The sequence below is a fragment of the Thermomonas hydrothermalis genome, assembly GCF_900129205.1.
Taxonomy (GTDB): domain Bacteria; phylum Pseudomonadota; class Gammaproteobacteria; order Xanthomonadales; family Xanthomonadaceae; genus Thermomonas; species Thermomonas hydrothermalis.
The window spans coordinates 1-49,840 of the sequence record NZ_FQUK01000003.1; the positions used below are offsets into that span (position 1 = coordinate 1).

The 49,840-nt window shown below is 64.6% G+C and carries 35 protein-coding genes and 1 pseudogene; 18 read left to right on the top strand and 18 right to left on the bottom strand.

Features of this window, described 5'->3' with window-relative positions; translation table 11 throughout:
* Positions 1–86: 86 nt before the first annotated feature.
* From BUA29_RS01140 to clpS, 3 genes are all read right to left on the bottom strand, one after another.
* On the bottom strand, positions 87–797 hold the full coding sequence (locus BUA29_RS01140) for a 4'-phosphopantetheinyl transferase family protein (protein WP_072754808.1): 711 nt from the start codon (positions 795–797) through the stop codon (positions 87–89).
* A 6-nt stretch (positions 798–803) separates the two neighbouring features.
* Positions 804–3,086 (bottom strand): ATP-dependent Clp protease ATP-binding subunit ClpA, encoded by a 2,283-nt coding sequence (gene clpA, locus BUA29_RS01145; RefSeq protein ID WP_072754809.1) that lies wholly within the window; start codon positions 3,084–3,086, stop codon positions 804–806.
* Between the two features lie 72 nt (positions 3,087–3,158).
* Positions 3,159–3,488 (bottom strand): ATP-dependent Clp protease adapter ClpS, encoded by a 330-nt coding sequence (gene clpS, locus BUA29_RS01150; RefSeq protein ID WP_072754810.1) that lies wholly within the window; start codon positions 3,486–3,488, stop codon positions 3,159–3,161.
* Between the two features lie 86 nt (positions 3,489–3,574).
* Between clpS and BUA29_RS01155 the strand changes: the two genes are divergently transcribed.
* The 5 genes from BUA29_RS01155 to BUA29_RS01175 all read left to right on the top strand — a co-directional run bounded on the left by BUA29_RS01155 (position 3,575) and on the right by BUA29_RS01175 (position 6,686).
* A complete protein-coding gene (locus tag BUA29_RS01155; protein ID WP_143148762.1) occupies positions 3,575–4,042 on the top strand; it encodes a type III secretion system chaperone family protein in 468 nt (155 codons plus the stop codon).
* Positions 4,042–4,506: an NUDIX hydrolase gene (locus BUA29_RS01160; RefSeq protein WP_072754812.1), complete on the top strand. Its 465-nt coding sequence runs from the start codon at positions 4,042–4,044 to the stop codon at positions 4,504–4,506. The genes BUA29_RS01155 and BUA29_RS01160 overlap by 1 nt, the downstream gene beginning before the upstream one ends.
* Positions 4,503–5,609 carry a tRNA 2-thiouridine(34) synthase MnmA gene (gene mnmA / locus BUA29_RS01165; RefSeq protein ID WP_072754813.1) on the top strand — a complete coding sequence of 369 codons (1,107 nt, stop codon included), beginning with the start codon at positions 4,503–4,505 and terminating at the stop codon, positions 5,607–5,609. Before BUA29_RS01160 ends, mnmA begins: the two co-directional genes overlap by 4 nt.
* A gap of 11 nt (positions 5,610–5,620) precedes the next feature.
* Positions 5,621–6,232, top strand: coding sequence for a high frequency lysogenization protein HflD (gene hflD / locus BUA29_RS01170; RefSeq protein WP_072754814.1), 612 nt, complete (start codon positions 5,621–5,623; stop codon positions 6,230–6,232).
* A gap of 106 nt (positions 6,233–6,338) precedes the next feature.
* Complete coding sequence (locus BUA29_RS01175; protein WP_072754815.1) at positions 6,339–6,686, top strand: hypothetical protein; 348 nt, start codon at positions 6,339–6,341, stop codon at positions 6,684–6,686.
* A 23-nt stretch (positions 6,687–6,709) separates the two neighbouring features.
* Here the strand turns inward: BUA29_RS01175 and BUA29_RS01180 are convergent, their stop codons facing one another.
* Positions 6,710–8,083 (bottom strand): MBL fold metallo-hydrolase, encoded by a 1,374-nt coding sequence (locus BUA29_RS01180; protein WP_072754816.1) that lies wholly within the window; start codon positions 8,081–8,083, stop codon positions 6,710–6,712.
* A gap of 250 nt (positions 8,084–8,333) precedes the next feature.
* On the opposite strand from BUA29_RS01180, the gene BUA29_RS01185 reads away from it, so the two are divergent.
* The 5 genes from BUA29_RS01185 (at position 8,334) to BUA29_RS01205 (ending at position 13,974) form a co-directional block, all read left to right on the top strand.
* Positions 8,334–10,427: a M13 family metallopeptidase gene (locus BUA29_RS01185; RefSeq protein ID WP_072754817.1), complete on the top strand. Its 2,094-nt coding sequence runs from the start codon at positions 8,334–8,336 to the stop codon at positions 10,425–10,427.
* A 178-nt stretch (positions 10,428–10,605) separates the two neighbouring features.
* Complete coding sequence (locus tag BUA29_RS01190; protein WP_072754818.1) at positions 10,606–10,794, top strand: hypothetical protein; 189 nt, start codon at positions 10,606–10,608, stop codon at positions 10,792–10,794.
* A gap of 34 nt (positions 10,795–10,828) precedes the next feature.
* The gene (locus tag BUA29_RS01195) at positions 10,829–11,323 is read left to right on the top strand and encodes a hypothetical protein (RefSeq protein WP_072754819.1); all 495 of its coding nucleotides are present in this window, start codon (positions 10,829–10,831) and stop codon (positions 11,321–11,323) included.
* Positions 11,324–11,420: 97 nt separating this feature from the next.
* Positions 11,421–13,211 carry an acyl-CoA dehydrogenase C-terminal domain-containing protein gene (locus tag BUA29_RS01200; protein WP_072754880.1) on the top strand — a complete coding sequence of 597 codons (1,791 nt, stop codon included), beginning with the start codon at positions 11,421–11,423 and terminating at the stop codon, positions 13,209–13,211.
* A gap of 97 nt (positions 13,212–13,308) precedes the next feature.
* Positions 13,309–13,974, top strand: a complete 666-nt coding sequence (locus tag BUA29_RS01205) for an HNH endonuclease (RefSeq protein ID WP_072754820.1) — start codon at positions 13,309–13,311, stop codon at positions 13,972–13,974.
* An 80-nt stretch (positions 13,975–14,054) separates the two neighbouring features.
* Here the strand turns inward: BUA29_RS01205 and BUA29_RS01210 are convergent, their stop codons facing one another.
* From BUA29_RS01210 to BUA29_RS01220, 3 genes are all read right to left on the bottom strand, one after another.
* Positions 14,055–16,835 (bottom strand): TonB-dependent receptor, encoded by a 2,781-nt coding sequence (locus tag BUA29_RS01210; protein ID WP_072754821.1) that lies wholly within the window; start codon positions 16,833–16,835, stop codon positions 14,055–14,057.
* 259 nt (positions 16,836–17,094) lie between these two features.
* Complete coding sequence (locus BUA29_RS01215; protein WP_425443759.1) at positions 17,095–19,131, bottom strand: glycoside hydrolase family 97 protein; 2,037 nt, start codon at positions 19,129–19,131, stop codon at positions 17,095–17,097.
* 25 nt (positions 19,132–19,156) lie between these two features.
* The gene (locus BUA29_RS01220) at positions 19,157–20,770 is read right to left on the bottom strand and encodes an alpha-glucosidase (RefSeq protein ID WP_072754823.1); all 1,614 of its coding nucleotides are present in this window, start codon (positions 20,768–20,770) and stop codon (positions 19,157–19,159) included.
* Between the two features lie 221 nt (positions 20,771–20,991).
* On the opposite strand from BUA29_RS01220, the gene BUA29_RS01225 reads away from it, so the two are divergent.
* Positions 20,992–22,494 carry an MFS transporter gene (locus BUA29_RS01225; RefSeq protein ID WP_072754824.1) on the top strand — a complete coding sequence of 501 codons (1,503 nt, stop codon included), beginning with the start codon at positions 20,992–20,994 and terminating at the stop codon, positions 22,492–22,494.
* Positions 22,491–24,224, top strand: coding sequence for an alpha-amylase family glycosyl hydrolase (locus tag BUA29_RS01230; protein WP_425443758.1), 1,734 nt, complete (start codon positions 22,491–22,493; stop codon positions 24,222–24,224). Before BUA29_RS01225 ends, BUA29_RS01230 begins: the two co-directional genes overlap by 4 nt.
* Positions 24,225–24,274: 50 nt before the next feature.
* On the opposite strand, the gene BUA29_RS01235 is transcribed toward BUA29_RS01230, so the two are convergent.
* Positions 24,275–25,321 carry a LacI family DNA-binding transcriptional regulator gene (locus BUA29_RS01235; protein ID WP_072754825.1) on the bottom strand — a complete coding sequence of 349 codons (1,047 nt, stop codon included), beginning with the start codon at positions 25,319–25,321 and terminating at the stop codon, positions 24,275–24,277.
* 266 nt (positions 25,322–25,587) lie between these two features.
* Between BUA29_RS01235 and katG the strand changes: the two genes are divergently transcribed.
* Positions 25,588–27,750 carry a catalase/peroxidase HPI gene (katG, locus tag BUA29_RS01240; RefSeq protein WP_072754826.1) on the top strand — a complete coding sequence of 721 codons (2,163 nt, stop codon included), beginning with the start codon at positions 25,588–25,590 and terminating at the stop codon, positions 27,748–27,750.
* A gap of 101 nt (positions 27,751–27,851) precedes the next feature.
* Here katG and BUA29_RS01245 read toward each other — a convergent pair whose 3' ends face one another.
* Positions 27,852–29,048 (bottom strand): trans-sulfuration enzyme family protein, encoded by a 1,197-nt coding sequence (locus BUA29_RS01245; protein WP_245770471.1) that lies wholly within the window; start codon positions 29,046–29,048, stop codon positions 27,852–27,854.
* 65 nt (positions 29,049–29,113) lie between these two features.
* On the opposite strand from BUA29_RS01245, the gene BUA29_RS01250 reads away from it, so the two are divergent.
* Positions 29,114–29,572 (top strand): Lrp/AsnC family transcriptional regulator, encoded by a 459-nt coding sequence (locus BUA29_RS01250; RefSeq protein ID WP_072754828.1) that lies wholly within the window; start codon positions 29,114–29,116, stop codon positions 29,570–29,572.
* A gap of 49 nt (positions 29,573–29,621) precedes the next feature.
* Here BUA29_RS01250 and acnB read toward each other — a convergent pair whose 3' ends face one another.
* The 4 genes from acnB to BUA29_RS01270 all read right to left on the bottom strand — a co-directional run bounded on the left by acnB (position 29,622) and on the right by BUA29_RS01270 (position 33,729).
* Positions 29,622–32,213 carry a bifunctional aconitate hydratase 2/2-methylisocitrate dehydratase gene (gene acnB, locus BUA29_RS01255; RefSeq protein WP_072754829.1) on the bottom strand — a complete coding sequence of 864 codons (2,592 nt, stop codon included), beginning with the start codon at positions 32,211–32,213 and terminating at the stop codon, positions 29,622–29,624.
* A 41-nt stretch (positions 32,214–32,254) separates the two neighbouring features.
* Positions 32,255–32,653 carry a PIN domain-containing protein gene (locus BUA29_RS01260; RefSeq protein ID WP_072754830.1) on the bottom strand — a complete coding sequence of 133 codons (399 nt, stop codon included), beginning with the start codon at positions 32,651–32,653 and terminating at the stop codon, positions 32,255–32,257.
* Positions 32,650–32,853 carry an AbrB/MazE/SpoVT family DNA-binding domain-containing protein gene (locus BUA29_RS01265; protein ID WP_072754831.1) on the bottom strand — a complete coding sequence of 68 codons (204 nt, stop codon included), beginning with the start codon at positions 32,851–32,853 and terminating at the stop codon, positions 32,650–32,652. The genes BUA29_RS01260 and BUA29_RS01265 overlap by 4 nt, the downstream gene beginning before the upstream one ends.
* 75 nt (positions 32,854–32,928) lie before the next feature.
* The gene (locus BUA29_RS01270; protein ID WP_072754832.1) at positions 32,929–33,729 is read right to left on the bottom strand and encodes a GGDEF domain-containing protein; all 801 of its coding nucleotides are present in this window, start codon (positions 33,727–33,729) and stop codon (positions 32,929–32,931) included.
* 91 nt (positions 33,730–33,820) lie between these two features.
* On the opposite strand from BUA29_RS01270, the gene acnA reads away from it, so the two are divergent.
* Positions 33,821–36,583 (top strand): aconitate hydratase AcnA, encoded by a 2,763-nt coding sequence (gene acnA, locus BUA29_RS01275; RefSeq protein ID WP_072754833.1) that lies wholly within the window; start codon positions 33,821–33,823, stop codon positions 36,581–36,583.
* Between the two features lie 66 nt (positions 36,584–36,649).
* Here acnA and BUA29_RS01280 read toward each other — a convergent pair whose 3' ends face one another.
* The 5 genes and pseudogenes from BUA29_RS01280 to BUA29_RS12365 all read right to left on the bottom strand — a co-directional run.
* Complete coding sequence (locus tag BUA29_RS01280) at positions 36,650–37,744, bottom strand: HDOD domain-containing protein (RefSeq protein ID WP_072754834.1); 1,095 nt, start codon at positions 37,742–37,744, stop codon at positions 36,650–36,652.
* Positions 37,745–37,816: 72 nt separating this feature from the next.
* Positions 37,817–40,414, bottom strand: a complete 2,598-nt coding sequence (gene gyrA / locus BUA29_RS01285) for a DNA gyrase subunit A (protein ID WP_072754835.1) — start codon at positions 40,412–40,414, stop codon at positions 37,817–37,819.
* 287 nt (positions 40,415–40,701) lie between these two features.
* Positions 40,702–41,811, bottom strand: a complete 1,110-nt coding sequence (gene mtnA, locus BUA29_RS01290) for an S-methyl-5-thioribose-1-phosphate isomerase (RefSeq protein ID WP_072754836.1) — start codon at positions 41,809–41,811, stop codon at positions 40,702–40,704.
* Positions 41,812–41,874: 63 nt separating this feature from the next.
* Positions 41,875–42,630 (bottom strand): DUF3011 domain-containing protein, encoded by a 756-nt coding sequence (locus BUA29_RS01295; RefSeq protein ID WP_084602290.1) that lies wholly within the window; start codon positions 42,628–42,630, stop codon positions 41,875–41,877.
* 20 nt (positions 42,631–42,650) lie between these two features.
* A pseudogene (locus tag BUA29_RS12365) lies at positions 42,651–42,821 on the bottom strand (amino acid--tRNA ligase-related protein); the annotation flags it as partial.
* Between the two features lie 147 nt (positions 42,822–42,968).
* Between BUA29_RS12365 and cas12b the strand changes: the two are divergent.
* The 3 genes from cas12b (at position 42,969) to cas2 (ending at position 49,473) form a co-directional block, all read left to right on the top strand.
* Positions 42,969–47,366, top strand: coding sequence for a type V CRISPR-associated protein Cas12b (cas12b, locus tag BUA29_RS01305; RefSeq protein ID WP_072754838.1), 4,398 nt, complete (start codon positions 42,969–42,971; stop codon positions 47,364–47,366).
* Positions 47,367–47,447: 81 nt separating this feature from the next.
* Complete coding sequence (locus BUA29_RS01310) at positions 47,448–49,163, top strand: CRISPR-associated endonuclease Cas4/Cas1 (protein ID WP_072754839.1); 1,716 nt, start codon at positions 47,448–47,450, stop codon at positions 49,161–49,163.
* Positions 49,164–49,179: 16 nt separating this feature from the next.
* On the top strand, positions 49,180–49,473 hold the full coding sequence (cas2, locus tag BUA29_RS01315) for a CRISPR-associated endonuclease Cas2 (protein WP_072754840.1): 294 nt from the start codon (positions 49,180–49,182) through the stop codon (positions 49,471–49,473).
* Positions 49,474–49,840: the final 367 nt, after the last annotated feature.

Here is a 49,840-nt window from a genome sequence, read left to right on the forward strand (position 1 = left end):
CGATAGAACCCCCGGATTCGGTACCCGGCATGGTGCACTTGCATGGCGCTCCTCCTGCTTCGAAGGAGTGCCAAAGGTGTTTGAACTTATGCATCCCGCGCTGCGGGTGCCTGCAATCGCTGGTACCGCCACCCCGACGGCAACCCGCACTCCGGCGGTGCGCCATCGACCTGGCAGACCATTCCCGGCGCTGCCGCCAGCGCCAGCGCGCCCTCGCCCAGTGGCCAGCACCAGGCATCGGCCTGATCGGCTGGCGCCGGCCGCGCCACCACCGTGCGCAAGCGGGTGCGGGTCAGACCGCGACCATCGCGCTTGGCGTAGGCCTCTTTGAGCGTCCACACGCGATGAAACACGGCGGCACGCGCCGCAGGCGCCGCATCGTCCAGGGCGCGGGATTCTTCCTCGGCAAAAAATGCGCGTGCCAGTGCCTGCCAGTCACGCGGGCGACGGGAAAGCTCGAGATCCACCCCCACCGGCACCGGTGCCAGCGCCACGGCCAACCAGCCACCGCTATGGCTGAGTGAGACGTGCAGGGGTACATCCGCCCTCGCCGCCTGCAACCGTGGCTGACCGAATGAGGCCGCCACCAGCGCCAGCGACTGCGGATCGCAGCCCAGCCACTGCCCGGCCAGCACCCGCACCAGCCAGTGGCCCGCAAGAAACTCCGAACGCCGGACGGGCTCGGTGATCGCCTGAAGCCGCGCCATCTCGTCCGGGGTCAGCCAGCCTGTTGCCTGCGTCGGCACCTCGGCCGCCGCCACCACCACCGGCCTCAGCAACAGGCGGATCGCACCCATCCGGTGTTACGCCAGCACGGCCGGCAGCAGTTTCTCGGGTTCGGCCTGAACCTCCAGCACCAGCTCGCCATCGATGGCATCCAGCGCCACCCGGCCACCATTGACCAGCTTGCCAAACAGCAGCTCGTCGGCGAGCGGGCGCTTGATGCGCTCCTGGATCAGCCGTGCCATCGGGCGGGCGCCCATCAACGGGTCGAACCCGTGCTGCCCCAGCCATTCCCGTGCGGCCGGGCTTGCGGTCAGGCTCACCTTCTTGTCGTGCAGCTGGGTTTCCAGTTCGATCAGGAACTTGTCCACGACCCGCAGGATGTGCTCGAAGCCCAGCGGCTGGAACTGCACCACGGCATCCAGACGATTGCGGAACTCCGGGCTGAAGGTGCGCCGGATCACTTCCATCGCATCGGTGCTGTGATCCTGACGGGTGAAGCCAATGCTGCGACGCGCCGCCTGGGTGGCGCCCGCGTTGGTGGTCATCACCAGAATCACGTTGCGGAAGTTGGCTTCGCGCCCGTTGGTATCGGTGAGCACGCCGCGATCCATGACCTGCAGCAGGATGTTGAAGATGTCCGGATGGGCCTTTTCGATCTCGTCCAGCAGCAGCACGCAGTGCGGCGTCTTGACGATTTTTTCGGTCAGCAGCCCGCCCTGATCGAAGCCGACATAACCGGGCGGCGCGCCGATCAGGCGGCTGACCGAATGCGGCTCCATGTACTCGCTCATGTCGAACCGGATCAGCTCGATCCCAAGCTGCAGGGCCAGCTGGCGGGTGACTTCCGTCTTGCCCACGCCGGTGGGGCCGGCGAACAGGAAGCTGCCGATCGGCTTGTCCGGATTGCCCAGGCCCGAGCGCGCCAGCTTGATCGCGCCAGCCAGCGTCTCGATGGCCGGATCCTGGCCGAAGATCACCATCTTCAGATTGCGCTCCAGATGCTGCAGCACGTCCTTGTCGGAGGCACTGACCTGCTTGGCCGGGATACGCGCCATCTTGGCGACGATGGTTTCGATTTCCTCGACGTCGATCACGTGCTTGCGCGCCTCCGGCGGCAGCAGGCGCTGACGTGCGCCGGCCTCGTCGATCACGTCGATGGCCTTGTCCGGCAGCAGACGGTCTGCAATGTGCTTGACCGACAGATCCACCGCAGCACGGATCGCCTCGTCGGCATAGCTGACCTCGTGATGTGCTTCATAGCGCGCCTTCAGGCCACGCAGGATTTCCACCGCCTCCCCTACCGTGGGTTCGGTGATATCGATCTTCTGGAACCGGCGCGCCAACGCCCGGTCTTTCTCGAAGATGCCACGGTATTCCTGGAAGGTGGTGGAGCCGATGCAGCGCAGCTCGCCATTGGCCAGCACCGGCTTGATCAGGTTGGAGGCATCCATGGTGCCGCCACTGGCCGCACCGGCGCCGATGATGGTGTGGATCTCGTCGATGAACAGGATCGCGTTGGGCTGCTTCTTCAGCGCCGCCAGCACGCCCTTGAGGCGCTTTTCGAAATCACCGCGGTACTTGGTGCCGGCCACCAGCGCACCCAGATCCAGCGCGTAGATGACCGCCTCGGCGAGCACCGCCGGCACCTCGCCATCGACGATGCGTTTGGCCAGGCCTTCCGCCAGCGCGGTCTTGCCTACGCCGGATTCACCGACATAGAGCGGGTTGTTCTTGCGCCGCCGGCACAGCACCTGAATGGTGCGCTCGATTTCCTCATTGCGCCCCACCAGCGGGTCGATCTTGCCGGCAGCCGCCAGTGCGTTGAGATTGGTGGCGAACTCGGCCAGCGGATCGGATTTGCCGGCCTCGCCTTCGCCTGCCTCCGGCTTTTCGGCCTCCTCCGACGCCGGTGACGGGGAGTCGCCGGCATGGCGGGTGATGCCATGGCTGATGTAGTTGACCACGTCCAGCCGGTGGATGTCCTGCTGGTTGAGGAAATAGACGGCGTGTGAGTCCTTCTCGCCGAAGATCGCCACCAGCACGTTGGCGCCGGTGACTTCCTTCTTGCCCGAGGACTGCACGTGATAGACGGCGCGCTGCAGAACCCGCTGGAAGCCCAGGGTCGGCTGGGTGTCACGGCCATCGTCGTCGGCCAGCCGGCCGACCGAAACTTCGATGGCATTTTCGAGGTCATCGCGCAAGCGCGGGATGTCGGCACCGACCGCCCGCAGCACCGCCTCGGCGGACGGGTTGTCCAGCAATGCCAGAAGCAAGTGCTCGACCGTCATGAACTCGTGCCGCGCTTCGCGGGCGCGCTTGTAGCACTGGCCGATGGTGTGCTCGAGATCCTTGCTGAACATGGGAAACGATCCGGGGGGAGTCTGTCTCCCTATGTAAGGCGCATTGCCGTCCGGCACAAGCCCCCAGCGGGCTTAAGCCCGCTCCATCGTGCACAGCAATGGGTGCTGGTTCAGGCGGGCGTATTCGTTGACCTGGGCCACCTTGGTCTCGGCGATCTCACGGGTATAGACCCCGCACACCCCGCGCCCGCGGGTGTGCACGTGCAGCATGACCTGGGTGGCCTTCTCCAGGGACATGCCGAAAAACTGCATCAACACATCCACCACGAAGTCCATCGGGGTGTAATCGTCATTCAGCAGCAATACCGTGTACAGCGGCGGCGGCGTGACTTCGGGCCGGGCCGGCGCCACGGCCACGCCGTGATCGGGCTGGTGCTGCGGCTTGTCGGGGTGGGTCGGCATGTGCAAATTATACGGGCGCCCTTCCCTGCCGGCGGCGCGGCCCACGACTTTCGGCAGACATCGCACACCCAACTCTGGAGATCCCCATGCGTCTGCCCCTGCTTGCCCTTGCCTGCCTGCTCCCTCTCGCCGCGTCGTCCGCCTATGCCAGTGATGCTTCAGTCAAATCCAGGCTTGAGGCGCGCGGAGTGAAATACGAGATCGATGACGATGGCGACTACAAGATCCTGATTTCCTACAAGTCGGAGGGCCGCACCCAGCTGGTCTTCGTTTCAGGCGCCACCCAATCGGTGGCTGGCTTCCAGGTGCGGGAAGTGTTCTCACCGGTGGCCCTAGTGGAAGAAGACGGAATAGCCAAGCAGGCGCTCGCACTCCTCGAAGAAAACCGGAGGATGAAAATCGGCGCGTGGGAAGTCGCAGGCGATGTCCTGTACTACGTCATCAAACTGCCGGACACCGTCGGTGCGACCGAACTGGAGGCCGCCATCGAGATCGCCGCACAAAACGCGGACGACAAGGAAATCAAACTGTCTGGGAACAAGGACACATTCTGATGAGCTATCGCGAAGGGCGTTTCTGGCAGCCGGACGTGACCGTGGCAACGGTCGTGGCCCGCGACGGGCGCCTGCTGTGTGTCGAGGAACGCGTGGCCGGCAGGCTGGTGCTCAACCAGCCTGCCGGGCACCTGGAGCCTGACGAAAGCCTGCTCGACGCCGCCCTGCGTGAAACCCGCGAAGAAACCGGCTGGCACGTCCGCCTGACCCACCTGGTCGGGCTCTATCAGTGGCGCGCGCCGGAAACCGGACGCCACTACCTGCGTGTCGCCTTCGCCGCCGATCTGCTTGAGGAGATCCCCGGCGCCACCCTCGATGAAGGCATCGTCCGTACGCTGTGGCTGACCCCGGAAGCACTGCAGGCCGAGGCCGCGCGTCACCGTAGCCCGCTGGTCTGGCAGACCGTCGCCGACTATCTTGGCGGCAGCCGGCACCCCTTGTCGCTGGCCCGGCACATCGCATGAGTCACACCCCGTCGCGTATCGTCGTCGGCATGTCCGGCGGCGTGGATTCCTCGGTCGCCGCCCTGCTGCTGCGCGATGCCGGCTGGGACGTGACCGGTCTGTTCATGCAGAACTGGGCCGATGACGGCTCCGGCGAATGCCGCGCCGAGGACGACCGTCGCGACGCGGTGGCCGTGTGCGGCGCATTGGGCCTGCCGATCCGTTTCCGTGACTTTTCGAAGGAATACTGGGACGGCGTGTTCCGCCATTTCCTCGCCGAATACGCGGCCGGCCGCACGCCGAACCCAGACGTGCTGTGCAACCGCGAAATCAAGTTCAAGCATTTCCTCGACGCTGCCCGTGAGCTGGGCGCCGAGGCGATCGCCACCGGTCACTATGCGCGTATCGGGGTTCAGGGCGACAGGTTCCAGCTGCTGCGCGCCGTCGACCGCAGCAAAGACCAGAGCTATTTCCTGCACCAGCTTGGGCAGGCGCAGCTGGCCGCCACCCGGTTTCCGCTGGGCGAGCTGCGCAAGGACGAAGTCCGCGCCATTGCCGCAGCCCACGGCCTGCGCACTGCGCGCAAGAAGGATTCCACCGGGATCTGCTTCATCGGCGAACGCGACTTCCGCCACTTCCTTGCGCAGTACCTGCCGGCGCAGGAAGGCGACATGCGCACCCCGGACGGCCAGCGGATCGGCACGCATCCGGGTGTGTTTTTCTTCACTCTCGGGCAGCGCGAAGGGCTAGCGATCGGCGGCGTGCGCGGACGTCCACAGGCGCCGTGGTTCGTGGTCGCCAAGGACGTGGCGAAAAACATCCTGTACGTTGATCAAGGCCACGACAGCCCGTGGCTGCTGTCGCGGACGCTGCGCAGCGAACCTGCACACTGGATCGCCGGCCAGCCGCCGGCTGCACGCTTTGCCTGTACCGCCCAGACCCGCTACCGCCAGCCCGAGGAAGCATGCCAGGTCAGCGTGCTTGATGACGGCACACTCGACGTTCGCTTCGATCGGCCACAGCGTGCGGTGACCCCAGGGCAATCGGTGGTGCTCTACGATGGTGAGGTCTGTCTGGGCGGTGCCGTGATCGCCGCCACCGACGCCCCCGTTCCCGGAAGCTGAAACAACGCCTCATGAGCCATCCCTATCGAGATCGCGTACTGGCCCTGGCCGGCCTGCTGCAAGCCTTGGCCCAGGTCCGCCAGATCGCCGAAACCGGCCAGTCCAGCCAGGCCCAGATGCAGACTGCCCTGGACAGCGTGTTCCGGATCGACGCGCCCGATACCGACGCCGTGTTTGGCGGCGCCGAGGCGCTGCGTGTCGGGCTCAACCAGCTCCGCGAGACCCTGGCCCGCGGCAACCGGGACGAAGCCCTGGGCCGCCTGGCCCTGGCCGTGCTGCAACTGGAACGCCGGTTTCTTCGCCAACGCCCGCTGACCGACCGGGTTCAGGCCGGCCTGCGTCAGATCGCCCCGCGCGCAGAGCAGCTTGGCAGCACCCACCCTGACGTGATCCGCGACCTGGCCCGGCTGTATGCCGACACCCTCAGCACCCTGCGCCCGCGCGTGATGGTGCAGGGCAACCCGCATTACCTGGGCCAGGCCAGCGTGGTGGCGGAGATCCGCGCCCTGCTGCTGGCGGCTCTGCGTGCCGCCGTGCTGTGGCGGCAACTGGGCGGCAGCCTGTGGGATTTCGTATTTGCCCGCCGCCAGATGGCCGCCGCCCTGGACACCCTGCCGCGCTGATCCCGGGCACTGCGGCTGGCAGCTCGCACGCAACCTGCACGTGTGGGCTTTACCCGGCCCACCCCGGCATGACAGGCCCACCCACTTCTTTGATGACTGATCCGACATGAAACTTGAAGTCCGACTCGCTCAATGGCTGCTGGCTGCGGTGTTCCTGGTCAACGGTGGCGTCCGTCTGTGGCAGGCGCTGCACGGCGTGCCCACCAGCAACGGCACACTGCTGCTGAGTGCTGGCGAAGTCCTCCTGGGCGTGCTGCTGGCCGCCGGCTGGCAGCTGCGCGCAGTGGCGCTGTTCACCGCCCTCGTTCTTCTGGTCGAGGCGGCGCTCACGCATCCGTTCTGGAAACTGTCCGGCGGGGCCCTGGCCAGCCAGCTGGTGCTGTTCATGCGCACCATGGGGCTGATCGGCGGCCTGATCCTGCTGTCCGGTGCCGGCGGCGCACGCCGGCGCTAAATCCCCCCGACTCCGCGGCGCCTTCAGACCTCGGCCTGCATGCCAGGCCGCGGCAACAGGGCCTGTACCCCGTGCCGCGCCGCGATTTCACCGGCCAGCGCTTCGCGGGCCAAGTCCTCGCCATGCACCAGCGCCACCGGCGGTGGTGTGGTAAAGGCGGCGTACCACTCCAGCAACCCCTGCTGATCGGCATGGGCCGACAGCCCGCCGACGGTATGGCGATGCGCCTGCACCTGCACGTCGTGGCCATGGATACGCACCCAGCGCGCGCCATCCACCAGGCGTCGCCCGAGGGTTCCTTCGGCCTGATAGCCCACGAAGATGATCCGGGTCTGACGGTGCGGCAGATGTTGGCGCATGTGGTGAAGGATGCGCCCGCCGTTGGCCATGCCATTGCCGGCGATGATGATCGCGCCGCCATGTATGCGGTTGATCGCCATCGACTCTTCGACCGACTGAGTGACGTGAAGATTGGGCAGCCGGAACGGGCTGGGGGTCTGGCGCCAGACCGCACGCGCCTCCGCATCGAACAGGCCATGGTGATGGTCGTACACCTGCACCACCTTCGACGCCATTGGGCTGTCGAGAAAAATCCGCCAGCGCGCCATCTGCCAGTCGTCCCAATGGCGGGCAAACCAGTACAGCAGTTCCTGCGTTCGGCCGACCGCAAAGGCCGGAATCAGGACATTGCCGCCATCCCGCCACGCTGCGTCGAGGATCTCGCCCAGCTCCTGCACCGTCTCCGGGCGCGGCCGGTGGTTACGGTTGCCGTAAGTGGACTCCATCAGCAGCAGGTCGGCATGCGGAACTGGCTCCGGATCGCGCAGGATTGGCGTGCCTTTCATCCCCAGGTCGCCGGAAAACACCAGCACCCGGCCCTCGCCGCGCAACTCCACGCTGCATGACCCCAGGATGTGGCCGGCATCGCGCAAGACTAGATCGACCCCAGGCAGGATGCCCGGGTGCGGCCCATAGGCCAACGGACGCACCTGCCCGAGTATTCCCTGCACGTCCTCCCGGGTGTACAGCGGCATGGCCCGCGGCTGGCCGGGCTTGCGCTTGCGGTTGAGACGCTCGGCATCGCTCTCCTGCAGCGCCGCCGAATCCAGCAGCATGATCGGCAACAGCTCGGCCGTGGCCGACTGCGCCAGGATCGGCCCGCGATACCCGGCCATCACCAGCCGCGGCACCCGGCCGATATGGTCGATATGGGCATGGCTGAGGATCACCGCATCGAGCCGGGCGGGGTCGAACGGAAACGGCGCGAAGTTCTGCGCCTCAGCCTCGGGGCTACCCTGCACCATGCCGCAATCGATCAGGATGCGACGGCCGGCGATCTCGACCAGATGCATCGAACCGGTCACCTGCCCGGCTGCGCCGTGGAAATGCACACGCATGGGCGTGTCTCCTCAAAATGATGTTGCCGACCGGGGATGGCCTGACCCGCCGCGACTGGACGCGTTTAAGCCTTCCCGGACGCAGTGTATCCCAGCGCCCCGACTTTCGGCAGATGGCAACCGTCACAGGAGGCGCCATGCTGACATCGCCATGGCCCGCTCTGGCAGACTCACCCTCGCCATCCACCGGCGATGCGCCCTGCCCGGAAGACCATTCCCGGCATGTCTTTGATTTTTTGGAGCCTGATCTGTGAAGTCCCTCAAACCCTTGCTGTTGCCCTTTGCCATTGCCGCCGCGCTGACGGCCTGCCAGACGCATGATCAGTCCGCGGCCAGTGCGAATACCGCCACCTCGCAACCGGCCACCCCAGCCCTGCCGCCGCTGGCAACCTTCAACGTAAGCGATCTGGACACGACCAAAAACGCCTGCGCGGATTTCGCCGGGTATGTCAATGGCAAATGGCTGGCGGCCAACCCCGTGCCGGCCGACCGCACCACCTGGGGCAGCTTTGAAATGCTCGACGAGCGCTCCCAGGCCGCCAGCCGCAGCATCGCCGAAGCCGCGGCAGCCAATCCCAACGCGCAGGGCGTCGAAAAGCTGGTCGGCGACTTTTTCGCCAGCGGCATGGACACCGCCCGCATCAATGCGGCCGGGCTTGCCCCGATCCAACCGATGCTCGACCGCATCGCTGCGCTCAAGACTCCGGCCGACATCGCCCAGTACCTGCGCGACGAGTTTGCCGCCGGCCGCGGCGAGGTGTTCAGCTTCGGCGCCGAATCCGACTTCAAGGACGCCACCCGTAAGATCGGCTTTGCCTTCCAGGGCGGCCTGTCGCTGCCGGAGAAGGCCTACTACCTGGAGGACGGCCCAGACGGCAAGTACAAGGCCATCCGCGAGGCGTTCGTGAAGCACGTCTCGAAGCAGTTGCAGAATGCGGGTGTGGCCGCTGCGGATGCCGACAAGCAGGCTGCGGATGTGCTGGCGTTCGAAACCCGGCTGGCCAAGGCATCGCTGTCGCCGGTCGAACTGCGCGACCCCAACAATCAGTACCACTACGTCAGCCTGGCTGAAGCCGACAAACTCACCCCACATTTCTCCTGGACTGAGTTCTTCAAGGCCAATGGCGTCCAGGCCGACGGCTTCTCGCTGTCACAACCCCGCTTCTTTGCCGAGTTCGACCGGATGCTGGCCGATGTCCCCGCATCACAGTGGCAGGCCTATCTGCGTCTGCAGCTGATCGACGGCATGGCACCGTACCTGGCAGACCGCTTCAACGATGAGCGCTTCGACTTCTACGCCCGCACCCTGCGCGGCCAGAAGGAACAAAAGCCACGCTGGAAACGGGTGCTGGACACCACCGAGGGCAGCGTCGGCGAGGCGCTGGGCCAGCTGTATGTCAAGCAGTACTTCCCGCCGGAATCGAAGGCCGAAATGGCCAAGCTGGTGGACAACCTGCGGCTGGCGCTCAAGGCCCGGCTGGAAAACCTGGACTGGATGAGCCCGGATACCAAGGCCAAGGCGATGGAGAAGTGGGCCAGTTTCACGCCCAAGATTGGCTACCCCGACAAGTGGCGCAGCTGGGATGGCCTGAACACGCGCCGCGACGACTACGCCGGCAACGTGCTGGCGGCGGCCCGGTTCAACCATGCCTGGGAGATGAGCAAGATCGGCAAGCCGGTGGACCGCAGCGAATGGGGCATGACACCGCAGACGGTCAATGCCTACTACAACCCGCTGATGAACGAGATCGTGTTCCCCGCCGCGATCCTGCAACCGCCGTTCTTCGACCCCAAGGCCGACCCGGCGCTGAACTACGGCGGCATCGGCGCGGTGATCGGCCACGAGATGATGCACGGCTACGACGACCAGGGCAGCCAGTTCGACGCCAAGGGCAACTTCAACAACTGGTGGACCAAGGCCGACCGCGACGGTTTCAACGCCCGCACCGCCAAGCTGGTCAAGCAGTTTGACGACTATGTGGCCATCGACGGCCTGCACGTGAAAGGCGCACTGACCCTGGGCGAGAACATCGCCGATCTCGGCGGGTTGAACGTGGCCTGGGACGCATACCAGAACGCCCTAAAGGCCGCCAGCAAGCGTGGCGACGAGAAGATCGACGGCTATCCCAGCGACCAGCGCTTCTTCTTCAACTGGGCCACGGTCTGGCGCCGCAACTTCACGCCGGACGAGCTGAAGGTGCGCTTGAACACCGACCCGCACGCACCCGCCAACTTCCGCGCCATCGGCGCCCCCAGCAATATGCCCGCCTTCGCACACGCCTTTGGCTGCAAGGCCGGCGACCCGATGGTGCGTGCCGACGACCAGCGTGTGGTGATCTGGTAATCCAAGCAAAGCTCGAACGCGTCCAGCAAGGACGCAGATCAGGCCATGGCGAGCCCGGCGTTTGTCCGGGCTCGCCGTTGGCCGTATCAAGCCAACCGTCGTGATTCCCGCCAGGGTAGGTGTTCCGGCTCGGCGGTGGGCGGTGTATGTTCATATCCTGCACCTGCGGAGCATCCCGATGGACATTCACGATCTCGCCTTCACCCTGTACACCCAGCTCGTCGCTCACCGGCACGATGCCAGCCTGGACATGGACGCTCGAGTGGCACTGGGACGCGAGGCCTATCGCTACGCCGAGGCGTTCATCACCGCCAAGGATCAGTACATCCGTGAACAGCCCGTGCCGGGTGGTGATCAGGGTTACTGAGTCACCCGCTGCTTTTCCGTGACAGGAGCCGTCGATGCCCCAGCGTACCCGTCTGACCCGTGTGATCTGCCACATTCCATTTGCCCTACTGGCGCTGGTGCTGGCGGCGTGTAGCGGCGGCCAGATCCGACGGGTGTCCGAGCCCTCTGTCAGCATCCAGCAGCTGAGCGTGCGCAGCGACGGCACCTGGGACGTGCAGCTGCGCCTGCAGAACTACAGCAGCGTGCCCATGCGGTTCGAACGGGTGGCCCTTGACCTGACGTTCGACACCGGCCCGGCCGCCCGGCTGGAGTTTGCACCGGGGCTGGAGGTCGGCCCCGAATCCGGCGACGTGGCCAGCACCTCCCTCACCCCACTGCCCGCCGGCCGCGCCCGCCTTGCCGCGGCCCTGGCCGACGGCACGGGCCTGTCGTACACCCTGTCGGGCAGCGTGAATGCGGCGGCGCAGGACGGCAAACCACGCACCTGGACGGTCAAACACGAAAGCGCGCTCTCGCCGGTACCGGGCCTGCCGGGCACCCTGCGCTGACGAAACACTGCGGGCCGTTCCGGCTCACCATACGCTGTAGTATGCTCTTGCCTTCCGCGGGCCGACGGGCGGCCCGCCTATGCCCGGACTGCATCGCATGAGCACCTACAAAGCCCCTCTCGACGATCTCCGCTTTGCCCTTTACGACGTGCTGGGCGCCGAAGCTCTGTTCGCCCGCCTCGGCCATACCGACGTCAACCGCGAGCTGGTCGATGCCGTGCTGGACGAAGCCGCACGCTTCACCGAAACCGTGCTGGCCCCGCTCAACCGGGTCGGCGATGAAATCGGCTGCCAGTACGACAAAGCCACCGGCAACGTCACCCCGCCGCCCGGCTTCAAACAGGCGTTCGACCAGTTCGTCGAAGGCGGCTGGACCGGCCTGACCAACGCGCCCGAGCACGGCGGCCAGGGTATGCCCGCCCTGCTGGGTGGCGTGCTGACTGAAATGGTGGACAGCGCCAACCTGGCCTGGGGCAACTTCCCGATGCTCAGCCACGGCGCGGTCAAGGCGCTGGAAACCTACGGCGAGGACTGGCAGAAGGAAGTCTTCCTCAAGCCGCTGGTGGCCGGCCAGTGGACCGGCACGATGTGCCTGACCGAGCCGCACTGCGGCACCGACCTGGGCCTGATCAAGACCCGCGCCGAACCCATCGCCGACGGCAAGTACGCCATTACCGGCACCAAGATCTTCATCACCGCCGGCGAACACGACCTGGTGCCCAACATCATCCATCTGGTGCTGGCCAAGCTGCCGGATGCGCCGCCTGGCGCCAAGGGCATCTCGCTGTTCGTGGTGCCGAAGTTCAAGGTGGCGCGCGACGGCACGGTGGGCGAACGCAACGCGGTGCGCTGTGGCGCGATCGAGCACAAGATGGGCATTCACGGCTCGGCCACCTGCGTGATGAACTTCGACGGCGCCGAGGGCTATCTGGTCGGCCAGCCGCACCGCGGCCTGCAGGCCATGTTCGTGATGATGAACTCCGCCCGCCTGGGCGTGGGCGTGCAGGGTCTGGGGCTGTCCGAGCGTGCCTACCAGAACGCACTGCGCTATGCCCGCGAGCGCCTGCAGTCGCGCGCGCTGTCGGGCCCGAAGTATCCGGACAAGCCGGCCGACCCGCTGCTGGTACACCCCGACGTGCGTCGCATGCTGCTGACCCAGAAGGCGCTGATCGAAGGCGGCCGCCTCTTGTCGATGCATGCCTACTCACTGCTGGACGTTGCCGAAAAGGCCAGCGACCCCGGTGAGCGCGAGCGGGCCGAAACCCTGGTCAGCTGGCTGACCCCGATCTCCAAGGCCTGCCTGACCGAATGGGCGATCGAAAACACCTACAACGCCCTGCAATGCTTCGGTGGCCACGGCTACATCCACGAGCACGGCATGGAGCAGTACGCCCGCGATGCCCGTATCACCACCCTGTACGAAGGCACCACCGGCATCCAGTCGTTGGATTTGATCGGCCGCAAGACCGCGGCAACCCAGGGTGCGGGCCTGAAGCTGTTCCTGGCCGAGGTGGACGCCTTCGCCCAGCAGTATGAAGGTGATGCACAGCTCGCCGAGTTCATCGCCCCGCTGCGTGCCAAGTGCGCCGAGTGGGCGCAACTGACCCGCAACATCCTGACCCGCGCCGCCACGAATCCGGAAGAGCTGGGCGCCGCCAGCACCGACTACCTGCTCTATTCCGGCTATGTCGTGCTGGCCTACTGGTGGGCGCGCAGCGTCGCTGCCGCCAACGCCTCGGACCGGCCGCAGGCGTTCAAGGATGCCAAGCGCAAGACGGCGCGCTTCTATTACGCCCGCGTGCTGCCGCGCACCCTCGCCCATAAGGCCGCCATCGACGCCGGTGCCGCGGCCCTGATGGCCCACGAAGACGCCGAATTCGGCCCCTGACCCGGCCGCTGCGGCACCCTCACACCCGTTCCTGCCGCCCTTGGGTGGCAGGAACGGTGTTCAAACTGTCATCGAAGGGGTATAAGCTCAGGCTCCGATGGAGACCGACAGCGCCCTTTCGCGTCTGGCCCATACCGGCCCCGGATCCGCTGCCGAACGGCACGCGGCCAGCCCATCGACCTCCAAGGTCACCGGTTTTTCGCCCGCCCTGCGGTTACTGGCACTGGATGCCCATGGCCGTGCGCTGGACTGGATGAGCTGGCAAGACGCCGCCTGCCTGTATGCCCGCGGCGCAGTGGCCTGGACCCTGGGCGAGCCCTGTCTGGAACTCCACGGCGGCATCAATCGCAGCAGTGGCCGCCGCAGCATCCTGCAGTTGCATCCCATCATCGCCGCACGTGGCCATGTTCGCCCCTCGGCAGTCTCCCCGACACCGGCCCTGACCAACGCGGCACTGTTTGCCCGCGACCAGCACCTGTGCCTGTACTGCGGACGTGAGTTTTCTCGCCACGTCCTCACCCGCGACCACGTCCTGCCGCTATCAAAAGGTGGCCGTGATGTCTGGGAAAACGTCGTCACCGCCTGCGTGCACTGCAACTCGCGCAAGGGCAACCGCACCCCGCAGCAGGCTGGAATGCCACTGCTGGCCGTCCCGTACCGACCCAGCTGGATCGAGCATCTGATCCTCTCCAACCGCAACATCCTCGCCGACCAGATGGCCTTCCTGAAGGCGCAGATGCCGAAAAACCCGCGCCAGCACTGACATCGGTCGTCTATCCGTGGATAGAAAAACCCCCGCCGTGAACCACCGGCGGGGGCTTCCAGGGGTGAAACGGGAGCGCTTTAGAACTTGTAGCTGGCCCCCAACAGGAGGGTGCGGCCCCACTTGATGTACTCCAGCGGCCGGTCCTTGCTGCCCGCATAGGTGCGATAGGCTGCGTCACCGAGGTTATAGGCCTGCACCAGCAGGCTCAGCCCCTTGAAGCGGCTGGACTCACCGAAGGTATAGCTGGCCTGCGCGTCGGTGATGTTCTCCCCGACCACATAGCGCAGGGTGCGGTTGCCAGCGAAGTTTCCAATCTCACCAATGAAGTCCGAACGACGACGGTTGTTGATGCGGAACTCGAACCCGTTGCGCTCGTAATAGGCAGTGAAGTTGTACACACGCTTGGACAGGCCCGGCAGCGCGATCGGGCCGCTACCGACGCTGCTGGCGCTTTCCGGATCAAGCACCTTGATGCTGCTATCGGTGAAGCTGGCGCTGGCAATCACACCGAACCCCTGCAGGGCGTCGCCAAACACCATCTCAAGCGGAACCGAAGCCGTCAGCTCCACACCTTGCAACTTGCCGCCCTTGCCATTGAAAGGCGCAGTCATGGTGCCCGTGGTCTGCACCGGCACGGTCATCCCCGGCGGCGGGACCCAGCCTTTCAGCAGCTCGGTGAAGTCATACCCATCGCGGGTCTGGGTGTAGATGTAGCTGGTCAGCTGCTTGTAGAAATAGGCTGCCGCCACGTAACCCTTGTTACCGAAATACTTCTCCCAGGAAATATCGAACGCATTGGCACGCCAGGGATCCAGCAGCGGATTGCCGCCACCCGCACCGGGCTTGCCAGTGGCAGTATCGACACCGAACTCCACCGATGCGCGCAACTGATCGACACGCGCCCGCGCCACCTGCCGCGCCAACGCCACGCGCAGCGTCTGATCGTCAGCCAGCGAGAACGCCAGGTTCATGCTCGGCAGCACGTCGGTATAGGTCTTACCGTTACGGTAGGGACGAATCTCCTGCCCTGCCGGCTGTGAGCTATCCCACACGCGCGAGCGCGAGGCCTGATCGGTGTGCTGAATCTGAAGGCCGATGTTGCCACGCACCGGCACCGACCCCCAAGTGGTGTCGATATTGCCCTGGACGAAGGCCGTGCCGATCTTCTCCATCACCGTCCAGGCTTTGGGAATCAGATGGGGCGCCGCAGAATCGCTGGGATTGAAGGTCATGTAGCGGGCGACCGCAGCCGGCACGTTCCAGGACGGAATCAGCCCGACACCGGCAAACCCAAGATCGACAAGGCCGTATTGCAGATCATTGGCAATCGGGGTCACGCCCTGACTGCCCAGCAGAATGCTGGCTTCCGGCTGGGTCTTGTCCTTGTTGCGGTCGGCATAGTTGACGCCCGCATCGATACTGCTGAACAGGCCCTGCAACGATGCTGGCGCCGGCAGCGAGGCCACAAGCCGGGCGCTCTTGAGCTCGTCATCCACCTTCGGCACCTTGCCATAACCGGAACCGTAGATGGTGTTCGCCAGATACAGGTTGGCAGGATTGGAGTAGTCGCGCCCAGGATGCAGCTGCGAAAAGCCATTGGAGACAAAGCTCAACTGCACCGAATCCAACTGTGGTGCCGGCAACAACTGGGTATTGTTTTCCAGGTTCAACTCGTCACGCTTGGCGCGTGACCAGCTCAGGTCAGCGGACAGCTTGACCCCGTCATCAAAGAAAAACTCGTTCCGCCAACCCGCCGCATCGATCTTGTCTTTGCGGTTGTTGTACATGCCACGCACCAGCGGATAGACGTTCTGCGCGGTGCCGCCCGTGAATGTGCCGTTGCTGTTGACCTGGGCATTGGCCACATTCAACCCAGGGCTATAGCCACCGTTGTAACCACCGATGTGGACTTCGAACTGATTGGCGGTGTCTTCCTGTTTGGCCTGGGAGTGGAACACATCAAGGGTACTGGTCCAGACGCTGTTGGGCCGGTACTCCAGGGTAGCCATCACGCCATCACGCTTGGTGTAGCCAGTGCGGCGCAATGCCTTGATGCCATCGGAGTAATAGGTGCCCGCAGGCACACCCGGCCGCCAGCCATTGCCAATGGCCTGCCAAGGCTCATACAGGCCCACCTGGTTCTCCTGGATCGGGGTATCGGCATGCGAGTACCCGATCGAAAACCCCAAGGTTTTATCGGCCGATTGCCCGATGTAGCTCACGCTGAAGCGGTTACCGGTGGCGCCCTGATTGGCCGCCGACCCGAGTGAGTTGCGCTGCCAGCGTCCGCTGATTGCGATCACTGGTTTGTCGTAGTCCAGCGGACGGACGGTGCGCATGTCGATCGTGCCGGACAACCCCTGCCCCACCAGCGAGGCGTCCGGGGTCTTGTAGATCGTGGCACCGGCAAATAGCTCGGAGGGGTACTGATCGAACTCGACGCTACGGTTGTCACCCGTGCTGACCATCTCACGCCCGTTGAGCAGGGTCGTGGCGAAATCCGGCGACAGACCACGCACGCTGATCACTTGTGCGCGACCGGCGACACGCTGCGCGGCCACACCCGGCAGGCGGGCGATGGATTCGGCGATGCTGACATCAGGCAGCTTGCCGATGTCCTCGGCGGAGACCGCCTCGACGATGGATGTGGCGTCCTTCTTGATGTCGATGGCACGCTCGATGCCGCCGCGGATGCCGGTCACCACCACCTTGTCGAGATTCTTGGCGTCTTCGGTTTTCTTGTCTTTTGCTTGTGCCGACGCGGCGGCCTGAGCCTCCTGCGCCTGTGCTTGAACTGCCAGCATCAGTGCGGCCGAGGCCAGCGCCACGCTCAACAGATTGCGCTTCAACTGCTTCATCGTTCCCCTCCAGAAGTGACTCAATGTATCGACGCGGGTGCTCTGTGGCCCCCGTGATTTCATGCCTGTACAGCGCGTGAATGCATGACGGTTGCGATGATGTGACAGCGCCCGTCCAAACGAAAGCATCTGCATACGTATTCATCGCCCCGAAGGCCCTGCGACCGGCAAGAAGAGGCGCCACGTCGCGGCCAGAACACGCCGAAGCCGGTCATCGCCGCCATCCTGTTCATGTGCCTGTGCATCAGGTCGATGTGCTTTATGGCGTCACCGGCACCAGCCGCACGGCCGCGCCGCCGCCACCGGCCAACCAGAGCGAGAGGTGGTCGCCACGGGTGACGGTTTTGGTCTCACGCACGAAGCGGAAGCGCGCCGGGCCGTGCCAGTCGGCGCCTTCGCCGTCGCGGTAAATCTCCGCACGATAGCGTCTGCCTGCATCAAGGAAGTCGAGCGGCAGCACCAGCGTGCGCGGATGGCGATCGTTCATTGCCCCGACGAACCAGACCGGCGCGCCGCGCTGCTTGCGGGCAATGGCCACGTACTCGCCCACCTCGCCGGCCAGCACCTTACTTTCGTCCCAGTCCACCGCCACGTCCTTGATGAACTGGAAGGCATCGGGATGCTGCGCGTAATGCTCAGGCAGGTCGGCCACCATCTGGATCGGGCTGTAGATGCCGACGTAGAGCGCCAGCTGCCGCGCCAGCGTGCTCTGGATCTCCTGCCCGTTGCGTCCGGTCAGGCTGACGATGCCGGGGGTGTAATCCATCGGCCCGGCCAGCAGGCGGGTGAACACTAGAGTGACTTCGTGCTCGGGCGGATTCGGCGGATTGCCCCAGGCGTTGTATTCCATGCCACGCGCCCCTTCGCGCGATACCCAGTTCGGATAGGTGCGGCGCAGGCCGGTGTCCTTGATCGGCTCATGGGCATCGATCGCCAGATGATGACGTGCGGCCGCCTGCACGACACGCAGGTGGTGGTTGCTCATCCACTGGCCTTCGTGCCATTCGCGCAGGACCGGCCCGCCTACGGCGTCCTGGCGCTCGATCTGGCCGGCGTCGCAGACATAGCCGGTTTTGACCACCTCGATCCCAAGTGACTGAAACAAGGCAAAGGCAGCCTCCATCCCGCGCTCGTAATGGCTGACCGCGCAGGCGGTCTCGTGGTGGCCGATCAGGTGCACGCCCTTCGCCTTGGCGTAGGCCGCAAGGCCAACGAGATCGTAGTCCGGCGTTGGCGTGCTGAAGTCGAAGTTCCAGCCGTTGGCGAACCAGTCGCCATCCCAGCCGAGGTTCCAGCCTTCCACCAGCATGCCGCGGAAGCCGTTGGCAGCGGCAAAATCAATCATGCGCCGGGTATTGTCAGTGGTCGCGCCATGCTTGGGCCCGCTGGCCCAGCTCTGCTGGTCCAGATGCAGCGACCACCACACGCCGACGTACTTGGCAGGCGTGAACCAGCTGACATCGCCGAGCACGTTCGGCTCGTTCAGGTTGAGGATCAGGTTGGACTCCACCAGGCCGCCGGCGCGGTCGCTGATGGTGATCGTGCGCCACGGCGTGGTGAACGGCGTGGCGCGGACCACCGGCACCGGGCTGCCCGGAGTCAGGAGCGCGCGCAGCTCGCCGTCGCCGCCGCGCATCAGATTCATGCCCGCGTAGTCCACCAGCGCGGCCTCGTGGATACTCAGATGCAACCCGTCGTTCGTACGCAGGGTCAGCGGCGTCTGCGCAACGCCGACCTGCTCCAGTGGCGTGCGCCGGTAGAGGTATTCGGCGCGGTTCCACTCCAGCGCGGGGATCCACCACGCCGTAGCGGGCCGTGCGACGGCGAACTCGGTCAGTTCCTGGACGATCTGCGCGTCCTGCAGCGCGGGTTGACGGGGAACCTCGTAACGGAACCCCACCCCATCATCGAAAACGCGGAACACCATGTCGAAACGGCGGTGGTCGCCATCCTTCTCCACGAACGTGGCGCGCAGCTCGTTGTAATGATTGCGCACGAAGCGGCGCTCACCCCAGGGCTGCTCCCAGGTGTCATCGACGCTGCGCCGCGTCTGGCCATCCAGCTGCAGGTTGCGTAGCAGCTGGCGAGCGTTGCGGAAAATGAAACCCAGGCGCGAATCGCCAATGACCGGCACGCCGTCGCGCGACACCCGATAGGCCAGACGCCCCTCACCGTTGAGGTCGAGCGTCACCTCGATGCGGCCATCCGGGGAGGCCACCTGTGCCACCGTTTCGGCATGTACCTGGCGACCCCACATGCCAGTCGCCAGACCTGCGGCAAGCGCCCATGCGACCATGCGATTTCGCATCGAAATTCTCCGTTCAATCTGCAGGCACGATGCACACCACAGCGCGCGCAGGCAGATGCACCGTCCCATCGTCCAGACGTCCAGCCACCGGGCCTGGCACCGGCAACTGCACACCTGCCATCGGCAGCGTCCAGTCGCAGGGCTCGGCCGACAGGTTGAACACCATCAGCCGGCGCGCATTTTCCAAAACCCGCTCGAACACCAGCAGTTGCGGCGGCGCATCGAAAAAGCGGATCGCCCCACGCACCAGCGCCGGCTGGCTTTTGCGCCAGCGCAGGAAGGCGCGCACCGCATTCAACACCGAGCCCGGATCCTGCTCCTGCGCCGCCACGCTACGGGCACGATGCGCCTCGGGGATCGGCAGCCAGGGCGTGGCGCGGGTGAAACCGGCGTGTTCACTGGTATCCCACGGCATCGGCGTGCGGCAGCCGTCACGCCCCTTGAACGTGGGCCAGAACGCCTTGCCATATGGGTCTTGCAGCGCCTCGAACGGCACCTCTGCCTCCGGAAGACCCAGTTCCTCGCCTTGGTACAGGCAGACACTGCCGCGCAACGAGCAGACCAGCGCCACCAACTGCCTGGCCAGAGCATCATCGGCATCGGCGCCACCCCAACGCGTCACCGCGCGCTGAACGTCGTGGTTGGAGATGGCCCAGCACGGCCAGCCTTCGATCATCTTCGCTTCCAGCGCCTCGACCGTGGCGCGGATATGGGCCGGGCTGCCATCCTCGGTCAGCAACTCGAAGCTGTAGCCCATGTGCAGGCGGCCTGGGGCACAGTATTCCGCCATGGTGGCCAGCGAGTCTTCCGAGGAAATCTCGCCCAACGCCCCGACATCCGGGTAGCGGTCCATCAACGCACGCAACGCTTCCAGAAAGGCGAGATTCTCCGGCTGGGTGTTGTTGTACCAGTGGTACTGGAAGGCATACGGGTTGTCCGGGCTGAAGCCCCGCCCGGTGCGCAGCTCCGGCGGCTTGGCCGGGTTGTCGCGCAGCTGCGCGTCATGGAAGCAGAAGTTGATCGCATCCAGACGCAGGCCATCGACCCCGCGATCCAGCCAGAACCGCACGTTATCCAGTTGCGCGGCGCGGACATCCGGGTTGTGGAAGTTCAGGTCGGGCTGTGACGCCAGGAAGTTGTGCAGGTAGTACTGACAGCGGCGCGGCTCCCACTGCCAGGCCACGCCACCGAAGATCGACAGCCAGTTATTGGGCGGTGTGCCGTCTGGCTTGGCGTCAGCCCAGACAAACCAGTCGGCCTTGGGGTTATCAAGGCTCTGCCGACTTTCGCGGAACCAGGGATGCTGGTCGGAGCAGTGGCTCAAGACCTGATCGATCATCACTTTCAGCCCCAGCGCATGCGCCTTCGCCAGCACCCGGTCGAAATCGTCGAGGGTGCCAAACAGCGGATCGACATTGCGGTAGTCGGCGATGTCGTACCCAAAGTCGGCCATCGGCGAGGTGAAGAACGGCGAGATCCAGATGGCATCCACGCCCAGACTGGCGATGTAGTCCAGCCGCGCCAGCAGGCCCGGCAGATCGCCGACGCCATCGTCATTGCTGTCAAGGTAGCTGCGCGGATAGACCTGATAGATCACCGCCCCCCGCCACCAGTTGTCATTCGCCATTCCAGCCACCTCATCATCAACGGGCGGGACTATGCAGGCTGCGCTGCGGCGTTGCTGCAGAGTCTCGCCCTGAATACGTTTACAGATCGGGCCTGCCGATGCCTGCGCTATATCTACCGGCCGTCATCCTGAGGCTTGCCCGTCCACGCGACCGAGTGCAAGGCTTTAGGCCCATTCGACCCGCGCCAACGTGGCGGGCATGTCATTGCAATGAGGGCTTCATGCACGCCACAGCCGCACCACACCGCAGCAAACCTGCGCTCTCGTTCTGGCAAATCTGGAACATGTGCTTCGGCTTTCTGGGCATCCAGTTCGGATTTGCGCTTCAGAATGCCAATGTCAGCCGCATCTTCCAGACCTTGGGCGCAGACATGGATGCGCTGCCGGCGCTGTGGATCGCCGCACCGCTGACCGGCCTGCTGGTGCAGCCGGTCATCGGCTATCTGTCAGACCGCACCTGGACCGGGCTGGGTCGGCGCCGCCCCTACTTTCTTGCTGGCGCACTGCTTGCGTCGCTGGCGCTGGTGGCCATGCCCCACTCGCCCACGCTGTGGATCGCCGCCGGTCTGCTGTGGGTGCTGGATGCCTCCATCAATGTATCGATGGAGCCGTTTCGCGCCTTTGTCGGCGACCAGCTGCCAGTCGCGCAGCGGGCGCAGGGCTATGCGATGCAGAGCTTCTTCATCGGTCTCGGATCGGTGATCGCCAGTCTGCTGCCGTGGCTGCTGGAGAAAGCGGGCGTAGCCAATACCGCCAACCCCGGCCAGGTGCCCGACACCGTGCGCTACGCGTTCTACGCCGGTGCGGTCGTGCTGATGGGGGCCATTGTCTGGACCGTGCTGCGGACACGCGAATACCCGCCTGACACGCTGGACGCCTTCGACGAGTCGGCACCGCTGGATCGTCCGCCACTCGAACGTGCACGCGCCATCCGCTTTGGCCTGCTGTGGCTGACAATTGGCGCGCTTGGCCTGGCCGGCGTGGCCTGGCAAAACCTGCCGCGCGAGCTGTACCTGCTGGGTGCGCTGCTGGCGATCTATGGCGTAGCACTGCTGGCGCTGGCCGCCAGCAAACGCGACAACGGCTTCACCCAGGTGATGACCGACATCTATGCCATGCCACTGGCAATGCGTCGGCTTGCACTGGTGCAGTTCTTTTCCTGGTTTGCCCTGTTTGCGATGTGGATCTACACCACACCGACCGTGACGGCGGTGTATTACGGCAGCACCGATCCCGCCTCGGCCGACTACAACACCGGTGCCAACTGGGTGGGCGTGTTGTTTGCCGCCTACAACGGGTTTGCTGCGCTCGCCGCGATCGTCATCCCCTGGCTGGCACGCCGCTTTGGCCTGCGCGGCAGCCATCTGCTCAATCTTGCGCTGGGGGGGCTTGGGTTGGCGTCGATTCCGTTTCTGCCCAATGAGAACTGGCTGCTGCTGTCGATGCTCGGCATTGGCATCGCCTGGGCCTCGATCCTGTCGCTGCCCTATGCGCTGCTGTCCGACAGTGTGCCCGCCCGCAAGATGGGCGTGTACATGGGCATCTTCAACTTCTTCATCGTCATCCCGCAACTGGTGGCAGTGGCCACGCTGGGCTATGCCCTCAAGCATCTATTCGCTGGTGATCCGGCCAAGGTTCTCGTGCTGGGCGGCACCAGCATGCTGATCGCCGGACTGCTGGCGCTGCGCGTCCCCGAACCTGTGTCCCATCGCGTGCAAGGATGATCACCATGCCCCTGCGTTCTGCCCGCCTCGGCCTGAGTTTGCTTTGCGCGCTTGCCTCGACGGCCTGTGCACACACCCCGACGACCCGGCAGGCCGATTACTACGGCACGCTGGAGCCGTTTGCGCGTGAAGCAGTGTACTTCGTGATGACCGATCGCTTCGTCAACGGCGACCCCGGCAACGACCACCGCGACCAAGGCGGCGCCCTGGGCACGTTCGACATCCCGCTGCCGCCATGCAATGGCGTGTCCGGCAACATCGGCTACCTGGGTGGCGACTTCAAGGGCCTGGCCGATCATCTGGATTACATCCGCGAAATGGGCTTCACCGCGGTGTGGATCACGCCGATCGTGGACAATCCGGACCAGCGCTTCACCGGCGGCAGCGCACCGACCTGCGGCGGCATCCTGGCTGACCAGGGCAAGGCCGGCTATCACGGCTACTGGGGCGTGAATTTCTACCAAGTGGACGAGCACCTGCCCAGCCCAGGCATGGACTTCCGCGACCTGGTGGCGGCGATGCATCGCAAGGGCATGAAGCTGGTGCTGGACATCGTGGGGAACCACGGCTCGCCGGCCTGGGGCATGACCTTCGACCAGCCCAAGTTCGGCAAGATCTACGACAAGGACGGCACACTGATTGCCGATCACCAGAACCTGCCGCCGCAGCAGCTGGATCCCGAGCACAACCCGCTGCACCGCTTCTACAACACGGTCGGCCCGGTGGACGGGGCCAAGGGATCGATCTTCGACGGCAATCTGGCCCAGCTGTCAGATCTCAATGAACGCAACCCGGACGTGCTGGACTATCTGGTCGGGGCCTATCTGCAATGGATCGACCAGGGTGCCGATGCGTTTCGCATCGACACCATCGCCTGGATGCCGGACAGCTTCTGGCAGGCCTTCACCACCCGCATCCGGGCAAAGCACCCCGGCTTTTTCATGTTCGGCGAGGCCTTCGACTACGACGCCGCCAGGATCGCCACCCACACCCTGCCCGGCCACGGCGAAACCAGCGTGCTGGACTTCCCGATGAAACAGGCGATGGAAGAGGTCTTCGGGCGCAAGCAGGCCGGTTTTGAACGGATGATACCGGCGCTGCATCTGACTGGCGGCCCGTATGCCAACCCCTACGAGCTGGCCACCTTCTACGACAATCACGACATGCCGCGGCTGGATGCCAGCGATGAAGGCTTCATTGATGCACACAACTGGCTGTTCACCGCGCGTGGCATTCCGGTGGTCTATTACGGCTCGGAAATGGGCTTCATGCGCGGCCGACCCGAGCACGGCGGCAACCGCAACTACTTCGGCACCGAAGGCATTGCCGCCGCCAAGGCAAGCCCGATCCGGGCAGCGCTGACCCGCATTGCGCAGGTGCGTGCCGCTTCACCAGCGCTGCAGCGCGGGCTGCAACTCAATCTGGAGCTGCAAGGCAACCGCGCCGCGTTCTATCGGGTGTACCAGCACGACGGTGTGCACCAGATCGCGCTGGTCCTGCTCAACAAGGGCGACGCCCCGGAACACTTTGCCGTCCAGACGATGCTGCAACCCGGCCGCTGGCATGACGCGATTGGCGGTGAGACGCTGACCCTACAGGCTGGCGAGGCGCTGCACGCCGAGGTTCCGGCGCATGGCGTGCGGGTCTTTCTGCTCGACGCCCAGGTGACTGAGCCGACGCTGGCGGCTGCGCTGGATGCCGCCATGGCCGATGCACGCCGGTCACGGTAAACCTGCCGACAGGTGTGCCCATGCAAAACGTGGCAGCCGTCGAGCGTGGTTTAGCGCATGCTGGAGGCGCGGATTTCCAGTGTCGGCGGAAGCATCACGCTCTGCACCGGCTGGTCACGCACCAGCTGCAGGAGCGTACTGACCAGAAGCTCACCGGCACGCGAGGTGTCCTGCACCACCGTGGTCAGCGGCGGATCGGCCAGACGCGCCATCGCGGTTCCGTCGAAGCCCACCACCGACACGTCATCCGGTACCCGTAGGCCGGCCTCCTTGAGGGCGTGGATGGCACCGATTGCGATCAGGTCACTGGCCGCAAAAATGGCATCGAACGGCTGGCCCCGCGCCAGCAGCTCACGTGTTGCCTTGAAGCCTGCTTCCTCAGTGCTGTCGGCATCTGCCTGCAGCGCGGGCGACAGACCAAGCCCCGCCTCACGTAGCGCCGCATCGCAGCCCTGGTAGCGCGCCTGAAACTCGGGAAACCGCGAGGATGCATCACCCAAAAAGGCGACCTGCCGGCGTCCACAGGCCAGCAGATGCTGCCCGGCCAGCCGGCCGCCTGCATGGTTGTCGCAGCCGATCGACACCCCTGGCTGGCCTGGCTCGACCTGCCCCCAGCGCACGAAGTGGGTGCCCTGCGCAACCAGCGTTTCGAGCTTGGCGCGGTAGGTCAAATAGTCGCCATAGCCCAGCAGGATCAACCCGTCCGCCTTCATGCTGTCTTCGTAGTCGGCATGCCAGTCGTCCGAGAGCTGCTGAAACGACACCAGCAAGTCATGGCCATGACGGGCACAGGCGCGGGTGATCGACCCCAGCATCGACAGAAAGAACGGATTGATGTGGGAGTCGTCCGGGGTTGGATCCTCGAACAACAGCAGCGCCAGGGTGCCGGCACGCTGGGTGCGCAGGCTGGAGGCGTGGCGGTCCACCTTGTAGTTGAGCTCGCGCACGGCCTGCTCGACCCGTCGCCGGGTCTCCGGGTTCACCAGCGGGCTGCCAGCCAGCACGCGCGAAACGGTGGCCTGTGACACCCCGGCGCGATGGGCGATATCCAGTGAAGTGACGCGGTTCTTTTTACGACGACGGCGCGCTTCGGTCATGGTCTTGAGTGTAGCAACCCGCTCAACCTGCCACCCGGCCCGATCTGCCGGTGTCGCGACATGGCGCCCAAAACCAGCACCGACAGACATTCAATAGCTTGGGACTATCCTTCAAATTCAAAACTTGTACTTCATCTATTGGAAAAAGCCACCTACAGTGAACTCGGTTCCGAGGCATCTTGCGGTCTTCCACTCCCTGGCCCAGACAAGCGTCGGCACTCCCTCTGCCCCACCCCACCCTCGACCAATCCGAAAGGAGTCAGGCCATGAACACAGCTCAACACGGCGGCAAGTGCCCAGTCATGCACGGCGCAGCCACTCGACTGGCGGAATCCAACACCCACTGGTGGCCTAACGCGCTGAATCTGGACATCCTGCATCAGCACGACACCAAGACCAATCCGATGGATCCCGGCTTCAACTACCGGGAAGAGGTCAGGAAACTTGATGTCGAAGCGATCAAGCGTGATCTGCGCGCCTTGATGACCGACAGCCAGGACTGGTGGCCGGCCGACTGGGGCCACTACGGCGGGCTGATGATCCGCATGGCCTGGCATGCCGCCGGCACCTATCGGGTGGCCGACGGTCGCGGCGGCGGCGGTACCGGCAACCAGCGCTTCGCCCCGCTCAACAGCTGGCCGGACAATGTCAGCCTGGACAAGGCACGACGCCTGCTGTGGCCGATCAAGAAGAAATACGGCAACAGGATCAGCTGGGCCGACCTGATGATCCTGGCTGGCAACATCGCCTATGAGTCGATGGGCCTGAAGACGTACGGCTTTGCCTTCGGCCGCGAAGACATCTGGCACCCGGAGAAGGACATCTATTGGGGCTCGGAGAAACAGTGGCTGGGCCGCGCGCGCTACGAGAGCGACGATAAGCCCGAATCACTGGAGAACCCGCTGGCAGCCGTCCAGATGGGACTGATTTACGTCAATCCGGAGGGGGTCGGCGGCAAGCCGGACCCGGCCAGGACCGCACTGGAAGTGCGCGAGACCTTCAAGCGCATGGCGATGAACGACGAGGAAACCGCCGCGCTCACCGCAGGCGGCCATACCGTCGGCAAAGCCCATGGCAATGGCCGCGCCGATCGGCTGGGCCCGGAACCGGAAGCCGCCGACGTGGACTGTCAGGGCCTGGGCTGGGCCAACCCCGACATGCATGGCAAGGCCGCCAACGCCATGACCTCCGGGATCGAAGGCGCATGGACCTCGAACCCCACCGTGTTCGACATGGGGTATTTCGAAATGCTGTTCAACCACGAATGGGAGCTGCGCAAGTCCCCCGCTGGCGCCTGGCAATGGGAACCGGTGGATATCCGGGAAGAGGACAAGCCGCTGGATCCCAGCGATCCCAGCAAGCGCCGTAACCCGATCATGACCGACGCCGACATGGCGATGAAGGTCGATCCCGTCTACAACGCGATCTGCCGCAAGTTCATGGCCGATCCCGCGTATTTCCGGGACACCTTCGCCCGCGCCTGGTTCAAGCTCACCCACCGCGACATGGGCCCGAAGACCCGCTATATCGGCCCGGATGTGCCGCAGGAAGACCTGATCTGGCAGGACCCGATTCCGCCCGGCAACAGCGCCTATGACGTCGAGGCCGTCAAGGCCAGGATCCGCGCCAGCGGGCTGTCGGTGTCCGATCTGGTCAGCACCGCCTGGGATAGCGCACGCACCTTCCGCCAGTCCGACTACCGCGGGGGCGCCAATGGCGCGCGTATCCGCCTGGCCCCGCAAAAGGACTGGGAGGGCAACGAGCCGGCACGCCTGGCCCGGGTATTGTCGGTGCTGGAGCCGATCGCGCGCGACACCGGCGCCTCGATCGCCGATGTGATCGTACTGGGCGGCAACGTTGGGCTTGAACAGGCGATCCGGGCGGCAGGCTTCGACGTACCGGTGCCATTCGCACCGGGCCGTGGCGATGCCACTCAGGAGCAGACCGATGTCGAATCCTTCGCCTATCTCGAACCGGTCGCTGACGGCTACCGCAACTGGCAGAAAAAGGCCTATGCGGTCAGCCCGGAAGAGCTGCTGCTGGACCGCACTCAACTGATGGGCTTGACTGCCCCGGAAATGACCGTGCTGATCGGCGGCATGCGGGTGCTTGGCACCAACCACGGCGGCACCCGCCATGGCGTGTTCACCGATCGCGTGGGTGTGCTCAGCAACGATTTCTTCGTCAATCTGACCGACATGGCCAACACCTGGGTCAAGGCGGGCGACCATTACGAAGTCCGTGATCGCAAGACCGGGACACTGAAATGGACCGCCACCCGAGTGGATCTGGTATTCGGCTCCAACTCGATCCTGCGCGCCTATGCCGAGGTGTATGCACAGGACGACAACAAGGAGAAATTCGTGCGCGATTTCGTGGCCGCCTGGACCAAGGTCATGAATGCCGACCGCTATGACCTGCGCCCCTGAGGAAGGTCTGAACAACGTCCCCCTGGCGTTGTCAGCCCATGCCGAGCCCGGCACGTCCACCACCCCGGTCATCCCGGGGCGGTGTGCATGCCCCGACCGGCTCAACTGGAGGCCAGCGCCTGGGTCAGGTCCTGCCAGAGGTCCTCGACGTCTTCGATCCCCACCGACAGCCGCAACAACCCCGGCGTGATGCCGGTGGCGGCCTTGACTGCTTCCTCGACAACCCGGTGCGTCAGCCCGGCAGGATGCTGGATCAGGCTGTCCACCGACCCCAGGCTGACCGCCGGGGTGATCAGCTGCACGCGTTTCATCACTGCGGCGGCGGCGTCATGCCCGCCGTGCACGTCAAACGCCAGCAACGTGCCGGGGCCCGCCATCTGGCTGCCGACCAGATGGCCGTTCACGGCGCCGGGCAGGCCCGGGTAGTGCACCCGCGCCACAGCCGGGTGGCGGGCCAGCCGTTCGGCCAGCACCTGGGCATTGGCCTGCGCCGCCTCCACCCGCAGCTTGAGCGTGGGCAGGCCGCGGTGCAGCAGGTAGGCCGCCAGCGGGTGCAGCAATGCGCCGGTGGCGGCCCGCACGGTGCGCAGTGGCGCCGCGTGCGCCTCGTCGCAGCAGACCACGCCGGCGATCACATCGCCATGGCCGCCGAGAAACTTGGTGGCGCTGTGCAGCACGTAGGTCGCACCCAAGGCGGCGGGCCGCTGCAGCACCGGGGTGGCAAAGGTGGAATCGACCAGCACCGGGACATCACCGGCGGCTTCGACCACGGCGCGGATATCCACCAGGGCGAGCGTCGGGTTGGCCGGGGTTTCGATCACCACCAGCACCGTGTCCGGCCGCCGCCGCGCCGCGATCTGATCGGCCTGTACGAACTCGGCCTCCAGCCCGCACAGACCGCTGGCCAGCAGGTGATCGGACGTGCCGTACAGTGGACGCACCACCAGCACGTGCCGGCCGTGCTGGGCACGCGCCAGCAATACCGCCGTCAGCGCCGCCATTCCGGAGGCAAATGCGACGCAGGCCTGGGTGCCTTCCAGCGCCGCGATGGCCCCTTCGGTGCGGGCCACCGTGGGGTTGTGCAGGCGGGCGTAGATCGGGTTGGGGGCGCTGGCCTGCCCGGCCACCAGGGCATCGAAGCTGGCGCTGCCAACGTCGAGATCGGGAACTGGATAGGTGGTGGACAGATCCAGCGGCGGCGCGTGCACGCAGAGTTCGACGAAATCTTCGCGGCCGGCATGGACGGCGGTGGTCTGGAAGCGCGGCATGGCACCCTCGATACGGTCAGATCTTGGCATCCTATGCATTCGTTCGCTTACGATGCACAAATCCGAACAATATTTTTATTTCGCCGGAAATCCCGATGCTCGACCGAATCGACTACGCCCTGCTGCGCCTGTTGCGAAAGAATGCACGCCTGCCCAACAAGGACCTGGCGGAAAAAACCGGCATCGCCCCCTCCACCGCGCTGGAACGGGTGCGCCGGATGCGTGAGGCGAAGATCCTGCTGGGCTACCACGCCGAGATCGCGCCGGAAGCGATCGGTATTGGCCTGCAGGCGATGATTTCGATCCGGCTGGCGCGCCACTCGCGCGCCCTGGTGGACGGCTTCCACCGTCATCTGCTGGGGCTGCCGGAAGTGCTGGCCTGCTACCACGTGGCCGGTGCCGACGATTTTCTCGCCCATGTCGGCGTGCGCGACAGCGAGCACCTGCGCCAGTTCACCTTAAGCGCCCTCACCGAACGTGAGGAAGTGGCGCATATCGAAACCCGGTTGATCTTCGAGTTCCAGCGCAACGTGGAGTTACCGCCCCTGCCATAAAAAGACGCCCGGGCAAGCCCGGGCGTCATGATGCAATCAACCGGCGGCATTAGACCGCAACGGTATCTGCCACCTCGCGGTAGTCCTCGATCTGGTCGAAGTTCATGTACCGGTAGATCTCGGCCCCCTTGGCATTGATGATGCCGATGTCGGCCAGGTATTCCTCGCGGGTCGGAATACGGCCCAGCCGGGCACAGATCGCCGCCAGTTCCGCCGACCCCAGGTACACATTGGTATTGCGCCCCAGACGGTTGGGGAAATTGCGGGTCGAGGTGGACATGGCGGTGCTGCCCTCGCGGATCTGCGCCTGGTTGCCCATGCACAGCGAGCAGCCCGGCATCTCCATCCGCGCACCGGCGGTGCCGAAGGTGCCGTAATGGCCTTCCTCGGTCAGCTGCTGCTGATCCATCCGGGTCGGCGGCGCGATCCACAGCCGGGTCGGCAGGTCACGCTTGCCTTCCAGCAGTTTCGCCGCCGCGCGGAAGTGACCGATGTTGGTCATGCAGGAGCCGATGAACACCTCGTCGATCTTCGCCCCTGCCACATCCGACAGAGTCTTGGCATCGTCGGGATCATTCGGGCAGCAGACGATGGGCTCGACGATCTCGTTGAGGTCGATTTCGATCACTGCCGCATATTCGGCATCCGGATCCGGTTCCAGCAGCTGCGGATTGGCCAGCCACTCCTCCATCTTGCGGATGCGGCGCTGCAGGGTGCGGGCGTCCTGATAGCCGTTGGCGATCATCCACTTCAGCAGAGTGATGTTGCTGGTGATGTACTCGATGATCGGCTCCTTGTTCAGGCGCACGGTACAGGCAGCGGCCGAGCGCTCGGCAGACGCATCGGCCAGCTCGAACGCCTGCTCCACCTTGAGATCAGGCAAGCCTTCGATTTCCAGAATACGACCGGAGAAGATGTTCTTCTTGCCCTGCTTGGCCACGGTCAAAAGACCCTGCTTGATGGCATACAGCGGGATGGCGTGAACCAGATCACGCAGGGTCACGCCCGGCTGCAGCTGACCCTTGAAGCGCACCAGCACCGATTCCGGCATGTCCAGCGGCATCACCCCGGTGGCAGCGGCAAACGCCACCAGGCCAGAGCCGGCCGGGAAGGAAATGCCAATCGGGAACCGGGTGTGGCTGTCGCCACCGGTGCCAACGGTATCCGGCAGCAGCATGCGATTGAGCCAGCTGTGGATGATGCCGTCACCGACGCGCAGCGACACGCCACCGCGGGTGGTGATGAACTCCGGCAGGGTGTGGTGCATCTTCACGTCCACCGGCTTGGGATAGGCGGCGGTGTGGCAGAAGCTCTGCATGACCAGGTCGGCCGAGAAGCCCAAGCAGGCCAGGTCTTTGAGCTCATCGCGGGTCATCGGGCCGGTGGTGTCCTGGCTGCCTACCGTGGTCATCTTCGGCTCGCAGTAGGTGCCCGGCCGCACGCCCTTGCCTTCCGGCAGGCCGCAGGCACGGCCGACAATCTTCTGCGCCAGGGTGTAGCCCTTGCCGCTGTCCGCCGGCGCCTTGGGCAACCGGAACAGGGTGGTGGGCGGCAGGCCCAGCGCCTCACGCGCCTTGGCAGTCAGCCCACGGCCGATGATCAGCGGAATGCGGCCACCGGCGCGCACTTCATCCAGCAGCACCTCGGACTTGAGGGTGAAGGTGGCGATCACCTCGCCGTTCTTGAGCGCCTTGCCCTCGTACGGACGCAGTTCGATGACGTCGCCGTGCTCCATCTTCGACACGTCCAGCTCGATCGGCAGCGCGCCCGCGTCTTCCATGGTGTTGTAGAAGATCGGCGCGATCTTGCCGCCCAGGCAGACGCCACCGGCCCGCTTGTTGGGGATGTAGGGAATGTCGCGGCCGGTCCACCACAGCACGCTGTTAGTGGCGGACTTGCGGCTGGAACCGGTGCCCACCACGTCGCCGACATATGCAACCGGATGGCCTTTTTCCTTCAGCCGCAACAGCTCGCCGATCGGACCGCGCTTGCCGTCCTCTTCCGGCTCGAACGGGGCGTCCGGGCGCCGGTTCTTGAGCATGGCCAGCGCGTGCAGCGGGATGTCCGGGCGGGTGGTGGCGTCCGGCGCCGGGGAAAGATCGTCGGTATTGGTCTCGCCGGGCACCTTGAAGACGGTCACCGTGAGCGACTCGGGCACCTCCGGCTGGCTGGTGAACCACTCGGCGTTGGCCCAGCTTTCCAGCACCGCCCTGGCATTGGCGTTGCCGGCCTTGGCCTTTTCCTCGACATCATGGAACGCATCGAACACCAGCAGGATGTGCTTGAGCGCCTCGGCCGCGGTGGCGCCCACCTCGGCATCATCAAGCAGCTGGATCAGCGGGCCGACGTTGTAACCGCCAAGCATGGTGCCCAGCAGCTCGGTGGCACGCACCCGCGAAATCAGCGGATTGTGCTCGCTCCCAAAGGCCAGCGCCGCCAGATACGACGCTTTGACCCGGGCGGCATCGTCCACGCCAGCCGGCACGCGGTTGATCAGCAGATCGAGCAGAAACTCGGCTTCACCGGCAGGCGGCTGTTTGAGCAGCTCGATCAGCTCGGCGGTCTGTTGCGCAGACAGCGGCAGCGGCGGGATACCGAGCGCGGCGCGCTCGGCCTGGTGTTTACGATAGGCGTCCAGCATGGGGATGGGTCCTTGTGGCAGGCAGGGGAAACATCAGGCCATCAGTCGCCGGGAACGACGAGCTTCAAGCCTTTGAAGTAGTCGCGATGGAACGCGGCATCGAAGGTGATCAGGGCATCGCACTGCAACAGCGCGTGGGCCCCGGTCAGAAAGACCGACAGCGGCCGGGTGCGGCCTTCGCGCTGGCGCTGACGGCGCTGCATCTCGCCCGCCCGCAGGGCGGACTTGGATTCGAGCGGGCTGAAATGGATGCCCATCTCCTCCAGCGCCGCCAGCACTTCGGCGCCATTGCGCAGGCTGGCCGCCAGCTCGGCGAGCGCGGCATCGCACACCACCACCCGCCCGCTTTCCAGGGCCTGACGCAAGGCGGTCTCAACCGCGTCGGCACGCGGACCGTCGGTCAAAAGCTCAGCCAGCACAGGGGCATCGACCGCAATCACGCCACCGAGTCTCCGTCCGCTGCGGCCTCACGTGCGAATTTGCCGCGCACCCGCGAGATGGCATCGTCCACGCGCTTGCTCAACACGATCCGGCTGCCCTCCAGCTCGACCTTGAGCACACTGCCTTTGGTCAGGCCCAGTGCATCGCGCACCGCCTTGGGCAGGGTGATCTGGCCGCGCTCGGCAACGATGGCGTCCATGGCAGCTTTCCGGGATGAAGTAGGCATGGATTATACATACTTTTCGATGCATACCTCGATGCCAGCCGCCTCGCCTCACCCCAGCCCGGTGCGGGCACCGCCGGCCTGACGCGCCAGATACAGCGCCCGATCGCAGCGCTGGAATAGCTGGACCGGCGCCTCATCCTCGGGGCCGATGGCCACCAGGCCGGCACTGAACGTGACGTAGTTGGGACCTACGCCATTGAGATTCCAGCCCGCATGACTGGCGAATGCCCGCTGCAGGCGCTCGCACAACCGCCAGCCGCCTTCCCGGTCGGTATCGGTCAGCAGGACGGCGAAGGTATCGCCCCCCAGCCGTGCCGGCAGATCGGAGCGCCGGCAGACGCTGCGCAACAGCCGCGCCGCTTCCACCAGCACATGGTCGCCGACCGCGTGCGACCAGTTGTCATTGATCTGCTTGAGGTGATCGATGTCCAGCAGCACCAGGCTCAATGGCTGACCGTGACGCTTGCTACGAGAAAACTGCAGCGCCAGCTGCTCGTCGAACGCACGGCCATTGGGCAGCCCGGTCAATGCGTCCTCGGACGCCAGCCGGGAGAACTCGCGCTCGCGCTCTTCCATCCTGGCCGTCAAGGCATCACGTTCCTGCAGGAGCGCCAGCACCTGCTCACCCTGACGCCGCAGCTCCGCCTCGCGGGCCGCCAGCGTTTTCGCAAGATGCGCCACCTGCCGCCGGGTTCGCCCTCCCAGCGCATAGGCCAGCACCACCCCCAGCGCGAGCGCCAGCAGCACGGCGATGATGACCTGCCAGCCCGGCACCCCTGCCGCCGCCATCGCGGCCGGCGGCGCCTGCGGCACCATCAGCCCGATTCCCACTCCACCTGCCTGCATCATCGGCATCCTCCTGCGGGCCCAATCCGGCTTACCATCGAAGGTGCAGAATACCGGCCTGTACACCTGCATTCCCTACCCCCGGAGCTCCCCCATGCATAATTCATTTTCGACCCTCGACCACCTGGAACTCGACGGCCACAGGTACGCGTTCCACAGTCTGCGCGCACTGGGCCGGCACTTCGACATCGGCCGCTTGCCGTATTCCTTGAAGATCCTGCTGGAAAATCTGCTCCGCCACGAAGACGGCGGCATGACCGTGGGCCGCGACCACATCGAGGCGCTGGCCCGGTGGAACCCGCAGGCCGAGCCGGAGACCGAGATCGCCTTCATGCCGGCGCGGGTGATCCTGCAGGATTTCACCGGCGTGCCCTGTGTGGTGGATCTGGCGGCGATGCGCGACGCGGTCGCCCGCCTGGGTGGGCGTCCGGCGCAGATCAATCCGCAGATCCCCTCCGAGCTGGTGATCGACCACTCGATCCAGGTGGATGCCTTCGCCCGCCCCGATGCGCTGGACATCAATGGCCGCCTGGAGTTTGAACGCAATGCCGAGCGCTATGCCTTCCTGCGCTGGGGCCAGAAAGCTTTCGCCAACTTCCGGGTGGTGCCACCCAACACCGGCATCGTCCACCAGGTCAATCTCGAATATCTGGCGCGAGTGGTGATGACCCGGGACATCGACGGTGAAACCTGGGTCTTCCCCGACACCGTCTTTGGCACCGACAGTCACACCACCATGATCAACGGCATTGGCGTGCTGGGCTGGGGCGTGGGCGGCATCGAAGCCGAGGCAGCGATGCTGGGGCAACCGTCGTCGATGCTGATCCCGCAGGTGGTGGGCTTCGAGCTGACCGGCAAACTGCCGGAAGGCACCACGGCCACCGACCTGGTGCTGACCGTCACCCAGATGCTGCGCCAGCACGGGGTGGTGGGCAAGTTCGTCGAGTTCTATGGCGACGGCCTGCAGCACCTGCCGCTGGCCGACCGCGCCACCATCGGCAACATGGCGCCGGAATATGGCGCCACCTGCGGCATCTTCCCGATCGACCAGGAGGCCCTGAACTACCTGCGTCTGTCCGGACGCAGTGAGGCACAGATCGCTCTGGTGGAAGCCTACGCCAAGGCACAGGGGCTCTGGCACACGCCAGACAGCCCGCACGCCCAGTACAGCAGCACTCTGCATCTGGACATGAGCACGGTACAGCCGTCATTGGCCGGCCCCAAGCGTCCGCAGGATCGCGTCCTGCTCAGCCAGATGCCGGCCAACAGCCGGGCGGCCATCGCCCAGCTCACCGCCAGCCGTGACCAGCGCAACGGCGCGGCGGTCAGCGACTTCATGGACGAAGGCGGGGCCAGCGCCATCGCTAACGAGGCACACCGCAAAGGCAGTGCCCAGATCGACATCAACGGCCAACCGGTCACCCTGGAGGATGGCGCAGTGGTGATCGCTGCGATCACCTCCTGCACCAACACCTCCAACCCGGCGGTGATGGTGGCGGCCGGCCTGCTGGCCCGTAATGCCGCCGCCCGCGGGCTGACCCGCAAACCCTGGGTCAAGACATCGTTGGCCCCGGGCTCGCGGGTGGTGACCGATTACCTGCGCCGGGCCGGGTTGCTGGAACCGCTGCAGCAACTCGGCTTCGACGTGGTCGGCTACGGCTGCACCACCTGCATCGGCAACTCAGGCCCGCTGCCGCAGGAGGTCAGCGCCGGGATCGCCGCCGGCGATCTGTGCGTATCGGCGGTGCTGTCCGGCAACCGCAACTTCGAAGGCCGCATCCATGCCGAGGTGAAGATGAACTACCTGGCCAGCCCGCCACTGGTGGTGGCGTATGCGCTGGCCGGCTCGACCAATATCGACCTGCTCAACGCACCGCTCGGGTACGACCGCAACGGCCAGCCGGTCTATCTGAAAGAGCTTTGGCCCAGCGCCCGCGACGTGGCCGACACCATCGCCGCCACCCTCGGCCCGGACCTGTTCAAGGCCAACTACGCCGATGTCTTCAAGGGCGACGAGCGCTGGAACAGCATCGCCTCGCCAGACGGCGAGCTGTACGCCTGGGATGAGGCCTCCACGTACATCAAGAACCCGCCCTACTTCGAGGGCATGACGATGGCGGTGGGGCACGTCGAAGACATCCACGATGCACGCGTGTTGGGGCTGTTCGGCGACTCGATCACCACCGACCACATCAGCCCCGCCGGTAGCATCAAGAAAGACTCGCCAGCCGGGCGTTACCTGATGGAGCGCGGGGTACAGCCAGCCGATTTCAACAGCTACGGCAGTCGCCGCGGCAACGACGCCGTGATGGTGCGCGGCACGTTCGCCAACATCCGCATCAAGAACCTGATGCTGGGTGGCGAGGAAGGCGGCAACACGCTGTACTTCAGCCGTGACGGACGCACCGAAAAACTGTCGATCTTTGATGCGGCGATGCGCTACAAGGACGACGGCGTGCCGCTGGTGGTGATCGCCGGCAAGGAATACGGCACCGGCTCCAGCCGTGACTGGGCCGCCAAGGGCACACGCCTGCTCGGCGTGCGGGCCGTGATCGCCGAAAGCTTCGAGCGCATCCACCGCAGCAACCTGGTCGGTATGGGGGTGCTGCCGCTGCGCTTCCGCAACGGTCAAAACGCTGCGAGCCTGGGCCTGACCGGCCAGGAAACCTACAGCATCACCGGCCTGCAGGACGGCCAGGCCAAGATCGCCCGGGTCAGTGCCCGGCGCCCCGATGGCAGCCGTGTCGAGTTCGACGTGGACGTGCTGCTGCTGACCCCGAAAGAGGTGGAGTACGCCCGCCACGGCGGCCTGCTGCATTACGTGCTGCGGCAACTGGCCGGAAAGGCACAGGGCTGACCGGGTCTTGCCTGGGGCCGCCACACTGGCGGCCCCAGCGCTCAGCCCATGGGCAACGTGGTTTGCTCAGGGATTCAGTCGCGCCCAGAGCGCATCGACATCCGCCGCCACCCCGTGGCGCGCCGCCCAGGCGCGCAGCACATCCAGGCTTGCTTCGGGGTCACGCTGGCCTTGCCGGCACAGCAGGGTCAGCGCCGCCGTCAACCGGCCGGCTCGCAACGCCAAGCCCAAGGGGTCGGTCGGCATGGCGTCACTGCGTTGTGCATCCAGCGCCGCCACGATCCGCGGCGGCAACTCCCAGGCGAGCGCGATCTGGTGTGCCACCTCGGCGGCATACAGTTCCAGCACCCGCGCCACGGTGGTGGCATCGGTCACCAGATGGGCGTTCTCGCGCAACCATTGCACCAGCGCGATCGCCCCCAGCCCGTGCAACAAGGCCGCCATCTGGGCGACCGGGGCATCAGCACGGGCCGGGCCCTCACACATCAGGCCGCTTGCCACATCTGCGGTCAAGGCGGTGTGTTCCCACACCACCCCCGGCAGCCGTCCCAGCGGCCCGCTGGCGGGTGGCAGCACCGGTTGCAACAGCGCCGTGGAGAGCGCCGCACGCAAGCCGTCCAGGCCCAGCAGGGCAGCCGCCCGCGGCAGGCTCTCCACGGGTGTCTGCTGGACTCGATAGAACGGGCTGTTGGCAATACGCAGCACATTGGCTGACAACGCCGGATCCTCAGCCACGATCTGGGCAATCTGGTCGAGCGCGATTTCGGGGTCGCTCAAGGCACGCATCAGCTTCGGCAACAACAGGGGCCGACGCGGCAAATGCCGTTGCTGAAACTGTGGACGCGCCAGCAAATGGCCGCAGGTGGCGGCAATCGCCTGGAATGCGGCCTCATCTCCGTTCTGCGACGCCGGCAGATCCACCGCCAGCGCAAACAACGTGCGGGTCAACGCGCGGCCGGTCGGAAGATCGCCTGCATCCGCGTCGGTCGACGATGGCGCATCCTCCGGCAACGGCGCCGCCGGTAATGCATCGTCTGCATCGGACGAATGCAACCTCGCCGGCGCCGCCGGACTGGCGTGTGTCTGTCTGCGCAGCAGCCAGACGCCAATGGCGACCACCAGCAGCACGCCCAGCCCCACCCACACGCCGGTCAGTGTCATCCGTATGTCCTCAAACATCCCTGCGATCACTGCAGAGACTAACCGACGCGGCGCCCGACCGGCGAGCGGGCGTCAGCCAGCGGGCTGGTCAGGCGTCTGATCCGGAGAGGTTTCGGCCTCGCCTGCGCCGTCGTCCCCCTCCTCCAGAGAGGCATCGAGACGCTCGATCGCCTGCAGTTTCTCGCCTTCGGCCAGGCGCATCAGGGTGACGCCCTGGGTGTTGCGCCCGACCTGGGAGATCTCGGCGGCACGGGTGCGCACCAGGGTGCCGCCATCGGAAATCAGCAGCACATCGTGATGATCGGACAGCTGGATCGCACCGACCAGGGCCCCATTGCGCGCGTTGGTCTTCATCGCGATCACGCCTTGCGTGCCGCGCCCCTTCTTCGGGAACTCGTCCAGCACGGTGCGCTTGCCATAGCCGTTTTCGCTGGCGGTCAGGATGTCACCTTCGCCATCGACCACGATCAGGCTCACCACCCGTTCACCCTCGGCCAGCTTCATGCCACGCACGCCGGTGGCGGTGCGGCCCATGGCCCGGACGCTGGCCTCGTCGAAGCGCACCGCCTTGCCGTTGCTGGCAAACAGCATGATGTCGCGCTGCCCATCGGTCAGCGCCGCACCGACCAGGGCATCACCGTCTTCGAGGCTGATGGCGATCTTGCCGCGCGCCAGCTTGAAGGCAAACTCGGTCAGCGCGGTCTTCTTCACGGTGCCGCGGGCCGTGGCGAAGAACACATACTTGCCTTCTTCGTACTCGCGCACCGGCAGCACTGCCTGCACCTTCTCGCCCTCTTCCAGCGGGATCCAGTTGACGATCGGGCGCCCACGCGCATTGGGGCCCGCTTCGGGCAGCTGATACACCGGCAGCCAGAACACCCGGCCACGGCTGGTGAAGGTGAGCAGGGTGTCGTGGGTGTTGACCAGCCACAGCTGGTCAATGAAATCCTCGTCCTTGGTCGCGGCCGCGTTGCGGCCCTTGCCGCCGCGACGCTGGGCACGGTAGGCGCTGACCGGCTGGCGCTTGGCATAGCCCGCATGCGAGAGCGTGACCACCACATCCTCAGGGGCGATCAGATCGAGGATGTCGAGATCCTCCTCGGAGTGCCGGATCTCACTGCGGCGGGCATCGCCAAACTCGGCCTTGAGCGCACGCAGCTCTTCGCGGATCACCTCCAGCAGCACGTCGGGATGCTCGAGGATGCGGATCAGCCCGGCGATCTCGTCGAGCAGCTGGCGGTATTCCTCGGTCAGCTTTTCCTGCTCCAGCCCGGTCAGCCGGTGCAGGCGCATGTCCAGGATCTGCTGGGCCTGGGTCTCGGTGAGCTGATAGCCATCGTCACGCAGGCCGACCCCCTCCGGCAGATCGTCCGGCCGCGAGGCTTCAGCGCCAGCCGCGGCCAGCAGGCTGCCGACCAGACCCGGCTGCCAGGTGCGCGCCAGCATGCGCTCCTTGGCCACCTGCGGCGTCTCCGAGGTCTTGATCAGCTCGATCATCGCGTCGATGTTGGCCAGCGCGACGGTCAGGCCTTCCAGGATGTGGGCACGGGCACGCGCCTTGCGCAGCTCGAAGATGGTGCGGCGGGTGACCACCTCGCGGCGATGACGGATGAAGGCTTCCAGGATCTGCTTGAGGTTGAGCAGCTGCGGCCGGCCATCGACCAGCGCCACCATGTTGATGCCAAACACCGACTCCATCGGCGTCTGCGCGTAGAGGTTGTTGAGCACCACCTCGGCGGATTCGCCGCGCTTGACCTCGATGTAGATGCGCATCCCGTCCTTGTCGGACTCGTCGCGCAGCTCGCTGATCCCTTCCAGCTTCTTTTCCTTCACCAGCTCGGCGATCTTCTCGATCAGCCGCGCCTTGTTCACCTGGTAGGGGATCTCGGTGACCACGATCGCCTCGCGGCCATTGTCGGCCACCTCGATCTCGGCGCGGGCACGGATCTTGACCCGCCCCCGACCGGTGCGATACGCCAGCTGGATGCCACCCACGCCGTTAATGATCCCGGCAGTGGGGAAATCCGGGCCGGGGATGTGTTCCATCAACCCATCGATGTCGATCTGCGGATCGTCGATCAGGGCGATGGTGGCATCCACCACCTCGGCCAGGTTATGCGGCGGAATGTTGGTCGCCATCCCCACCGCGATGCCGGCCGACCCATTGACCAGCAGGTTCGGCACCCGGGTCGGCATGACCGTGGGTTCGAGTTCCTTTTCGTCGTAGTTGGGCTGGAAATCGACGGTGTCCTTGTCGATGTCGGCCAGCAGCTCATGGCTGAGCCGCGACATGCGGGCCTCGGTGTAACGCATCGCGGCTGGCGCATCGCCATCCACCGAGCCGAAGTTGCCCTGCCCGTCCACCAGCAGATAGCGCAGCGAGAACGGCTGCGCCATGCGCACCAGGGTGTCGTACACCGCTCTGTCGCCGTGCGGGTGGTACTTACCGATCACGTCACCGACGATGCGCGCCGACTTGTAATAGGGCTTGTTGCTATGCGCCCCCAGTTCGTTCATCGCATACAGGACGCGGCGGTGCACCGGCTTGAGACCGTCGCGCACGTCCGGCAGCGCACGCCCCACGATCACGCTCATGGCGTAATCGAGGTAGCTGCGCCGCATCTCGTCTTCCAGCTTGACGGGGATGATTTCCTTGGCGAGATCGGCCATCGTGCGTGGGTTTCCTGATCATGACCTGCCAACCCGCAAACAGGGTTGGCACGGTCCCCGCGGGACAACGCCCGCGGATGGGCTCAAAGGGGTTTACAAGCCTGCGATTGTAGCATCCGCACGCACTCCGCGCCGCACTGATTCACTGTGGGAATCAAGCATTTGCGCGGGTTTGCCGGGTGCAGCCGCCCCCGCCCAAGGTCAAACAAAGCCGCTGTCCTGGCGCGTCTTGCAGCAACGCAATCGCTTACGCGACCGGCACTCGGGCCGGCCATCCCGGCGTCGGATCAACTGTGCTGTGCACAACGATTCGTGTACGCGGCAAGGGCCTGCATACGCACAGCATCCGGGCGCTCGATCACCCCATGTTCGGTGACGATGGCATCGATCAACGTATGCGGGGTGACATCGAACACCGGGTTCCATGCCGACACCCCAGGGGCGACCACGCGCTGCCCGCGGAAGCTGAGCAGCTCGGCCGGGTCGCGCTGTTCGATCTCGATGGCATCACCATGCGCCGTGGCCATGTCCACCGTCGAGGATGGCGCCACCACCATGACCTTGACGCCGTGATGGCGCGCGGCGATGGCAAGCTGGTAGGTGCCAATCTTGTTGGCGGTATCGCCATTGGCACAGATGCGATCGGCGCCGACCACCAGCCACTGCACCTGGCCGGTTTTCATCAAATGCGCCGCAGCCGCGTCGGCGATCAGGGTGGCCGGGATGCCGTCCTGCTGCAGCTCCCAGACGGTCAGGCGCGCCCCCTGATTCCAGGGACGGGTCTCGGTGGCAAACACCCGGGCGATACGGCCCTGCGCCACGCCCGCACGGATCACCCCCAGCGCGGTGCCGAACCCTGCGGTGGCCAGCGAACCGGTATTGCAATGGGTCAACACGCCACTACCGGGCGCAATCAGCGCAGCACCCGCCCGCCCCATTGCCCGGTTGGCGGCGAGATCCTCGGTTTCGATCGCATGCGCCTCGCGCGCCAGCGCATCGCGCCAATCTGCCCCCGCGCTGGCCAGCACCCGACGCATGCGCGCCAAGGCCCAGGCCAGATTCACCGCCGTCGGCCGTGCTGCGTTGAGCCGTTGCAAGGCCGGCTCCAGCTGCTGCGCGGCCTCGACCGGATCATCGGTGTCGATCCCCGCAGCCGCCAGCACCACGCCCCAGGCGGCCGCGATGCCGATCGCCGGCGCCCCACGCACCACCAGAGCGGCGATCGCCTCCGCCACCTCATCGCTGGTGCGACAGACCTCGTGCACGACGGTGAACGGCAGCACCCGCTGATCCAAAAGTTCTAGCGCTTGTCCGGTCCAGCGAATCGGACGGACGTGATCGTACCGGTCGTAGTCGATGGCGGAATCGGGTGCAGGAGCGAGTGCGGGATTATTCATCCGCACATTTAACCATGCACCGCCCCCATCCCGTACCGTTCCGAGCAATGGCCTGGCTTGGGATCAGAAACTGCGGAACTCCGCCCGGCACCCCTGCGCCACCCAGACCACGCCGCGCCCATAGCCCCAGCTGCGGCCCTCGATGCAAGCCGCTTTTGACAGCTGCCGCAGCAGTTGCACGCCCCAGCGGGTTTCGGCGGCGCATTCGACATAGCGCCCGTCCGAGGATTCGCAACGGAAGACCCGACCCGACGAACCGGGACGGTCGTCATCGTCCCAGCGTCCACGACCGCGTTCGACGCTGAATTCGCCCCGACATCCCTGATCCACCCAAACCGCGCCACGATCATCGCCCCAACTACGCCCCTCGATGCAGGCGCTTTTGGACAGTTGCCGGACCAACACGGCGCGCCCACGCCCCGGCAGGGCGCAGCGGCGATAACGGCCATCCTCCGACTCGCAGCGCACCAGGCCCGTATTTCCTGGCCTGCCCCAAGGCAGCACCAGGAACTCGGCCCGACAGCCTTGTGAAACCCAAATACCGTCGGGGCTTTGCCCCCAACTGCGCCCCTCGATGCAGGCCGCCCGGGAAAGCTGGCGCTGCAGCACCGCCCGGCCCACAGGCGCCCGGCACTCCCGAGTACGGCCATCGCTGGATTCACAACGGATCACCGTCCCCGCTTGTGACGAGCCCTGGGCTGACGCTTGGGGAATGGTCAGCAGGGCAGCCAACCCGATCAGGACAACGAAGCGCATGCGCATGAATCGGCTCCGGCAACAGGATTGGCTGGACGTTACCAGCCTTTGTCGCCGGCGCATGCAAGCACCATGACGGTCATTCAGGCATGAGCAAAATCGAACGCCAGCACCTCGGCGATGCGGTCCGTGTCGAGCAGCGCCATCAGCAGGCGATCCACCCCCACGGCCACGCCCGCGCAGGCGGGCATGCCATGCGCCAGCGCCGCCAGCAGCGCCTCGTCGATCGGCACCGCCGGCAAACCACGCTGCGCGCTACGGCGACAAACAGTGATATGACCAGCATAGCCCGCCCATCGAGCAACTTCACCCTTGTCGTGCATATCTGCAGCATGTAAACAATCGACATCCCCTACCATCATCCCGGACTCCAACCACCCGCTAATGGAGGCAGAAAACCTATGTCAGAGAAAACAACCCAGCGCGCCTACACGCTCCGCCTGAACCGCGCATCTGGCGAGTGCGCCGTGTGTCAAAACAATTCTTGCGATTGTTGGCACGACGCGCTCTGGGCGACTCACAAGGCTGTTAACCGCGGAGCGAAGGCTTTCGGCGACTGGCTGCTGACGCTGCGCGGCGGGCTTTGCCACACGCTCGTGGAGATGGAGGTACCCGCGAAGGGAAATAACCCGCCACAAAGGCCGACCGATCAGGAGAGGCGCGACCGACGGGTCTTGCTGGCCCTGTCGTGGTTGAGCGTGGAAGACGAGCATGGTGCGCCGAAAGAATTTATTGTCGCCACAGGAAGAGACTCAGCCGATGACCGGGCCAAAAAAGTCGAAGAAAAACTGCGCGAGATTCTCGAAAAACGAGATTTTCAGGAGCATGAGATCGACGCCTGGCTGCAAGACTGTGGCCCGTCGCTGAAAGCGCATATCCGCGAAGATGCCGTATGGGTGAACAGGAGGGCCCTCTTCGACGCGGCGGTCGAACGCATCAAGACGTTGACGTGGGAAGAGGCCTGGGACTTTCTGGAGCCGTTTTTTGGCACTCAATACTTCGCCGGAATCGGCGACGGGAAAGACAAGGATGATGCGGAAGGACCTGCACGGCAAGGCGAGAAGGCAAAGGATCTCGTCCAAAAGGCCGGGCAGTGGCTGAGTGCCCGGTTTGGGATCGGAACAGGTGCTGACTTCATGTCGATGGCCGAAGCCTACGAGAAGATCGCGAAGTGGGCTTCCCAAGCGCAGAATGGTGATAATGGCAAGGCGACGATAGAGAAACTGGCGTGCGCCCTCCGCCCATCGGAGCCCCCGACCCTCGACACTGTGCTCAAGTGCATCAGCGGCCCTGGCCACAAGAGCGCAACGCGCGAATACCTAAAGACTCTGGATAAAAAGAGCACAGTCACACAAGAGGATCTGAATCAGCTAAGGAAGCTCGCCGATGAGGATGCCCGCAATTGCAGGAAAAAAGTTGGGAAGAAAGGAAAAAAGCCATGGGCGGATGAAGTTTTGAAAGACGTGGAGAACTCATGCGAGCTCACATACCTCCAGGATAACAGTCCGGCTCGGCACCGAGAGTTTTCCGTCATGCTGGACCACGCCGCCCGGCGTGTGTCGATGGCGCATTCCTGGATCAAGAAAGCGGAGCAGCGGCGACGCCAATTCGAAAGCGACGCGCAAAAGTTAAAGAATTTGCAGGAACGCGCGCCTAGTGCCGTCGAATGGCTTGATCGGTTCTGCGAAAGCCGCTCAATGACGACAGGGGCGAACACCGGCTCCGGCTACCGCATCCGCAAGCGGGCCATTGAAGGATGGTCTTATGTCGTCCAGGCCTGGGCGGAGGCGTCCTGCGACACCGAGGACAAACGGATCGCGGCTGCTCGGAAAGTCCAGGCCGATCCGGAAATTGAGAAGTTCGGAGATATACAGCTTTTTGAGGCCCTCGCTGCGGACGAGGCTATCTGCGTATGGCGCGATCAGGAAGGCACCCAAAACCCGTCCATCCTGATCGACTACGTGACGGGCAAAACTGCAGAACACAACCAGAAGCGATTCAAAGTTCCGGCCTATCGCCATCCTGACGAACTTCGACACCCGGTTTTCTGCGACTTCGGGAACTCCAGATGGTCGATCCAATTCGCCATCCATAAAGAGATCAGGGACCGAGACAAGGGTGCCAAGCAGGATACGAGGCAGCTTCAAAACCGCCACGGCCTGAAAATGCGCCTGTGGAACGGCAGAAGCATGACTGATGTCAACCTGCACTGGTCTTCCAAACGTCTCACCGCAGACCTGGCGCTCGACCAAAATCCCAATCCAAATCCTACCGAGGTCACGCGAGCAGATCGGTTGGGCAGGGCCGCTTCCAGTGCGTTCGACCACGTGAAAATCAAAAATGTCTTCAATGAGAAAGAGTGGAACGGGCGGCTTCAGGCACCGCGTGCCGAGCTGGATCGGATTGCCAAGCTTGAAGAACAAGGCAAGACAGAGCAGGCTGAAAAACTACGGAAGCGCCTGCGCTGGTACGTCTCGTTCTCGCCGTGCCTGAGTCCCTCCGGGCCATTCATCGTTTATGCGGGGCAACACAACATCCAGCCGAAGAGGTCCGGTCAGTACGCCCCCCATGCGCAGGCGAACAAGGGACGCGCGAGGCTCGCCCAGCTGATCCTTTCGCGCCTTCCGGATCTGCGCATTCTCTCTGTCGACCTCGGCCATCGGTTCGCCGCCGCCTGCGCGGTGTGGGAGACCCTCAGCTCCGACGCGTTCCGCAGAGAGATTCAGGGTCTCAACGTGCTGGCCGGCGGATCCGGCGAGGGCGACCTCTTCCTTCATGTCGAAATGACCGGCGACGACGGCAAACGCCGTACCGTCGTCTATCGCCGCATCGGCCCCGATCAGCTTTTGGACAATACGCCCCATCCAGCCCCGTGGGCCCGGTTGGATCGGCAGTTTCTCATCAAGCTACAGGGAGAGGACGAGGGAGTTCGCGAGGCATCGAACGAAGAACTCTGGACGGTACACAAGCTGGAGGTGGAAGTGGGGCGGACGGTTCCGCTCATCGACCGCATGGTAAGAAGTGGTTTCGGGAAGACCGAAAAGCAGAAAGAGCGATTGAAGAAGCTGCGCGAGTTGGGATGGATCTCGGCAATGCCCAACGAGCCGTCCGCTGAAACCGACGAAAAGGAAGGCGAAATCCGCTCGATCTCCCGTTCTGTCGACGAATTAATGTCTTCCGCCTTGGGCACCCTGCGGCTCGCGTTAAAACGCCACGGCAACCGTGCTCGAATCGCTTTCGCCATGACAGCCGACTACAAACCCATGCCAGGCGGCCAAAAATACTACTTTCATGAGGCAAAAGAAGCGTCAAAAAATGACGACGAAACGAAACGACGCGACAATCAAATCGAGTTTCTGCAGGACGCGCTGTCCCTGTGGCACGATCTGTTTTCATCACCGGACTGGGAAGATAACGAGGCCAAGAAGCTCTGGCAGAACCACATCGCCACTTTGCCGAACTACCAAACGCCAGAGGAAATCAGCGCAGAGTTGAAGCGCGTAGAAAGAAATAAGAAGCGCAAGGAAAACAGAGACAAGCTGCGCACAGCAGCCAAGGCGCTTGCGGAGAACGATCAGCTTCGCCAGCACCTGCACGACACCTGGAAGGAGCGCTGGGAGTCGGACGACCAGCAGTGGAAAGAGCGGCTTCGTTCGCTCAAGGACTGGATTTTCCCCCGTGGCAAGGCCGAAGATAATCCAAGCATCCGCCATGTGGGCGGGCTTTCAATCACTCGCATCAACACGATTTCGGGTCTCTATCAGATCCTCAAAGCCTTCAAGATGCGACCGGAGCCGGACGACCTACGGAAAAACATCCCACAGAAGGGCGACGATGAGCTTGAGAACTTCAACCGCCGTCTGCTAGAGGCGCGCGACCGCCTCCGCGAACAGCGGGTCAAGCAACTCGCAAGCCGAATCATTGAGGCAGCACTCGGCGTTGGGCGCATCAAGATTCCGAAGAACGGCAAACTGCCCAAACGCCCACGCACCACGGTGGATACTCCCTGCCACGCAGTGGTCATCGAATCCCTTAAGACTTATCGCCCTGACGATCTTCGCACGCGCCGAGAGAACCGACAGCTGATGCAGTGGTCCAGCGCCAAGGTGCGGAAATACCTCAAGGAAGGGTGCGAGCTTTACGGCCTCCATTTCCTCGAAGTGCCCGCAAACTACACCAGCCGTCAGTGCAGCCGCACGGGCCTTCCGGGGATTCGTTGTGACGATGTGCCGACGGGCGATTTTCTGAAAGCGCCTTGGTGGCGCAGGGCCATCAATACGGCACGGGAAAAGAATGGCGGCGACGCCAAAGATCGTTTCCTGGTTGATCTTTACGACCATCTCAACAACCTTCAGTCGAAAGGGGAAGCGCTACCAGCCACCGTGCGGGTTCCGCGACAAGGCGGTAATCTATTCATCGCCGGCGCTCAGCTGGACGATACCAATAAGGAACGGCGAGCGATCCAAGCCGACCTCAATGCTGCCGCCAACATCGGCCTCCGTGCCCTGCTCGACCCTGACTGGCGCGGCCGCTGGTGGTACGTCCCCTGCAAGGACGGCACGTCAGAGCCAGCGCTGGATCGTATCGAGGGAAGCACTGCATTCAATGACGTGCGAAGCCTTCCGACCGGTGATAACTCTTCGCGTAGAGCCCCGAGGGAGATCGAGAACCTCTGGCGGGACCCTTCGGGCGACAGCCTGGAGAGCGGCACATGGAGTCCGACCCGAGCCTACTGGGACACCGTGCAGTCGCGGGTCATCGAGCTGCTTCGGCGCCACGCTGGCCTCCCCACCAGCTGATTGCGGGCCGGTGCTGGACGAGAATGCATTACTACCCTTCGGGGTATAACGCCAATACGAAGCATAGAAGCGGAGCCAGCCATGGATGAGAGCCTCTGGCCGGCACGGAACGTCGCCGAGTATGCCTACTGCCCTCGCCTGTTCTACTACATGCAGGTCGAGGGCATCTTTTTGCCCAGCAGCGACACCGAGCAAGGCGTCGCAGTTCATCGGCGAGTGGACAAGCCCAGTGCAGCCCCGAAAAACGACGAAGCAACGGCGACAGACCCCAAACACCCCAAAGCGGTGCGAAGCTTGACTCTCACGAGCAAGACGCTCGGTCTGACCGCGACACTGGATCTCGCTGAGATCGCGGGACAAGTCGCCATTCCTGTCGAATACCGAAAGGGGCGGTCGAAGCACATCATGCCCCCGTCACCGGATGACCCAGGACAGGCTGACGCTCCGCCCGCCTCGATCAAGGAGGCATGGCCGACGGATCGTGTTCAAATCGGTCTCCAGGCCATTCTCCTCGAGGAAAATGGCTACACGGTCACCGAAGCAGTCATCTACTACGCGGAGGAGAAGCTACGTCTCAAGATTGACGTGGACGCGAACCTCAAGGCGGAAGCCCTGGCGACTTTGGAGGCGGCGAAGGAGTGCGCGAAGGGCCCGCGCCCCCTGCCGCTGGTCCACGACCCGCGTTGCGTCCGGTGTTCGCTTCAACCTATCTGCCTGCCGGACGAAATCAACCACCAACGCGCTCAGGAACCGACCGATGAACTCCGGCCCAGGAAAATCTGGCCGCCCCGCGACGAGGGGATCCACATCATCGCTCAGCAGAACGGCACGAAGATCGGGATCCAAGGGATGGCCCTCAAGGTTACGAACAGTCAAGGGGAGACGGTCAAAACAATCCCGCTGGCCAGCGTCGAAAGCCTCTCTCTCCTCGGCTCGGTGCAGATGAGCACCCAGGCGCTCCACGCCCTGGCCAACCGGGGAATCCCAATCGCCTTTTTGTCTGCGTCAGGGCGGATGATCGCGATGGTCGATCCACTCGACTCCGCCAGTGCCCAAGTTCGGCGGGCGCAGATCCGGAAACTCGATCAGCCAGAGATCTGCCTTGATTTCGCACGCGCACTCGTCGCCGCCAAGATCATGAATCAGCGAACGCTGCTCATGCGCAATCATGCCTCGCTCCCCCCAACTGTCCCCACAGACTTGGCACGAGAGGCAGAGCGGGCAGCCACCGCGGAGTCTCTTGATGCCGTCCGCGGCCACGAGGGCCAGGCCGCGGCCATTTACTTTGCTCACTTCTCCGGGATGTTCAAAGGGCCACTTGCGAGCGAGTTCAACTCGAACGGTCGGCAACGCCGTCCACCGCCCGACCCGATCAATGCTTGTCTCTCGCTTGCCTACTCAATGCTCACGCATGAATGCGTAGCGGCACTTCGGGTCGCGCGACTCGAACCATCGATCGGCGGTTTTCACACCTCCAAGCCAGGCCGACCTGCGCTCGCTCTGGACTTGATGGAGCCGTTCCGGCCTCTAATCGCCGACTCAGTGGCCATCTCAACCTTCAATCGGGGAGAGCTGACAGAGGGGCACTTCCTGCGCACAGCGGCCGGCTGTGCCCTCACGGACGCAGGCCGCAAGGCGTTCTTCAGCGCATACGGACGCAGGATGGACACGGAAGTGACGCACCCGGTCTTCAAATATCGCCTGAGTTACCGACGCATGATCGTTCTCCACGCACGCATGATCGCCGCCTGGCTCGCTGGGGAGATCCCGTCGCTTGCGTTTCTGATGACACGCTAACCATGGTGGAAGACCAATGCGCCGCTGCTACCTGGTCTGCTACGACATTCGAAATCCAAAGCGCCTGCGGCGTGTCCACAAGACCCTCAAGGGATACGGCGAGGCCGTGCAGTTTTCGGTATTCTTCTGCGTGCTGAAGGACATTGATCGTGTTCGACTACAGTCCGATCTCGAGAAGCAGATGAATCTGAACGAAGATCAGACGTTGATCCTGGATCTTGGGCCGAACGAGGAAGAGGCCCGGCAGGCGTTGACGGTGATCGGGAAGGCGCTGCCCGATCAGAACCCTGGCACCATCGTTGTTGTTTGACCTGCGCTTTCGGGCTAGTTATACTGGCCATACTCTCTACAGGAGAGTAGAAATCGCGGTACGTGTCTTCCCCTTCAATGGGCTTGGCACCGCGCGTTGACCAGATTTTTGCCAACGGGCGCATGCTCTTTAGAAATGAAGGCCTGCGAGTGCGGAGGTGGTGCAAGGGGGGGGGCGAGGGACGCTCGCACCGCCTTGGACTGCCGAAACCAGAGCAATCCAGCCCATATGGGCGTGGACTCCAAGCGGCGCAAGCATCTGAAGCTAGCGCACGCTCGCGGCGGGCACCTTAACCTCTTGTTTGGAAAGAGGTTTTGATGACGGCGGTAGCTCACGTTGGCGCAGATCTGATCAACGGACACGCCGA

Coding starts and splice junctions, on each gene's coding strand:
- BUA29_RS01280 (WP_072754834.1), bottom strand. CDS start 37,744: ATGACACTGACCGGCGTGTGGGTGGGGCTGGGCGTGCTGCTGGTGGTC.
- acnB (WP_072754829.1), bottom strand. CDS start 32,213: ATGCTGGACGCCTATCGTAAACACCAGGCCGAGCGCGCCGCGCTCGGT.
- BUA29_RS01195 (WP_072754819.1), top strand. CDS start 10,829: ATGCCCCAGCGTACCCGTCTGACCCGTGTGATCTGCCACATTCCATTT.
- BUA29_RS01180 (WP_072754816.1), bottom strand. CDS start 8,083: ATGCGTGTGCATTTCCACGGCGCAGCCGGGCAGGTGACCGGTTCGATG.
- clpS (WP_072754810.1), bottom strand. CDS start 3,488: ATGCCGACCCACCCCGACAAGCCGCAGCACCAGCCCGATCACGGCGTG.
- BUA29_RS01190 (WP_072754818.1), top strand. CDS start 10,606: ATGGACATTCACGATCTCGCCTTCACCCTGTACACCCAGCTCGTCGCT.
- BUA29_RS01160 (WP_072754812.1), top strand. CDS start 4,042: ATGAGCTATCGCGAAGGGCGTTTCTGGCAGCCGGACGTGACCGTGGCA.
- acnA (WP_072754833.1), top strand. CDS start 33,821: ATGCATAATTCATTTTCGACCCTCGACCACCTGGAACTCGACGGCCAC.
- gyrA (WP_072754835.1), bottom strand. CDS start 40,414: ATGGCCGATCTCGCCAAGGAAATCATCCCCGTCAAGCTGGAAGACGAG.
- BUA29_RS01140 (WP_072754808.1), bottom strand. CDS start 797: ATGGGTGCGATCCGCCTGTTGCTGAGGCCGGTGGTGGTGGCGGCGGCC.
- BUA29_RS01250 (WP_072754828.1), top strand. CDS start 29,114: ATGCTCGACCGAATCGACTACGCCCTGCTGCGCCTGTTGCGAAAGAAT.
- BUA29_RS01235 (WP_072754825.1), bottom strand. CDS start 25,321: ATGACCGAAGCGCGCCGTCGTCGTAAAAAGAACCGCGTCACTTCACTG.
- BUA29_RS01215 (WP_425443759.1), bottom strand. CDS start 19,131: ATGGTCGCATGGGCGCTTGCCGCAGGTCTGGCGACTGGCATGTGGGGT.
- BUA29_RS01205 (WP_072754820.1), top strand. CDS start 13,309: ATGGAGACCGACAGCGCCCTTTCGCGTCTGGCCCATACCGGCCCCGGA.
- BUA29_RS01200 (WP_072754880.1), top strand. CDS start 11,421: ATGAGCACCTACAAAGCCCCTCTCGACGATCTCCGCTTTGCCCTTTAC.
- BUA29_RS01220 (WP_072754823.1), bottom strand. CDS start 20,770: ATGGCGAATGACAACTGGTGGCGGGGGGCGGTGATCTATCAGGTCTAT.
- cas12b (WP_072754838.1), top strand. CDS start 42,969: ATGTCAGAGAAAACAACCCAGCGCGCCTACACGCTCCGCCTGAACCGC.
- BUA29_RS01225 (WP_072754824.1), top strand. CDS start 20,992: ATGCACGCCACAGCCGCACCACACCGCAGCAAACCTGCGCTCTCGTTC.
- mtnA (WP_072754836.1), bottom strand. CDS start 41,811: ATGAATAATCCCGCACTCGCTCCTGCACCCGATTCCGCCATCGACTAC.
- BUA29_RS01265 (WP_072754831.1), bottom strand. CDS start 32,853: ATGGACGCCATCGTTGCCGAGCGCGGCCAGATCACCCTGCCCAAGGCG.
- BUA29_RS01210 (WP_072754821.1), bottom strand. CDS start 16,835: ATGAAGCAGTTGAAGCGCAATCTGTTGAGCGTGGCGCTGGCCTCGGCC.
- BUA29_RS01270 (WP_072754832.1), bottom strand. CDS start 33,729: ATGATGCAGGCAGGTGGAGTGGGAATCGGGCTGATGGTGCCGCAGGCG.
- cas2 (WP_072754840.1), top strand. CDS start 49,180: ATGCGCCGCTGCTACCTGGTCTGCTACGACATTCGAAATCCAAAGCGC.
- BUA29_RS01310 (WP_072754839.1), top strand. CDS start 47,448: ATGGATGAGAGCCTCTGGCCGGCACGGAACGTCGCCGAGTATGCCTAC.
- clpA (WP_072754809.1), bottom strand. CDS start 3,086: ATGTTCAGCAAGGATCTCGAGCACACCATCGGCCAGTGCTACAAGCGC.
- BUA29_RS01230 (WP_425443758.1), top strand. CDS start 22,491: ATGATCACCATGCCCCTGCGTTCTGCCCGCCTCGGCCTGAGTTTGCTT.
- hflD (WP_072754814.1), top strand. CDS start 5,621: ATGAGCCATCCCTATCGAGATCGCGTACTGGCCCTGGCCGGCCTGCTG.
- BUA29_RS01175 (WP_072754815.1), top strand. CDS start 6,339: ATGAAACTTGAAGTCCGACTCGCTCAATGGCTGCTGGCTGCGGTGTTC.
- katG (WP_072754826.1), top strand. CDS start 25,588: ATGAACACAGCTCAACACGGCGGCAAGTGCCCAGTCATGCACGGCGCA.
- BUA29_RS01155 (WP_143148762.1), top strand. CDS start 3,575: ATGCGTCTGCCCCTGCTTGCCCTTGCCTGCCTGCTCCCTCTCGCCGCG.
- BUA29_RS01295 (WP_084602290.1), bottom strand. CDS start 42,630: ATGCGCCGGCGACAAAGGCTGGTAACGTCCAGCCAATCCTGTTGCCGG.
- BUA29_RS01245 (WP_245770471.1), bottom strand. CDS start 29,048: ATGCCAAGATCTGACCGTATCGAGGGTGCCATGCCGCGCTTCCAGACC.
- mnmA (WP_072754813.1), top strand. CDS start 4,503: ATGAGTCACACCCCGTCGCGTATCGTCGTCGGCATGTCCGGCGGCGTG.